50 protein-coding genes, 1 tRNA gene and 1 riboswitch (2 of these 52 cut by a window edge) are annotated in these 57,671 nt (G+C 39.9%); of the genes, 27 read left to right on the top strand and 24 right to left on the bottom strand.

The window, feature by feature from the left end; genetic code table 11:
- On the top strand, window positions 1-19 hold the final stretch of the coding sequence (locus FTV17_RS08210) for a serine hydrolase (RefSeq protein ID WP_179998887.1). 1,043 nt of this gene lie to the left of the window's left edge; 19 of the gene's 1,062 nt are visible here — the last part of the coding sequence; its start codon lies off the left edge, out of view; the stop codon is at window positions 17-19.
- Window positions 20-67: 48 nt separating this feature from the next.
- Here the strand turns inward: FTV17_RS08210 and thrC are convergent, their stop codons facing one another.
- From thrC to xerD, 4 genes are all read right to left on the bottom strand, one after another.
- The gene (gene thrC, locus FTV17_RS08205; RefSeq protein ID WP_092767330.1) at window positions 68-1,207 is read right to left on the bottom strand and encodes a threonine synthase; all 1,140 of its coding nucleotides are present in this window, start codon (window positions 1,205-1,207) and stop codon (window positions 68-70) included.
- 60 nt (window positions 1,208-1,267) lie between these two features.
- Entirely contained in the window at window positions 1,268-2,572 is a 1,305-nt protein-coding gene (locus FTV17_RS08200) for a homoserine dehydrogenase (protein ID WP_035263907.1), read from the bottom strand.
- 124 nt (window positions 2,573-2,696) lie between these two features.
- Window positions 2,697-3,512, bottom strand: a complete 816-nt coding sequence (locus FTV17_RS08195; protein ID WP_179998886.1) for a DsbC family protein — start codon at window positions 3,510-3,512, stop codon at window positions 2,697-2,699.
- Between the two features lie 109 nt (window positions 3,513-3,621).
- Window positions 3,622-4,539 carry a site-specific tyrosine recombinase XerD gene (xerD, locus tag FTV17_RS08190; RefSeq protein WP_092767326.1) on the bottom strand — a complete coding sequence of 306 codons (918 nt, stop codon included), beginning with the start codon at window positions 4,537-4,539 and terminating at the stop codon, window positions 3,622-3,624.
- 170 nt (window positions 4,540-4,709) lie between these two features.
- Between xerD and FTV17_RS08185 the strand changes: the two genes are divergently transcribed.
- The 5 genes from FTV17_RS08185 (at window position 4,710) to ftsW (ending at window position 9,800) form a co-directional block, all read left to right on the top strand.
- Window positions 4,710-4,961, top strand: a complete 252-nt coding sequence (locus tag FTV17_RS08185; protein WP_092767423.1) for a FeoA family protein — start codon at window positions 4,710-4,712, stop codon at window positions 4,959-4,961.
- A complete protein-coding gene (gene feoB, locus FTV17_RS08180; RefSeq protein WP_092767324.1) occupies window positions 4,958-6,814 on the top strand; it encodes a ferrous iron transport protein B in 1,857 nt (618 codons plus the stop codon). The genes FTV17_RS08185 and feoB overlap by 4 nt, the downstream gene beginning before the upstream one ends.
- A 24-nt stretch (window positions 6,815-6,838) precedes the next feature.
- A complete protein-coding gene (locus tag FTV17_RS08175) occupies window positions 6,839-7,087 on the top strand; it encodes a DUF6587 family protein (RefSeq protein WP_035263913.1) in 249 nt (82 codons plus the stop codon).
- Window positions 7,088-7,237: 150 nt separating this feature from the next.
- Window positions 7,238-8,593 carry a UDP-N-acetylmuramoyl-L-alanine--D-glutamate ligase gene (gene murD / locus FTV17_RS08170; RefSeq protein ID WP_179998885.1) on the top strand — a complete coding sequence of 452 codons (1,356 nt, stop codon included), beginning with the start codon at window positions 7,238-7,240 and terminating at the stop codon, window positions 8,591-8,593.
- Between the two features lie 10 nt (window positions 8,594-8,603).
- Window positions 8,604-9,800 carry a putative lipid II flippase FtsW gene (ftsW, locus tag FTV17_RS08165; RefSeq protein ID WP_179998884.1) on the top strand — a complete coding sequence of 399 codons (1,197 nt, stop codon included), beginning with the start codon at window positions 8,604-8,606 and terminating at the stop codon, window positions 9,798-9,800.
- Window positions 9,801-9,816: 16 nt separating this feature from the next.
- On the opposite strand, the gene FTV17_RS08160 is transcribed toward ftsW, so the two are convergent.
- From FTV17_RS08160 to FTV17_RS08130, 7 genes are all read right to left on the bottom strand, one after another.
- Complete coding sequence (locus FTV17_RS08160) at window positions 9,817-10,071, bottom strand: zinc-ribbon domain-containing protein (protein WP_179998883.1); 255 nt, start codon at window positions 10,069-10,071, stop codon at window positions 9,817-9,819.
- Between the two features lie 79 nt (window positions 10,072-10,150).
- Window positions 10,151-11,014: a tRNA glutamyl-Q(34) synthetase GluQRS gene (gene gluQRS, locus FTV17_RS08155; RefSeq protein ID WP_257219909.1), complete on the bottom strand. Its 864-nt coding sequence runs from the start codon at window positions 11,012-11,014 to the stop codon at window positions 10,151-10,153.
- Window positions 11,015-11,073: 59 nt separating this feature from the next.
- Complete coding sequence (dksA, locus tag FTV17_RS08150) at window positions 11,074-11,595, bottom strand: RNA polymerase-binding protein DksA (RefSeq protein ID WP_179998881.1); 522 nt, start codon at window positions 11,593-11,595, stop codon at window positions 11,074-11,076.
- Between the two features lie 206 nt (window positions 11,596-11,801).
- The gene (cpdA, locus tag FTV17_RS08145; RefSeq protein WP_179998880.1) at window positions 11,802-12,608 is read right to left on the bottom strand and encodes a 3',5'-cyclic-AMP phosphodiesterase; all 807 of its coding nucleotides are present in this window, start codon (window positions 12,606-12,608) and stop codon (window positions 11,802-11,804) included.
- 3 nt (window positions 12,609-12,611) lie between these two features.
- Window positions 12,612-13,238 carry an NUDIX domain-containing protein gene (locus FTV17_RS08140; RefSeq protein WP_035263922.1) on the bottom strand — a complete coding sequence of 209 codons (627 nt, stop codon included), beginning with the start codon at window positions 13,236-13,238 and terminating at the stop codon, window positions 12,612-12,614.
- Between the two features lie 73 nt (window positions 13,239-13,311).
- Window positions 13,312-15,207 (bottom strand): phosphomethylpyrimidine synthase ThiC, encoded by a 1,896-nt coding sequence (gene thiC, locus FTV17_RS08135; RefSeq protein ID WP_035263924.1) that lies wholly within the window; start codon window positions 15,205-15,207, stop codon window positions 13,312-13,314.
- Window positions 15,208-15,294: 87 nt separating this feature from the next.
- Window positions 15,295-15,414, bottom strand: a riboswitch (TPP riboswitch).
- A 40-nt stretch (window positions 15,415-15,454) separates the two neighbouring features.
- Entirely contained in the window at window positions 15,455-16,495 is a 1,041-nt protein-coding gene (locus FTV17_RS08130; protein ID WP_257219908.1) for a hypothetical protein, read from the bottom strand.
- A 291-nt stretch (window positions 16,496-16,786) separates the two neighbouring features.
- On the opposite strand from FTV17_RS08130, the gene FTV17_RS08125 reads away from it, so the two are divergent.
- Window positions 16,787-18,127 (top strand): TolC family outer membrane protein, encoded by a 1,341-nt coding sequence (locus tag FTV17_RS08125; RefSeq protein ID WP_179998879.1) that lies wholly within the window; start codon window positions 16,787-16,789, stop codon window positions 18,125-18,127.
- 96 nt (window positions 18,128-18,223) lie between these two features.
- Entirely contained in the window at window positions 18,224-18,949 is a 726-nt protein-coding gene (gene phoU / locus FTV17_RS08120; RefSeq protein ID WP_035263928.1) for a phosphate signaling complex protein PhoU, read from the top strand.
- Between the two features lie 397 nt (window positions 18,950-19,346).
- Here phoU and FTV17_RS08115 read toward each other — a convergent pair whose 3' ends face one another.
- The 3 genes from FTV17_RS08115 to ompR all read right to left on the bottom strand — a co-directional run bounded on the left by FTV17_RS08115 (window position 19,347) and on the right by ompR (window position 23,405).
- Window positions 19,347-20,864, bottom strand: coding sequence for an acetyl-CoA hydrolase/transferase family protein (locus FTV17_RS08115; protein ID WP_092767310.1), 1,518 nt, complete (start codon window positions 20,862-20,864; stop codon window positions 19,347-19,349).
- Window positions 20,865-21,072: 208 nt separating this feature from the next.
- Window positions 21,073-22,533, bottom strand: coding sequence for an ATP-binding protein (locus FTV17_RS08110; RefSeq protein WP_179998878.1), 1,461 nt, complete (start codon window positions 22,531-22,533; stop codon window positions 21,073-21,075).
- Between the two features lie 107 nt (window positions 22,534-22,640).
- Window positions 22,641-23,405, bottom strand: coding sequence for a two-component system response regulator OmpR (gene ompR / locus FTV17_RS08105; protein ID WP_035263934.1), 765 nt, complete (start codon window positions 23,403-23,405; stop codon window positions 22,641-22,643).
- Window positions 23,406-23,887: 482 nt separating this feature from the next.
- Here ompR and FTV17_RS08100 point away from each other — a divergent pair, with 482 nt between their 5' ends.
- Both FTV17_RS08100 and FTV17_RS08095 read left to right on the top strand, forming a co-directional pair.
- Complete coding sequence (locus FTV17_RS08100; protein WP_179998877.1) at window positions 23,888-26,254, top strand: Tex family protein; 2,367 nt, start codon at window positions 23,888-23,890, stop codon at window positions 26,252-26,254.
- Window positions 26,255-26,452: 198 nt separating this feature from the next.
- Window positions 26,453-28,648, top strand: coding sequence for a bifunctional SulP family inorganic anion transporter/carbonic anhydrase (locus FTV17_RS08095; RefSeq protein WP_179998876.1), 2,196 nt, complete (start codon window positions 26,453-26,455; stop codon window positions 28,646-28,648).
- 58 nt (window positions 28,649-28,706) lie between these two features.
- On the opposite strand, the gene FTV17_RS08090 is transcribed toward FTV17_RS08095, so the two are convergent.
- The 4 genes from FTV17_RS08090 to FTV17_RS08075 all read right to left on the bottom strand — a co-directional run bounded on the left by FTV17_RS08090 (window position 28,707) and on the right by FTV17_RS08075 (window position 31,961).
- Window positions 28,707-29,024 carry a hypothetical protein gene (locus tag FTV17_RS08090; RefSeq protein WP_092767300.1) on the bottom strand — a complete coding sequence of 106 codons (318 nt, stop codon included), beginning with the start codon at window positions 29,022-29,024 and terminating at the stop codon, window positions 28,707-28,709.
- 113 nt (window positions 29,025-29,137) lie between these two features.
- The gene (locus tag FTV17_RS08085) at window positions 29,138-29,437 is read right to left on the bottom strand and encodes a hypothetical protein (RefSeq protein ID WP_179998875.1); all 300 of its coding nucleotides are present in this window, start codon (window positions 29,435-29,437) and stop codon (window positions 29,138-29,140) included.
- A gap of 116 nt (window positions 29,438-29,553) precedes the next feature.
- Window positions 29,554-30,441 (bottom strand): SDR family NAD(P)-dependent oxidoreductase, encoded by an 888-nt coding sequence (locus tag FTV17_RS08080; protein ID WP_179998874.1) that lies wholly within the window; start codon window positions 30,439-30,441, stop codon window positions 29,554-29,556.
- 242 nt (window positions 30,442-30,683) lie between these two features.
- Complete coding sequence (locus FTV17_RS08075) at window positions 30,684-31,961, bottom strand: O-acetylhomoserine aminocarboxypropyltransferase/cysteine synthase family protein (RefSeq protein ID WP_179998873.1); 1,278 nt, start codon at window positions 31,959-31,961, stop codon at window positions 30,684-30,686.
- Window positions 31,962-32,259: 298 nt separating this feature from the next.
- On the opposite strand from FTV17_RS08075, the gene ettA reads away from it, so the two are divergent.
- Window positions 32,260-33,921: an energy-dependent translational throttle protein EttA gene (ettA, locus tag FTV17_RS08070; RefSeq protein WP_035263944.1), complete on the top strand. Its 1,662-nt coding sequence runs from the start codon at window positions 32,260-32,262 to the stop codon at window positions 33,919-33,921.
- A gap of 45 nt (window positions 33,922-33,966) precedes the next feature.
- On the opposite strand, the gene FTV17_RS08065 is transcribed toward ettA, so the two are convergent.
- The 5 genes from FTV17_RS08065 to FTV17_RS08045 all read right to left on the bottom strand — a co-directional run bounded on the left by FTV17_RS08065 (window position 33,967) and on the right by FTV17_RS08045 (window position 37,471).
- The gene (locus tag FTV17_RS08065) at window positions 33,967-34,692 is read right to left on the bottom strand and encodes a hypothetical protein (protein ID WP_179998872.1); all 726 of its coding nucleotides are present in this window, start codon (window positions 34,690-34,692) and stop codon (window positions 33,967-33,969) included.
- A 191-nt stretch (window positions 34,693-34,883) separates the two neighbouring features.
- Window positions 34,884-35,225 (bottom strand): membrane protein, encoded by a 342-nt coding sequence (locus FTV17_RS08060; RefSeq protein ID WP_035263946.1) that lies wholly within the window; start codon window positions 35,223-35,225, stop codon window positions 34,884-34,886.
- Between the two features lie 105 nt (window positions 35,226-35,330).
- A tRNA-Glu gene (locus FTV17_RS08055) sits at window positions 35,331-35,406 on the bottom strand.
- A 114-nt stretch (window positions 35,407-35,520) separates the two neighbouring features.
- Window positions 35,521-37,029 carry a glutamate--tRNA ligase gene (gltX, locus tag FTV17_RS08050; RefSeq protein ID WP_179998871.1) on the bottom strand — a complete coding sequence of 503 codons (1,509 nt, stop codon included), beginning with the start codon at window positions 37,027-37,029 and terminating at the stop codon, window positions 35,521-35,523.
- Window positions 37,030-37,156: 127 nt separating this feature from the next.
- A complete protein-coding gene (locus FTV17_RS08045; protein WP_179998870.1) occupies window positions 37,157-37,471 on the bottom strand; it encodes a DUF4179 domain-containing protein in 315 nt (104 codons plus the stop codon).
- 405 nt (window positions 37,472-37,876) lie between these two features.
- Here FTV17_RS08045 and FTV17_RS08040 point away from each other — a divergent pair, with 405 nt between their 5' ends.
- From FTV17_RS08040 to FTV17_RS08000, 9 genes are all read left to right on the top strand, one after another.
- Window positions 37,877-38,851 carry a sulfate ABC transporter substrate-binding protein gene (locus FTV17_RS08040; protein ID WP_179998923.1) on the top strand — a complete coding sequence of 325 codons (975 nt, stop codon included), beginning with the start codon at window positions 37,877-37,879 and terminating at the stop codon, window positions 38,849-38,851.
- Between the two features lie 238 nt (window positions 38,852-39,089).
- Window positions 39,090-40,106 carry a sulfate ABC transporter substrate-binding protein gene (locus FTV17_RS08035; protein ID WP_179998869.1) on the top strand — a complete coding sequence of 339 codons (1,017 nt, stop codon included), beginning with the start codon at window positions 39,090-39,092 and terminating at the stop codon, window positions 40,104-40,106.
- Window positions 40,107-40,290: 184 nt separating this feature from the next.
- Window positions 40,291-41,214: a 16S rRNA (cytosine(1402)-N(4))-methyltransferase RsmH gene (rsmH, locus tag FTV17_RS08030; RefSeq protein ID WP_179998868.1), complete on the top strand. Its 924-nt coding sequence runs from the start codon at window positions 40,291-40,293 to the stop codon at window positions 41,212-41,214.
- Window positions 41,214-41,558, top strand: coding sequence for a cell division protein FtsL (ftsL, locus tag FTV17_RS08025; protein WP_179998867.1), 345 nt, complete (start codon window positions 41,214-41,216; stop codon window positions 41,556-41,558). Before rsmH ends, ftsL begins: the two co-directional genes overlap by 1 nt.
- Window positions 41,559-41,567: 9 nt before the next feature.
- Window positions 41,568-43,397 (top strand): penicillin-binding protein PBP3, encoded by a 1,830-nt coding sequence (ftsI, locus tag FTV17_RS08020; RefSeq protein WP_035263956.1) that lies wholly within the window; start codon window positions 41,568-41,570, stop codon window positions 43,395-43,397.
- 7 nt (window positions 43,398-43,404) lie between these two features.
- Entirely contained in the window at window positions 43,405-44,901 is a 1,497-nt protein-coding gene (locus FTV17_RS08015; protein WP_179998866.1) for a UDP-N-acetylmuramoyl-L-alanyl-D-glutamate--2,6-diaminopimelate ligase, read from the top strand.
- A 9-nt stretch (window positions 44,902-44,910) separates the two neighbouring features.
- Window positions 44,911-46,314, top strand: coding sequence for a UDP-N-acetylmuramoyl-tripeptide--D-alanyl-D-alanine ligase (gene murF, locus FTV17_RS08010; protein ID WP_179998865.1), 1,404 nt, complete (start codon window positions 44,911-44,913; stop codon window positions 46,312-46,314).
- Window positions 46,315-47,433 (top strand): phospho-N-acetylmuramoyl-pentapeptide-transferase, encoded by a 1,119-nt coding sequence (gene mraY / locus FTV17_RS08005; RefSeq protein ID WP_092767279.1) that lies wholly within the window; start codon window positions 46,315-46,317, stop codon window positions 47,431-47,433. It begins immediately after the preceding gene.
- Window positions 47,434-47,504: 71 nt separating this feature from the next.
- Entirely contained in the window at window positions 47,505-48,311 is an 807-nt protein-coding gene (locus FTV17_RS08000) for a putative RNA methyltransferase (RefSeq protein ID WP_179998864.1), read from the top strand.
- 32 nt (window positions 48,312-48,343) lie between these two features.
- Here the strand turns inward: FTV17_RS08000 and ponA are convergent, their stop codons facing one another.
- Window positions 48,344-50,869 carry a penicillin-binding protein PBP1a gene (gene ponA, locus FTV17_RS07995; protein WP_179998863.1) on the bottom strand — a complete coding sequence of 842 codons (2,526 nt, stop codon included), beginning with the start codon at window positions 50,867-50,869 and terminating at the stop codon, window positions 48,344-48,346.
- 168 nt (window positions 50,870-51,037) lie between these two features.
- Between ponA and FTV17_RS07990 the strand changes: the two genes are divergently transcribed.
- From FTV17_RS07990 to aroB, 7 genes are all read left to right on the top strand, one after another.
- Window positions 51,038-52,096, top strand: a complete 1,059-nt coding sequence (locus FTV17_RS07990; protein ID WP_035263966.1) for a pilus assembly protein PilM — start codon at window positions 51,038-51,040, stop codon at window positions 52,094-52,096.
- Complete coding sequence (locus FTV17_RS07985; protein ID WP_179998862.1) at window positions 52,096-52,722, top strand: PilN domain-containing protein; 627 nt, start codon at window positions 52,096-52,098, stop codon at window positions 52,720-52,722. The genes FTV17_RS07990 and FTV17_RS07985 overlap by 1 nt, the downstream gene beginning before the upstream one ends.
- Complete coding sequence (locus FTV17_RS07980) at window positions 52,719-53,447, top strand: type 4a pilus biogenesis protein PilO (RefSeq protein ID WP_179998861.1); 729 nt, start codon at window positions 52,719-52,721, stop codon at window positions 53,445-53,447. Before FTV17_RS07985 ends, FTV17_RS07980 begins: the two co-directional genes overlap by 4 nt.
- On the top strand, window positions 53,447-53,974 hold the full coding sequence (locus FTV17_RS07975; RefSeq protein ID WP_179998860.1) for a pilus assembly protein PilP: 528 nt from the start codon (window positions 53,447-53,449) through the stop codon (window positions 53,972-53,974). Before FTV17_RS07980 ends, FTV17_RS07975 begins: the two co-directional genes overlap by 1 nt.
- Window positions 53,975-54,038: 64 nt before the next feature.
- Window positions 54,039-56,483 carry a type IV pilus secretin PilQ gene (pilQ, locus tag FTV17_RS07965; RefSeq protein ID WP_373687197.1) on the top strand — a complete coding sequence of 815 codons (2,445 nt, stop codon included), beginning with the start codon at window positions 54,039-54,041 and terminating at the stop codon, window positions 56,481-56,483.
- Between the two features lie 36 nt (window positions 56,484-56,519).
- On the top strand, window positions 56,520-57,062 hold the full coding sequence (gene aroK / locus FTV17_RS07960) for a shikimate kinase AroK (RefSeq protein WP_035263975.1): 543 nt from the start codon (window positions 56,520-56,522) through the stop codon (window positions 57,060-57,062).
- Between the two features lie 25 nt (window positions 57,063-57,087).
- On the top strand, window positions 57,088-57,671 hold the 5' portion of the coding sequence (gene aroB, locus FTV17_RS07955; RefSeq protein WP_179998859.1) for a 3-dehydroquinate synthase. It continues 496 nt past the right edge of the window; 584 of the gene's 1,080 nt are visible here — the first part of the coding sequence; the start codon lies at window positions 57,088-57,090; the stop codon falls past the right edge of the window.

The following is a 57,671-nucleotide window of genomic DNA, read 5'->3' as shown; positions in this document are numbered from 1 at the left end:
GTTACCACGTGCGATCTAGACCATAAATAAAAAACCCTGCATCTGCAGGGTTTTTTATCATGCAATCTTACATATTAGACAAAATTGAATCGCGTACTTGATCCATCGTTGCATCAATTGAAAGCATGACTGCATCAGAACACTGTTTGATTGCAGTATCAGGATCTTTAAGACCGTTACCTGTTACAGTACAAACAATGACTGAACCTTCAGCAATTTTGCCCGCTTTAATATCGCGGATTGCACCACCAATCGAAGCTGCAGAAGCAGGCTCAACAAATACACCTTCATACATAGAAAGCAAACGTTGTGCTTCTAAGATTTCAGCATCTGTTAATTCATCAAACCAACCTTGAGAATCACGTACTACCGCTTTCGCATGGTTCCAGCTTTGTGGGTTACCAATACGGATTGCTGTTGCAACAGTTTCAGGGTTTTGAACAGGTGCACCACGTAAGAATGGAGCTGCACCAGAAGCTTGATAGCCAACCATCGTCGGTAAACCTTCAGGTTTAGGACCAGTGAATTGATCAGTTTCAGCATCATAAATTACTTGCTCAAATTGATCCGCAGGTTGGTTTGCAACAGCTTCTGTATAACCCATCCAGTGTGCAGTGATGTTACCTGCGTTCCCTACTGGTAAGCAGTGATAGTCAGGTGCACGACCTAATTCATCAACGATTTCGTATGCAATCGTTTTTTGGCCTTGCAAACGGTAAGGGTTGATTGAGTTTACGATTGTTACAGGGGCTTGGTCAGCAACTTCTTTAACAAGGCGCATACCGTCATCGAAGTTACCACGAATTTGCATTGTGATCGCACCATACATCATTGCTTGAGCCATTTTACCCATTGCAATTTTGCCTTCTGGAATTAAAACGAATGCTTTAATACCAGCGCGAGCAGCATAAGCGGCAGCGGCAGCAGAGGTATTACCTGTAGATGCACAGATAATCGCTTTAGAGCCTTCTTCAACCGCTTTAGTGACTGCCATGGTCATACCACGGTCTTTAAATGAACCAGTCGGGTTTAAGCCTTCGTACTTCACATAAATTTCAACATTTTTGCCAATTAAACGTGGAATATTCGCAAGCTTAATCAGTGGTGTATTACCTTCGCCTAGGGAGATTGCACGAGTAGTTGCAGACACTGGTAAACGGTCGCGATAACGGTCAACTAAACCAGTGTAACGATTGGCATTAGACATGATGATGTTCCAATTGTGTGTAGAGCTGGAGAGGGCAGCAGTACCCTCTACCCGAGATGATTAATTATCAAGCGATTCTAAACGAATTCGTACAATTTCGCCATGGATGACGGGTAATGCTTGAATTTGTGAAAGCGCTTCATCCATTTTTGATTCAACAATAGGATCTGTCAGAATCACGATAGGAATAAGGTCTTTTAAGCGAGGTTGCTGCATAATGGCATCAATACTGATTCCTGCACGACTCAAGATCGTAGTAACTTCAGCAAGTACACCTGTTTGATCTTCAGCATTAATGCGGATGTAGTAACCCGTTGTCATTTCTTCACGACTTAGAATTGGTAAGTCTGTGAGTGCTTCAAATGCTAATTGTGGAATAGTTCCAGCACCGTCTTCAGTATAAGAAATGTCACGAACGATATCGACAACGTCAGCGACTACGGCAGAAGCAGTTGGACCAGCACCAGCACCAGCGCCATAATATAGAGTTGGGCCGACTGCGTTAGCTTGTACGAGAACAGCATTTTTAACGCCGTTTACATTTGCGATCAACTGATCATCTGGAATGAGCGTTGGGTGAACACGTAGTTCAATGCCTTTTTCTGCACGACGTGCAATACCTAAATGCTTAATACGGAAGCCAAGATCTTCAGCATACTTCACATCTTGTGCAGTAACTTTACCAATTCCTTCAGTAAAAACTTTATCAAATTGAAGTGGAATACCAAATGCACAAGAAGCAAGAATGGTTAACTTGTGAGCAGCATCAATCCCTTCTACATCAAATGTTGGATCTGCTTCAGCATAGCCTAGTTCTTGCGCTTCTTTCAGAACGTCCGCAAAAGCACGCCCTTTTTCACGCATTTCACTTAGGATAAAGTTGCCTGTGCCATTAATGATGCCTGCAAGCCATTCGATTTTATTGGCAGCTAAGCCTTCACGAATTACTTTGATAATTGGAATACCGCCAGCAACAGCTGCTTCATAGGCGATCTGCACAGCATTGTCTTCAGCAAGTTTAAATAATTCGTTACCATGTTCAGCTAAAAGCGCCTTATTTGCAGTGACAACTTGTTTGCCATGAACAATTGCTTCTTTGATGACTTCATAAGCAGGGTGAATACCCCCCATGACTTCAACAACAACATCAACATCAGGTTGACGAACGATATCAAGAAGGTCGGCGCTTTGTTTAACTGAGTCTGGAAGATTTAAATCTGGGCGAGGGCGACGAGTACCCACATAAGTAATTTGAATTTCACGACCGGTGCGACGTCTAATTTCAGCAGCGTTTTCTTGTAATAGTTTAAGGGCACCACCACCTACGGTTCCTAGACCGAGTATTGCCAGACGAACTGGTTTCACGTCACACTCCAAAAAATATGTAAAATTTTATTGAACCTAGATCATAGCTAAAAAAAGAGGCAGACTCTAGGGTCAATCGAGTTAAATATTGATGTATAAAAAGCAGTAATTTATCTCATAAATATTAGTTATTTAAGCTACGTAGTATTTCATCTGCTGTCATGTATCCACCAAGATAAACACCTTCTGAGCTGTAAATTGCAGGCGTTCCATTTACACCCATTTTTAAACCCATTTGGTACTGATCTTTAACAGGATTTTCACAGTTGGTATTGTCCAATTGTTGACCTGCAATAGCTTGATCAAATGCAGTTTTACGATCTTTACTACACCAGACACTTTCCATTGCTGGGAAATACTGTTCTCCACGTGGCCACGCGATATAACGAACTTCAATTCCTTTAGAATTGATTTCATCCATATGTTCATGCAATTTATGGCAGTAAGGGCAGCTGATATCTGTAAAAACGTAAACGATATGTTTGGTTTTAGATTTAGCTGGATAAATAATGAGATCTTCAGCTTTTAACTGGCTTAGTAACCCTTTACTCAATGCCGACTGGAAGGATTGTCCAATATCTTCAACTTTTTTATTACCTAAACGTAGTAAATCACCTTGGAAAATATATTGACCATCTGCAGTAGTGTATACCGCAGTCATACCCTCTAAATTGACCCAGTAAAGATTTGGTACTTCGGTTGGTTTAATGTCGATAATTTTGGCATTGATATTTGCGGTTTTAAAATTTTTCTCTAACTTTTGAATCAAGCGTTGTTGCGCATTTCGCTCAGTTAAATTTGATGCTTGGCCGGTTGCTGGAGCAGTTGCCGTTAAAGTACCATCTGATTTTTGTGTGTCTTCAGATTTGGAGCATGCACTCATAAAAAGCGTCGTTGCAAGGGTAGAAGCGAATAAAATTTTCGAACGGGTAAATAACATAAACAACCCTTTTAAAGTTTTCAGCATTATTTTTACTGCGCTAAGCATAACAAAAAATATTCTCAAATCGTAAATTATAGCTCAGTGCTACAAAATTCAGATCGATGACTTAGCCACGGGGATGATGCTGAGCATGAAGTTGTTGCATGCGAATTTGTGCAACATGCGTATAAATTTGGGTTGTCGATAAATCACTATGCCCGAGGAGCATTTGTACCACGCGAAGATCTGCACCGTGATTGAGCAGGTGAGTTGCAAAAGCATGTCTTAATGTATGGGGGGATAGCTCTGTCGCTATACCTGCTTGGAGGGCATAACGTTTGATGGCATACCAAAAGTTTTGACGGCTCATAATCCCGCCATGTTGGGTCAGAAATAAGTAATCTGTAGCACTTTTATAGAGTTGTGGACGAGCTTCTGCTAAATATTTTTCAATCCATTCCACAGCAATTTGCCCCAAAGGAACTAAACGTTCTTTGTTTCCTTTGCCCAAGATTCGCAAAAAACCCTGATTGAGATTGATGTGATCTATTCTTAAATTAATCAGTTCACTCACGCGTAAACCACAAGCATACAGGACTTCAAACATCGTGCGATCACGCAAGCCTAACGCTGTGTTTGTATCTGGTGCTTGAATGAGTGATTCTACATCTTGCTCAGATAAATCTTTAGGTAACGCTCGTCCTAACTTGGGTGTTTTATGTGCGGCTATAGGATTATCTGTTCTTAAATTTTGCTCTCTTAAAAATTTATAGAAAGACCGAAGTGCCGATAAAGTGCGAGCAATTGATCGAGGACTTTTCCCTTGTTTGGTGAGCTCAATCAGTACATCTGAAATATCATCATGTGACCATAAGGTCATGGGGCTGGTTAACAGAGTACTGCATTGGACTAAATCTGTGAGATAGGCATTTCGGGTGTGTGGGCTAACAGACTGAGCGATTAAATAATCTCGAAATCCGTGTAAGAACGAAAGTTGTTCTGGAATTTGAATGGGTGCAGGAACTCGAGGTTTCTTATTAATCATAGGGATATTCGATTGGGAAATTCGATTGATTTAATTGAGATTATCTAATGTAGTGTAATTTTCTATGCATGTCGATGTGTTATAAGAAGATGCGAATCATTCTTGATGAGAGTGCGGTAATAATTCTCATTTGTATGTATACTGTTCAAAATTTTTTAGGGTTAGGTACGGTGCGTTTATCTGATTTGAAAGTCAAACAATCTGCCATCATTACGCAAGTGCATCGCACTGTAGATGGTACTTCTACAGATATGGTGGCAAGTCGTTTAGAAACGCTAGGATTTGTTTCCGGAACTAAAGTACAAGTCATTACGAAAGGACTGTTTGGCGGCGATCCAATTCTCATTCAAGTGGGTTTTACTCGCTTTGCCTTAAGAAAAAATGAAGCACAAAAAATTGAAATAGAAGGAGTGTCGGCATGAGCGATGCGTTGCGTGTTGCCCTTGTTGGTAATCCTAACTGTGGTAAAACTTCATTATTCAATCATTTGACTGGAACACGCCAAAAAGTAGGTAACTATGCAGGTGTAACCGTTGAGCGAAAAATTGGTCACTTCACGCTAAACTCAGGTAAAGCGGTTCGTGTTTTAGACTTGCCAGGAACGTATAGTTTAGACGCAACTAGTCCAGATGAAGAAATCACCCGTGATGTTGTTTATGGGAAAATTGCGGAAGAAGGTCATCAAGATGCATTTTTATGCGTTGTTGATGCAACCAATCTGAAGTTGCACCTTGGTTTAGTTTTGGAGTTGATCCAATTGGGTCGTCCAATGCTACTCGTACTTAACATGATGGATGAAGCTCGTCGTCGTGGAATGCAAATCAATACCCAAAAGCTTTCTGAGCGCTTAGGCATTCCAGTTGTAGAAACGGTTGCTGTGCGTCGCTCAGGTATTGAAAACCTGATGAATGCGCTAGATCATGGCAAATATGCTGTTCCTCAAACTGAGCTGACAGGTTTGAAAGGATCTGATCACGACAAAGTTGAAGCGATTGTCAAAGATGCCGTTCAATTTGTTGAATTTGATGATAAACGTTCAGTTTTTCTCGATAAAATCTTTCTGCACCCAGTACTTGGTCTATTCAGTTTAGCGGTGATGATGTTCATCATTTTCCAAGCAGTTTTTGCTTGGGCGGCACCCTTCATGGATGGTATTGAGACGTTCTTTGGCTGGTTGGGTGAAGTCGTTGGTGAGAATATTGCACATCCATTACTCAATAGTTTAGTGGTTGATGGAATTATCGCGGGTGCAGGTGGTGTAGTTGTCTTTTTGCCTCAGATTCTCATCTTATTCTTCTTTATCTTGGTGCTTGAAGAATCAGGTTATTTACCCCGAGCGGCATTCTTACTTGATAAGTTGATGTATAAAGCAGGTCTTTCGGGACGTGCATTTATTCCATTACTGTCGAGTTTTGCGTGTGCAATTCCTGGAATCATGGCATCACGGACTATTAGTGATCCAAGAGACCGTTTGACCACGATCTTTGTTGCGCCATTGATGACTTGTTCAGCTCGTTTACCCGTCTATGCGTTGTTGATTGCAGCTTTTGTGCCTTCTCAAACGGTTTGGGGACTATTTAACCTTCAAGGTTTAGTGCTGTTCGGTCTATATATGGCAGGGATTGTGAGTGCACTGATCGTATCGTTTGTGTTGAAGTTTTTCCAAAAAGATAAATCTCAACATATGTTATTGATGGAACTTCCAAGCTATCGTTTTCCAGATTTGAAAAACGTGTGGATTGGCTTGCTTGATCGAGCAAAAATCTTTTTGAAGCGAGTCGGTGGAATCATCTTTGCGCTTTCTATTTTATTATGGTTCTTGTGCACATTCCCACAACCACCAGAGGGTGCAACATTACCTGCTATTGATTATTCATTTGCGGGGATGTTAGGTCATTTGATGCAACCAATCTTTGCGCCATTAGGCTTTAATTGGCAGATTTGTATTGCCTTAATTCCAGCCATGGCTGCGCGTGAAGTTGTCGTTGCTGCTTTAGGCACCGTGTATGCTTTGTCTGCTGTTGATGAGGATGCGATGTCGGAAGGCTTGGCATCACTGATTAGTAGTGGTGGGGATTTGGGCTGGTCTTTAGCAACAGGATTATCACTTTTGGTATGGTTCATTTATGCACCACATTGTTTGGCGACATTAGCGACAGTGAAACGCGAAACAGGTTCTTGGAAGACAGTTGGCTTTATGACCGTCTATTTATTTGGTTTAGCGTATTTTATGTCGTTTTTAACCTATCAAGTCGCGACCAGCGTGTTAGCTTAAATCTGAAGAGTTGAGGAGACTGAGATGATTGAAATTCTAATTATTACGGCATTGGTCCTTTGGAGTGCATTGGTCGTATTCAAAAAGGTTTTTCCACAGACGTCAAATTCAGTCTTTATGAAACTGTCAGATGCCACGGAAAGAAAAGGGTGGAAGGCACTATCAAAGTGGCTTAAACCCAAAATGACTGCTGGTTGTGGCGGAAATTGCGCTTGTCCTGTTTCAGACAAGGAAACACCCAAGTTAAACCCTCAAGCTGTGAAATGGAAGTAGTTTACTTCAATAAAAGAACCGCCTAAATTGGCGGTTTTTTTACGCATGGACACAAAATAATGTCAAGATTATGAAATCAAAAAAAGCATTCAAAGCAGCAAAGTGCTAACATTTCGACAGTTTCTAATTAGACTAAAATATGGGGCAGAAATGTTAATACAGCGTGGTGGATTAAAAGTTGTCGCAGGACTCGGAATTTCGGGTGTTGCTGCGGTAAATTTTCTACATGAAAAAGGCTATCACGTTGCAGTAACAGATTCGAGGACCTCTCCACCTGGACATGATCAAATTCCACCTGAAGTCCAAACTAGCTTTGGGAAATTTGACGAAGAAATGTTGTTGTCTGCTGAGGAAATTATTATCAGTCCAGGGCTTGATCTTAAACTGCCAGTGATTCAAACAGCGCTTGAACAAGGCATTCCTGTTGTAAGTGAAATTCAAATTTTACGACGTGCGACTGAAAAGCCTATTGTTGCAATAACAGGTTCTAATGCAAAAAGTACAGTGACCACATTGATCGGCTTAATGGCAAAAGATGCAGGTAAAAAAGTTGCTGTAGGGGGGAATTTAGGACGTCCAGCCTTAGATTTAACCAAAGATGATCCCGAGCTATATATCTTAGAACTATCCAGTTTCCAATTAGAAACTACGTCGAACTTAAATGCTGAAGTTGCTGTCGTTTTAAATATGAGCGAAGACCATCTCGATCGTCATGGCGATATGATGGGATATCACACTGCCAAACATCGTATTTTTCAAGGTGTCAAGAAAGTGGTCTTTAATCGGGATGACTCATTGACACGTCCTTTAGTACCTGATGCTACGCCAATGCAGAGTTTTGGGCTCAATGCACCAGATATGAATCAGTATGGTGTACTCAGAGATACTGATGGCACGATGTGGCTAGCAAGGGGGCGTGAACGTTTATTGAAAAGTTCTGAGATGTATATTCAAGGGACACACAATGTCGCAAATGCACTTGCGTGTTTAGCTTTAGGTGAAGCGATAGGTCTACCATTAGAGGTCATGCTGGAAACTTTGAAAACCTTCAAGGGGTTGGAACATCGCTGCGAATTTGTCAAAGAAGTGCAAGGTGTTCGTTATTATAACGACTCAAAAGGTACAAATATTGGGGCAACCTTAGCAGCATTAGACGGCTTAGGTGCGGCGATCGCAGTACAGAAAGCTAAAGTTGCCATCATTTTAGGTGGTCAAGGTAAAGGGCAAGATTTTACTGCTTTAAGAAAATCATTAACGGAATTTGCAAAACTCGCGGTACTCATTGGTGAAGATGCGCCAGTGATTGAACAAGCAATTCAAGGCACAACCACAATTCTTCACGCTATGTCATTGGAAGAAGCAGTAAAATTATGCCAAGCAAATACACAGCAACATGATGTGGTATTGCTTTCGCCAGCATGTGCAAGTTTTGATATGTTTACGGGCTATCCACAACGCGGACATCAATTTGTTGCTTGTGTGAATGCGCTGCACGAAGAACAATAAGGACGAAGATATGGCTGAGTCAGCTCAGACAACGATTGATAAAGTGAATAAAGTTTACCAACGTTGGTTACCACGTATTCCAAGTGAAATTACATCAAGGAATGTTCTAATTTTTTGTGTGATTGCACTGCTCTGTATTGGAACGGTGATGGTTGGTTCAGCTTCTATGCCTTACGCAGAGAGATTGCATGAAAATCCATTCCACTATGTCATCCGCCATGCCATATCCATTGTGGTTGCGTTTGTCGCAGCAATTTTGGTTTATCGAGTTTCGTTAAATACCTGGTTCAATAACACATTTCCGTTATGGATGATGACTATGGCATTGCTTGTCGCGGTGTTATTAGTCGGTTCGGAAGTGAACGGTTCGACGCGTTGGATTCGAATCGCAGGATTTACCTTCCAGCCTACTGAAGCTGCGAAAGTGATGATGGCTATTTTTACTGCAGATTATGTTGTCCGTCGGGCAGAAGAAGTGCGGAATAATGTGAAAGGGCTAGCACGATTAGCAACAGTAATGCTATGTACCGTTGGTTTGATTATTGCTGAACCTGACTTAGGTGCAACGGTAGTGGTTGCCTTAACGATGTTAGGTGTGTTCTTTCTTGCAGGTGCGCCACTAATCCAGTTTGGTATTGCATTGGGTGCCATTATCATGGCATTTGTAGTGCTGGTTGTGTTCGAGCCTTATCGTTTCGAGCGTTTAATGTCTTTTACCAATCCATGGGCAGATCCTTTAGGTTCTGGTTATCAGCTTTCAAATGCGCTTATGGCCTTTGGTCGTGGTGAATGGTTAGGGGTAGGCTTAGGCCATAGTATTCAAAAAATGTCTTATCTACCTGAGGCGCATACGGACTTTATGTTGGCTATTTTGGCAGAAGAGTTCGGTTTCATGGGCATTACGGTTGTTCTCGCACTGTCATTTCTTATGGTGGGTGCGTGTATTCGAATTGGGCATCGTGCCATTCAACATCAATTCTTGAGAGCGGGTTATTTGGCTTACGGGATTAGCATTATTTTTGTTCTGCAAATTATGGTAAATGCTGGCATGAATATGGGGTTGCTCCCAACTAAAGGTTTAACTTTACCATTTATTAGTTATGGTGGTTCATCTCTGATTATGTGTGCTGTCATGGTCAGTTTAATGCTGAAAATTGAAGCAACAACCCAAGAAAAGAATCAGGCTAAGGAAGTATCTAGCTTTTAAGATACACGATTGTATCTTAAGCATTCAAATCTGATGATGGTGGGGTACTATTTTGCTGCAATACCATCGTTGGCATATGTGTGCCACAGTTTAAACAGGTGACTTGACCTGATTTAGGTTTGGATAGTGGAATCAATGGAATAAAAAATAAAGAAAAATAATTGCGTTGTTGTTTGATTTCATAATTGCTATATGTACGACAGACTGGGCATAGAAATTGCCCCTTTTCCGTTTTGATGGTTCTAGGTCCTACCCCAAAAATAAAAAACATAATGAACTCCTGATGAATCTATCTAAATGGAATTCAAAAACATTTTCAGGTGAATAACAAGCATGATTCTGTATGGACACTATTCAAAAACACCTTGTATGGTGGTGCCAACTGGAATTTTCATACGATCCCATTGTTGAATTGCCTGTAGAAGCATGCGATTTGGTTGATCTAGATCAACGGGATCTTGCCCTAATGCGCGAATAGCTTTGTTCAAGAGTTGGGGGGCTTGGGTGAGATCAAGTGCTAAAGCTAAATTTTGCTTAGAAAGCTTTGTACCATCTTTATTCATTGCTAGGGGCAAATGCATATACTGAAGTTCAGGGTAGCCCAATAATCGCCCTAACCAAATTTGTCGTTCAGTGTTATCCAGCAAATCAGCACCACGTACAACATGAGTCATTCCTTGTAGATAATCATCCACAACCACGGCGAGCTGATAATTAATAATACCGTCGCGACGTTTAAGAACAAAATCTCCTAATTCATTGGCTAAATTAGAGCAATGCTGACCTTGTAAAAGATCCTCAAAACAAATCAACTCGTCTGATGTTTTAACCCGAATGGCTTGTTGATCGTGTAATAGTTTTAAATCGCGGCAAGTACCGCTATAGATGTGATTAGAGCCTAAGATTTTGCGTGTACATTGGCAGGCATAGGTGAGGTCACGTTGCTGAAGATCATTTAAGACAGATTCATAGATGTTTAAACGGTCTTTTTGAAAGATAATTTCGTCATCAAACTCGAAACCAAAAGCTTCAATACATGACAAGATATGTTCTTCACTACCAGGATATATGCGAGGGATGTCTGTATCTTCAATTCGTACAACCCATTTGCCTGCATGAGATCTTGCTTCACAATAGCTTGCAACAGCTGTAATGAGTGATCCAAAATGAAGAGGGCCGGTTGGCGATGGCGCAAACCGACCCACATAAGCCATCCTGTTGTTCCCCTCCTTTATCAAAGGCGGGGTTAGGGAAGGATTATTAAATAACATGATTAACCGTTATTTTGTTTCTCTTTAATTTCAGCTAAAGTTTTGCAATCAATGCAAAGCGTCGCAGTTGGACGAGCCTCTAAACGACGCAAGCCAATTTCGATCCCACAGGTTTCACAGAAACCATAGTCATCATTTTTGATTGCTTCGATAGATTGTTCAATTTTGCGAATTAACTTGCGTTCACGGTCACGAGTACGAAGCTCAATCGCAAACTCTTCTTCTTGCGTTGCACGGTCATTTACATCAGGCAGTGCAGTATTTTCATCTTGCATTGTATTTAATGTTCGATCCACTTCTGACATTAACTCGTCTTTCCATGCCAATAAAATTTGACGGAAATGCTCAAGTTGACCTTCAGACATGTATTCTTCATTTTTTTTCGGCTGATAAGGCTCGATGCCAAATAGACTCGCTGTAGTACCGCCTTCGGAAGTCTTTGGCTTGGTCTTACGCACGCGTTTTGCTTTTTCAGCAACTACGTTGTTTTCTTCCAAGACTTGATTTTGGTTGTCATTCGCCATAAAGGGCATTCCTCATCATATGCGTGTTTGCGTACGCAAAAAATATGGTGATATGCAAGTGTTTTTATCGCTTCCGATAGATTGTTGCTATCGGGGGCGTCATCATATAGATTTTTTATCAAAGATGAAAGCCATGAATATCTGTTTTGGACTGTTCAGATTCCATTCGGACAGATAACTTAATCCAAAACACTTTAAAAGAAAAGCTAATAACCTGAAATTTCTTTATTAATATTTTGCGCAAAATTTTGTAGGCGATGAACACGTGTTTCAAAGCTACCATCAGCTTTCAATAGCAGGCTGCGATAGCCTGGTGCAAGGTCATCAAAGGCAAAATCTTCAGTCTTTGGTTTAAACTGAACAGAGGTAGAAGGCGTTGATAAAAATTGAATATTTTTCCAGACATTCAACGAATCTTGGTGCACATGTCCAAAGATCACTGCTTGAATGTGTTGATATTCTGCCATGATCTGTGTCAATTGATCTGAATTTTTTAAGATGTGTCGATCAATCCACTTGGAATTCATTTCAAGTGGGTGATGATGACACGCCAAAATGACTGGGTGCTGCTGTGTTTCCTGAAGAATCATTGATAAATGATTCAATTGTTCTGCTTTAATCCAACCATCTACTTTGTGGGGCACAGCACTATTTAATAGGACGATTTTCCACGTTCCGAAAGTTAACACGGCCGGTATAGGATCAGGCGCTGCAAAAGGAAAATATTCGGCATCATCATGATTCCCTGGAATTTGATAAAATGGAATATTCAAATTTTTCATGAAACTCAAATATCGCTGATAAGTTGCCTCATGTGGGACCTGTGCCAAGTCACCTGTATGAATAATCGCATCAATGTCTTGATAGCGATTTAAAATATCATTGATCACTGCATGAAAACTTTGTTCAGGATTTATCTGAACAAACGGCGTGTCAGGATGATCCATGAGATGGGTATCGGTAATTTGGATAATGAGCTGATCAATTTTATTCTGTTTGATTAAAGGCGTCATAAATTACCTCAGCGCTATAGAGGTAGTGGCAATGTGCTGTTTGAGCCATTGCAGAGCCATGATGACAGGTGCATTACACAATCGTTTGGATGCCAATAATGGTTCAAGATCTGAATAAGCTAAGATATGCAGTTGGATATTCTCACCTTCATCTGGCATACCATGAATACCGCCTTGCTCAGGAAGATCTGCTTCTGCAACATACAAATGAAAAACTTCATCGCACGCACCAGCAGAAGGGTAGAAGGTAAATAAATGTTCCAGATTACGAATTTCACAACCAGATTCTTCTAAACTCTCACGCTGAATGCATGTTTCAGGTGATTCATCGCCATCTAATACGCCTGCAATGATTTCTAGTTGCCATGGGGAGATAGGATCATCGATTGCACCAATTCGGAATTGTTCAATCAGTGCAAAGCGCTTGAGCGCATCATTGTAGATGAGTACACCAGCAGCTTCTTTACGATGCACTAATTCACGATGAATTGTTGGGGTATAAGTATTCTCACCAAATAAACGATGTGTGATGCTCACTTTCTCTATACGAATGAATCCTTGATAAAGGGATTCGCGAGAATGGACCTTAAAATCTTTATTATTGTAGGTGGCTTTTTCAAGAATTTTCATTCGTATACGTTAGGACAAAAATTTATTTCATCCTAACTGAGATTGCATTAAAGAAAAACAGGTTTTTTAATTTTTACAGCTTCTGATACAACTTTTGTCCTTGCTTATGATACTCATTTTTCATCGCGTTGAGACCTGATTCAATCTCTTGATTTAACTTGAGATCTAGATTATCAGACTGCTGATTTTGAGCGTATTCACGCACATTTTGGGTAATCTTCATTGAGCAAAATTTAGGTCCACACATCGAACAGAAATGCGCTGATTTATGTGCCTCTTTAGGCATGGTTTCATCATGCATACTACGTGCTGTATCAGGATCTAAACTTAAGTTAAATTGATCTTCCCAACGAAACTCAAAACGTGCTTTTGAAAGTGCATTATCACGGACTTGAGCACCTGGATGTCCTTTGGCGAGGTCTGCAGCATGTGCTGCAATTTTATAGGTGATAATGCCATCTTTGACGTCCTTTTTATTGGGTAGACCCAAATGCTCTTTAGGTGTTACGTAACAAAGCATCGCTGTTCCATACCAACCGATCATGGCTGCACCAATTGCTGAAGTAATATGATCATAACCAGGTGCAATATCTGTTGTTAATGGTCCTAATGTATAAAAAGGTGCTTCTTTACAAACCTCAAGTTGTAAATCCATATTTTCTTTAATCATATGCATAGGAACATGACCAGGACCTTCAATCATGACTTGCACATCATGCTCCCAAGCTCGATGGGTTAATTCTCCTAATGTACGCAGTTCGGAAAATTGGGCTTCGTCATTGGCGTCTTGAATGCACCCAGGGCGTAAACCATCACCTAAGCTGAATGACACATCATAGGCTTTCATGATCTCGCAGATTTCATCAAAATGGGTGTATAAGAAATTTTCTTTATGATGTGCAAGACACCACTGTGCCATGATTGAACCACCGCGTGAAACGATGCCCGTTAAGCGATTGGCTGTGAGAGGAACATAGCGCAATAAAACACCAGCATGAATCGTGAAGTAATCAACCCCTTGCTCAGCTTGTTCGATTAAAGTGTCTTTAAAAATTTCCCATGTAAGATCTTCTGCGATTCCATCCACCTTTTCTAATGCTTGATAAATCGGAACAGTTCCAATAGGTACAGGAGAATTTCGAATAATCCACTCGCGTGTTTCATGAATATTTTTACCTGTAGACAAATCCATGATGGTGTCAGCACCCCAACGTGTTGCCCATGTCATTTTTGCCACTTCTTCATCAATGGATGAACCCAGTGCTGAGTTGCCAATATTGGCATTGATTTTCACTAAGAAATTGCGTCCGATAATCATCGGTTCGAGTTCAGGGTGATTGATATTGGCAGGAATAATGGCACGACCTGCAGCGACTTCTTGGCGTACAAATTCAGGTGTAATTTCTAATAAGTTTTTTGCACCAAAGTTTTGACCAACATGTTGGCGAGTATCCACACCTTCGCGTTGTTTTTGGTTTTCTCGAATCGCAATGTATTCCATTTCAGGCGTGATAATACCCTGCTTAGCATAATGCATTTGCGTAACGTTATGTCCTGGTTTAGCTCGACGAGGTTTCTGAATATGTGCGAAACGAATGCCAGCTGTACGAATATCTTGAAGACGTTCTCGCCCAAATTTTGAGCTTAATGTCGCGAGTTGTTCTGTATCTGCGCGCTCTTCAATCCATGTATCTCTGAGGTTTGGTAGGCCTCGATTTAAATCAATTTGAATCTCAGGGTCGGTATAAACACCTGAAGTGTCATACACCATGATAGCAGGATTATACTCACCGCCTAAGCCCGTTGGTGTATCGGAGAGTGCAATTTCACGCATGGGTACGCGAATATCTGGACGAGAACCTTGAACATAGACTTTTTTTGACGCTGGTAAAATGCGGGTAAGATCTTGAGCATCTTGCTCATGTTGAGCAGAGAGATCTGTATTTGAAAGATTCGTTAATTGGTTCATTGCAATGATCCTTATGAATGACATCAACGAATCAAGCACGACCAAAAACGGTGGCGGAATTATCCTGAATGAATAATCTAGAACAAAGTTTTTAGATGGCTTGATTCCTACGCAGGTATTAACCTGATCAGGTTCAACGGTACTCACCATCAAAACAATGTTTTAGGTGATCTCAGCGAGTTATTACTCGCGCTCCGTCAAGCGATGCCAAAATATTAACATATAAAGTCAGATTAAAGTCATCAGACTATGATGCATAACAAATTGCATCTTTAAAGCAATTACGACGATTTTCAAGATCAACAGTTTTTAAGTTTAAATAGCGACTTAGCTGTATAAGAACTTGCGGATTTTGATCAGTCTGATTGGAAGTTAATTTACTTTTTTGTTGTGAATCCAGTTCGATAAATTTTAAGAAAAGTCTCGCTTGATCTGCTAAACGACTATTTTTCATATTTGCGAGTTGTTCGATTTCAGCTAAAGCATCGGGTGCAATTTCAACACGTCCTTCAAAATCATGAGAAACAGGATCATGTTTGAGACCTTTAAATAATAAATTTGAATAAAAATGGTAAAGGTACTCTGCATCTAAACGAAAACTGCTTTGAGGATATTTTTTTAGATAATTTTCCCAATACTGGGCACGTCTAGAAATCTCTTGTGCTTCAAGATGAAAATGAGGATCTTCAAATTGTGCTTGCTGATTTTGTTCAGCAAGTTCCTGCATAAATGCTTGTTCTGCCTCAGGGAAATAGGGGGCAAATACTCGTGCTAAATAGTATGGGTTTCTTTTGTAAGTTGCTTGGTGGTTAATATCGACGAGATCAATATATGCTTGACCCTTGTGCCGAAGTAAATATTGATCTCGTGGATGTAATTTTTCAATTTGTGATTGTTGAATCGTCGGAAATTGCGACTGGTCATGAGCATATAAATCAAAAGCTTTTTGCTGATCAGGTGATCGATCTATACTTAAGAAATTTCTATACATGATGTCTGCCAAACCGATCAATTCTTTCTGTTCCTGAAATGGCATTAAGGGAAGACAAAGTCGAATATCTTGATTGATTTGCTCAATGGCGAATGTAGTCCGTTGAGCAGTTATCCCGAGCATTTCTTTTTTGAGTTTTTGACAAATGAGGTCGAGATCAGGTGTGGTGTTCTGGTTTTGGGTTGGGTTTGGAGATTCAGTAGGAATTTCTTCGGAAATTGGCTTTTGACACGCAGTTAAGCCAAGACTTACGACCATAAGAGTCAATAATTGACGAATAGGCTTAAACGTGTGCAAAAATGACTTCATTGAGATATAAAAATACAGTTAAAGTGTGAAATGAGGCGCAAATAGATTTTCACTTATTTTAAAACCGTACAGTGAAATTTATTGTAGTTGCTTCGCAATCAAGCGTTAAAATAATGTATGAAAAACATACATCAATGCGCATAATTCAAAATAATTCTCCGGATTAAATGAAAAAATAATAAAATTGATACGTAAAAAGCTCGATTAAAGATTATATTTGCAACAACCTATTCTAATTACTTGTTATTCAAATGCTTAAGGTACTGTGAAGTCATTATCATGAAAAAAACTCTACTTGCAGTCAGTTTAATTGCGCTTAGCCCGATGAGCTTTGCATTGAACCTCGTTGAAGCCTATGAGCGAGCAAAGCAAACTGATCCAAATTGGCAAGCCAACGTTTTGCAGTATGAGGCTGATCAGTTAAATATAGGTTTAGCAAAAGGTAATTTGCTGCCGACAGTAACTGTTTCAGGAAATGTGACGCGTAAAAACCAAGACGTAAATCGTTCAAGTACAGAATCGAATCCTTTTTTTAATAGTTCTGACCTGTTGGCATCGACATCGACCACTCGTCAAATTGCGATTACTGCACGGCAACCCATTTTCAGAATGGATGCTTGGCAAGGATATAAACAGGTAAAAACCTCAGTTCAACTGAGTGAGGTCACTTTAAAACAGCAACAGCAACAACATATATTAAATGTCTCTGAAGCTTATTTTAATGTACTACGTCAACAGGCTTTAACGCTCACTAACGCTCAAGAAGAAAAAGCCTTATTTGAGCAGCTCAATATGATGAATGCCAAACTTAAAGAAGGCTTGGTTGCTGAAAGTGATGTCAGCGAAGCGAATGCACAATATCAAAATGCGCGAGCAAATCGAATTGCGACAGGTGTTCAACTGATCTTGGCACAAGAGCAACTTGCTCAGTTGATTGGGCCTTATCAAGAAAAGCTCGCTGTTTTAAGTGATGATTTCGAGTATCAAAAGCCTGTACCGAATATCATGAGTGAATGGACCAAATTGGCTCAAGAACAGAATCTTGAAATTATACAAGCGCGTTTGCAACGTCAATATGCCAATGATCAACGGCGTGTAGAGCAAGCGGCGCTTTACCCTCAAGTCGAAGCAGTAGCCACTTATGGTTATAGTGAACAGTCACCACAAACAGCTATATCAAGTGATGGGAAATTTGATCAGGTGGGTGTAGAAATGAACTGGAATGCCTACACCGGTGGACGAACTAAAATTAATATTGATAAAGCGACAAAAAATGTTGAAAAGTCGGAACGCCAATTAGAAGCTGCGATACGTAAAGCAACCACAGATGCTAAAAAATCTTACCTACAAATTGATATGGATAGTGCTACATTGCAAGCGCGTAAAGCTGCCATGGATTCTTCCGCATTAGTCGCGAAAGCATCCCAAGCTCAGTATGATGAAGGGCTTAAAAATATGGTTGATGTGTTGCTTGCGCAAAGAAATGCTTTTGCAACACGATTAGATTTTGTGAATGCTCAATATGATTATGTGTTGAATGTGTTGAGGTTGAAGGCTTCTGTAGGTCAACTGAATGAAAATGAGCTTCGTCAAATGAATGCATGGTTAGTTGAAAAATAGAATGAATTGATTGTTTTGTCATCAAACATTCACAATTGATATGCTTTAATATGGCAAAAATTTCAATCCATTCACGCTGTGTGGAGTAATAAGACTTTGAGCTCTAATAATCCTGTACTTAGCCACCATATTTCTTCTCAATTTAACGAAGATTTGCAAGATGTCCATACCAAATTTATGGCAATGGGTGGTTTGGTTGAGCAACAAGTTGCTAATGCCATTCATGCTCTTTTAGACACCAATGTGAATTTGGCTGTAGATGTCCAATTTCAAGATAATACGGTAAACCGCTATGAGCGTGAAATTGATGAAGGCTTGACTTTGATTTTAGTACGCCGTCATCCTGCTGCGAGTGACCTCCGTATGGTGATTGCAATGAGCAAGGCCAATACCGATTTAGAACGTATAGGTGATGAAGCAGCTAAAATTGCACGTATAGCCCAAAATCTATGTGAAGAAGGTGAGTCACCTCGTGGTTATATGGAAACACGTCATATCGGTAACCAAGTTCGAGTAATGATTCATGATGCATTGGATGCATTTGCACGTGTTGATGCAGAGCAAGCACTTAAAGTATTGTTGGCTGATGCAGATATCGATCGTGAATATCAATCTGCTACACGTACATTAATGACCTACATGATTGAGGATCCTCGTCATATTTCTCGCGTTCTGAATGTCATGTGGGTGCTGCGTTCTCTAGAGCGTATTGGTGACCATGCGCGTAATATTTCTGAGCAAGTGATTTATATGGCTAAAGGCTATGATGTACGACACACCAGTGTGGAAGAGATTGAAGAAAAAGTTCAAGGTAATCATTAAAATAGAATTCATCTCATACACAAGAACCTCGAATATCGAGGTTTTTTTATGTGGATATTAAACTTGATTTTGTAAAACATATAGACAAAAAAATTCCTAGATTTTGGGGGAAATCTAGGAAGGAAAACTGATGAAACAGTACACTGTTATTATTATTTGTTCACTCATAATCTTGCTATGAAATAATAATATTCAAATTATGTGTAAAGTTCAGCTGAAAAAGTGTGATTTTGTGTAATTTAATATTAATAAAATGTAAACTTGTTCACATTTAAGTGTCTTATCCAATCCTGCCTATTTTATTGGTTTATGTCAATTATCATGATGATTTAAAAGTATTTTAGAATCGTTGAAATAAAAAAAGCCCTGAATATCAGGGCTTTTTTCAAATTCATACTTATGCAGATTTTGCTTCAGCAGGTGCAGATAACATATGACCTGTTTCTTCAAAATTAGAATGCCAAGAGAGTGCTTCAGTGAGTAGGTGAGGAGTTTGTCCACCTTTAGCACATGCACGATCGAAATAGTCGTTTAATGCATCTTTATACAATGGGTGAACACAGTTATCGATGATTGCACGTGCACGTTCACGCGGTGCAAGACCACGTAAATCAGCAAGACCTTGTTCAGTCACAAGAACGTCTACGTCATGACCTGTGTGATCTACGTGAGATGCCATCGGCACTACAGATGAAATGTCACCACCTTTAGCGATTGATTTTGTCACGAAGATTGCGATATGCGCATTACGTGCGAAGTCACCTGAACCACCAATACCATTCATCATTTTTGAACCACATACGTGCGTAGAGTTCACATTGCCGTAGATGTCAAATTCAAGCGCAGTATTGATCCCGATAATCCCTAAACGGCGGACCAATTCTGGGTGGTTTGAAATTTCTTGAGGGCGTAATACAAGTTTGTCTTTGTATTGCTCAAGATTATTGAATACTTTTTCACCATAACGGGCAGAAAGTGTAATTGAGGAGCCAGAAGCGAATTTCATTTTACCAGCATCAATTAATTCAAAAGTACAGTCTTGAAGTACTTCTGAGTACATGATGAGATCTTCAAAATTCGATTCTTTAAGACCCGTTAATACCGCATTGGCAATTGAACCAATACCTGCTTGTAATGGACCTAAATTTTTAGGAAGACGTTCTTCAGCGACTTCTTTTTCAAAGAATTCGATTAAGTGGTTTGCAATTGCTTGAGTCTCATCATCTGGTGCAGTCACTGTTGATGGAGAATCATGGAATTCGCTGTTAAATACGATGCCAACAATTTTAGCAGGATCGATATTAATTGCATGTGTACCAATACGCTCATCAACTTGAGTGAGAGGAATCGGCTGACGTGTCGGACGATAAGATGGGATATAAATATCGTGCAAGCCTTCGAATGCTGGGCTTAAATTTGTGTTAATTTCAACAATTACTTTTTCTGCAAAGATTGCAAAGCTTGCTGAGTTACCTACTGAAGTAGTTGGAATGATGCCACCATCTTCAGTAATTGCTACAGCTTCGATGACTGCAATATCAGGCTTTTTCAATTGTTTATTACGCATTTGTTCAACAGTTTCTGACAAATGCTGATCAATAAACATTACTTCGCCTTTATTGATTGCCTTACGCAAAGTATTGTCGACTTGGAAAGGTAGACGACGAGCCAATACGCCAGCTTCAGTTAACTGTTTATCTAAGTCATTACCCAAAGACGCACCAGTGATTAAAGTGATCTTTAAAGGGTTTGTATGAGCGCGTTTTACCAATGCCAATGGAACTGCTTTAGCTTCACCAGCACGCGTGAAACCACTCATACCTACGGTCATGCCATCTTCAATAAACGTTGAAGCTTGTTCAGCTGAAATGACTTTTTCATGAAGTGACTCTAAACGAATGCGATCTAAAGACATGGTTTACTCTTCTCTTGATATTCTGGATCTGGCACCGATTGTACCGATCAAGCGAGCCATTTTGCATCCCTGTTAGGCTAAGGTCTAATTTTTTCAAAAAATGCGGATATAAAGATATATTATGGTTTGTAAGATTTTGTTTTTTATGTTTAATTTTCATTGTGGTGAATAATTAAACCAATTCAACCGTTCAACTATTCACCATTCATCAAAATCGTTCGGTGATGGTTTGCCTGATTTTATCTAAGGTGCTATTGGTTGAAATATCAGCAACTTTAGGTGTTGAAAGGGGCAGTAAAATGATCGCTTCAAGACCTCCTTCAGGACGATTATGAATTTTTAATTCACCTTCATGAATATCGACAATTCGTTTCACAATGGCTAAACCAAGACCACTCCCTTGGATTGTTCGTGCTTCATTGCCACGTACAAAAGGTTGCATAAGGTCTTCAATTTGATCTTCTGGGATTCCATCACCGTGATCAGCAACACAAATTTGTAGATGATCTTTCTCGACTTTCGCACTTAGCTCAATGGGTTCAGCACCATAACGCTTAGAATTATTAATTAAGTTACCAATTAAGCGCTTGAGGGAAAGCGAACGCGCAGTAATCAGTGGGAGTTCTTCTGGTTCAAAGCGAATATCCAGGGGTTTAAACTGAATAACTAATTCTTGCAAAAGGGTATTGATATTGGTTTCTTTTAGGTCTTCATCTGAACCATCACGCATGTAAGAAATAAATTGATTAAGAATGGCATCCATATCATCCACATCAAAGATTAACCCTTCTTTCAGGAAGTCATCATCTGACATCATTTCGGCACTCAGTCGAATTCGAGTGAGCGGGGTTCTTAAATCATGTGAAATACCAGCCAACATAATTTGACGGTCACGTTCAGTGAGCTCCAATGTATAAATCATATGATTAAAGGCTTGGTTGACTTGGCGGATTTCCAAAGGTCCGTGGTTCGTCTCAAGATAGGGGGCTTTTCCAGTTTTACTATAGCTATTTGCTGCATTTTGCAGTCGGCGTAGCGGGCGATTAAGTTGTCTAACTAAAGTTAAGATAATCATGGCTGAAATTAGCGGTACGCCAAGAAACCATGCCAAAATCAATTCGGGGCTATAATTCGCATAAGTTTTTAATGGCTCTTGAACCCAATTCCCGTTCATTTCTGGGGTTTGAATCCAAATGCGTGGGCTGGGTTTAAATTGGAAATAGACGGTGACTTCAGGCACGTCGAGTTCTTTGGCCAAACGTTTTTCAACTTGATTCGTAAAGAATTCAGCGATGACTTTATCGCGCTGGTTGGGGAATGCAGCTGGGTCAGTGACGTATTCAATTCCAACACGCTGTTTTAACCATGTGTCGACATCAAGTTCAGTGTCACCATGAAAAATTCTAAGGTCGGGGTTGTTGATAATTTCGAGTTCAACCGCAAGGTAGCGTGCATGCTGTTGAATCTCTGGTAAATAGAGGGTTTTCCAAAAAAACCAAAGTGACATAAACAGACTAAAGAACACCACAAAAACAACCAAAACTGTTGTTCGCATAGCAGCGGAGCGCGGCTTGATTTTGTCAAGAAAGCGTTCCCATTTGGTTCGTTTTCGCTCTGAATACGCAACAAACTCATTAAATTTTTGTGGGTCAATAGGATCAAGTTTCACGGTCTAACCTGAGAATTTGGGCTAAGAAGGAATAAGAGTGCGTAATTGTTCAATACATAAAATAAAGACCCCGACATCATTGATGGCGGAGTCCATTGTTTAAAAAATTATTCTGCGCCATCTGGTACGAATACGTATCCCACACCCCACACTGTTTGAATGTAGCGTGCGCGCGCTGGATTTTCCTCGATTAAACGACGTAAACGAGAGACTTGAACATCAATAGAGCGTTCCATTGCTCCCCATTCACGACCACGTGCCAAATTCATTAATTTATCACGCGTCAATGGTTCACGAGGATGTTGCACCAACGCTTTAAGTACTGCGAATTCGCCAGTAGTTAAGGTCACCACTTGACCTTCACGAGTCAATGTTCGAGTCGATAGATCGAGTGACCAAGGACCAAATGAAACTACTTCAACATTTTGGCTTGGTGCCCCAGGAACCTCACGAACTTGTCGACGTAGTACTGCTCGTATACGAGCTAACAATTCATTTGGGTTGAATGGTTTTGGTAGATAGTCATCAGCACCCGCTTCAAGCCCTGCAATACGATCAGAGTCGCTACCACGTGCAGTGAGCATAATAATAGGCGTGTCGATGTTAGACTGCCTTAAACGACGACAAATGCTCAAACCATCTTCCACAGGAAGCATAAAATCTAAAACAATGAGCGAGAAAAGTTCACGTTGTAATAAACGATCCATTTGCGTGGCATCATGTGCGGTTTTAACCACAAAACCTTTATCTTCTAAAAACCGTTGTAAAAGGGTACGAAGACGCACATCATCGTCGACGACCAGAATGCGCTCAACTCTGTCAGTGTCATTGTGTACTACATCAGTATTTTCAGCAGGTACAACTAAACTCATGATGCACTCCCTTAAAAGTTGTATTTATAAATATTCATTTGTCTCAGTATAATGCCTAAGTTCTTGTTAAGACTATGTATCAAATTGCTCAAAATTACAATTTTAAGCGTGTTTTGAAACCAAATCACAACATGTGTTGACCTGTGATTAGACAAATAATTTAAAATAAAATCGCTATTCAATATGAAGCTAATTTGAAGTGCTATTGAAAGCAAGAAATTTACATCAAAATCAGAAAAATAAAGTGATTTTAAAGAGTTAAATGTTTTAGTTCATTGTCAAAGTGATGACACAATGACGCATTACACTCACATAATTGATCAGAGACTTCACCTGAAGCTTTTTCTTTGGGAGATAAAACCAGAAAAATTGAGACTTTTATTTAAAATTTCATTGCAAATATTCAAAACAATTGTGGATTTTATAGTCTCGGTCTTTATAATCACTAACTTTTAGTCCTTATCCTTGTGGAATTTAACACGATGACTGACTTAGTTCAGCAGTTGGCAAGTGAACTTGCCGTACGTCCAAACCAAGTAGAAGCTGCCATTAAGCTGATTGATGAAGGTTCTAGTGTTCCATTTATTGCACGTTACCGTAAAGAAGTAACTCAAGGCTTAGACGATACGCAGTTACGTCAACTGGATACCCGATTAACTTACCTTCGTGATTTATTTGAACGCCGTGAAAAGGTCATTGAATCACTGAAAGAACAAAATAAACTCACGGATGATTTGTTAGCTCGCATCAATGCCGTTGAAACAAAAAATGCATTAGAAGAAATTTACGCACCGTATCGTCCAAAACGTACGAGTAAATCATTTAAAGCAAAAGAGGCTGGTTTAGGCCCAATCGCTGAAAAAATCTATAATGAAAATGTTGAACCTGCAGAAGCTTTAGCAGGATTTAATCATGAAGATTATCCTGATTTAGAGAGTCAATTAGACGCTGTTCAGCATATTCTCATTGATGACTGGGCACAAAATATTGCACTCACGACAGAGCTTAAAGCGATGTTTGCAAAAACAGCAGTGTTAAAAAGCTTAGTTGCTAGTGAAGAGAAAAAAGAAGTTGGTAAAAAATTCCGTGACTACTTCGATTTTTCTGAAAATTTAAACAAAGTTCCATCACATCGCTTATTGGCAATGTTACGTGGACGTCAAGAGAATGTACTCGGTCTAAAAGTTGATGGTGAAAATGATGCTCCTTTGGCGCGCATTGAAACTGAATACAATCTTGATCAAGTTCAACCTCAAGCCCGTCAAGATTTTCTGAAGCAAACTGCAAAATTATTTTGGCTCGGCAAAGTCCGCCCTACAATTGAGCATTCACTTCTGACTGAAAAGCGTTTGGCTGCTGAAGCAGAAGCAATGCAAGTGTTTGCAGAAAATTTACGTCATTTGCTTTTATCAGCACCAGCAGGTTCACGTACTACTTTAGGTGTGGATCCTGGTATCCGTACGGGTGTGAAATTGGCTGTCGTGAATGCATCTGGTGATGTATTGGCACACAGCACGATTTATCCATTCGCACCTAGAGAAGATAAAGAAGGTTCGATCAATGAATTGGCACGTTTATGTCGTGAATTCAATGTTGAGCTAATTGCTATTGGTAACGGTACCGCGAGTCGTGAAACAGAAGCTGTTGTTGCGGAAATGATGGCTGCTCATGCTGATCTTAAATTAACGCGCGTGTCTGTATCTGAAGCAGGTGCTTCAGTATATTCAGCATCTGAATTGGCTTCACAAGAATTACCAGATTTAGACGTATCGATTCGTGGTGCAGTATCTATTGCGCGTCGTTTACAAGATCCATTGGCTGAACTTGTGAAGATTGATCCTAAATCAATTGGTGTAGGTCAATATCAACACGATGTGAATCAAACAGGCTTGGCAAAAACGCTTGAAGCTGTAGTGGAAGACTGTGTGAACTCAGTTGGTGTAGATGTAAATACAGCATCTTCAGCGATTTTGGGTTACATCGCAGGATTAAACAAATCTATAGCACAGCAAATTGTAGACTACCGTAAAGAGAATGGTCGTTTTGATAATCGTCAAGATTTGAAAAAAGTACCACGCTTAGGTGAGCGTACTTTTGAGCAAGCTGCAGGTTTCTTACGTATTCAAGATGGTTCAGAGCCATTGGATGCTTCAGCAGTTCATCCTGAGTCTTATGGTTTAGTCAACAAGATTGTTGAAGCGAAAGCGACCACTGTAAAAGATATTATTGGCAATACTGAAATCATTCGTCAGGTTAAACCTGAAGAGTTTGTTGATGACAAATTTGGTTTACCAACGATCCAAGATGTTTTGGCGGAGCTTGAAAAACCAGGTCGTGATCCACGTCCAGAGTTCCGTACAGCGAAGTTCCGTGATGACATTACTGAGGTTTCACAACTGACTGAAGGCTTAGAGCTTGAAGGTGTAGTGACCAATGTAACGAACTTTGGTGCATTTGTTGACGTTGGCGTTCATCAAGATGGTTTAGTTCATATTTCAGAACTAGCGAATGAATTTATTTCTGATCCACATAAGTTTGTGAAACCAGGGCAAATTGTTCAAGTGCGTGTGTTACAAGTTGATGTGGAACGTAATCGTGTTAATTTATCGATGCGTCCTGCAGGATCTGAAGCACCTGCGAAGGCGCCGCGCCAGCCACGTCGTGAAACTCATGGCCAGCAAGAGCAACGTGGTGAGCGTAAACAACACGCGAAGCGTCCTCAGCAAGCACGTCCACACGGTGATCGCCCACAACATGCGAAAAAACCTCAGCAGCAGAAACCACAAGAACAGAAGATTGGTGGTTTAGGTGCATTATTATTACAAGCAGGGGTTAAAGGTTCGAAGTAATCTTTAATCAGGTAAAAAACCTCCCAAATGGGAGGTTTTTTTATGCTTATGTTTTTAAATAAATGAAGAACATCAAGGTGATTTATTTTAAATGTAAACTTTAAGATGGTATAAAACAACAAGAAAAACTTAATAATTAATTCATCACTTCAAAATTATTTTTAACTTTATAAGTCATATAATTAAGAGAAATTAAACATGAGTATATCTCAAAATAAAGAGCTGAAACCTCGATTTTATAGTCGTGATTTGCTCTCAGGTCTGGTTGTTTTCCTTGTTGCACTTCCGCTTTGTTTGGGCATAGCTCATGCATCAGGTGCACCACTCATTTCAGGCATTATTGCTGGCGTGATTGGTGGAATCGTTGTTGGTTTTTTTAGCGGCTCACATATCAGTGTATCTGGCCCCGCTGCAGGCTTAGTGGCGATTGTATTGACCCAAATTGAATTACTACAAGGTAATTATCAAGCCTTTTTGTTCACATTGTTTTTAGCTGGAATTTTACAAATATTATTTGGTATTTTTAGGTTAGGTGTTTTCTCAAATTTCGTACCCACCAATGTGATTTTGGGATTACTTGCCGCGATTGGTCTGTTACTGATTATCAGTCAATTACCTAAATTGATTGGTTTGGACGTCAAAGGATTTGCTTTGATTGATCAATGGTCAATTCAATCTGTGCTGAGTCATATTGATATCGGCTCAGGATTAATTGGTCTGAGTTGTATTGCGTTAATTCTACTGTGGGATAGTAGTAAATTAAAAAAACTGCCGCTGCCTTCAGCCTTGATTGCGGTGATATTTGCTGGACTTCTTAACTTTATCATGTTGAAAATCGGCTCTCCATATGCAGTAAACCCTCAACAATTGATTAATCTTCCGAATATCTTTTCTGGTTCAGAAACGATTTTCCAGTTTCCAGATTTTTCGTATTGGAATAATAGTTTAATTTATACGGGTGCGATTACATTAGCGGTGGTGGCTTCTCTTGAAACACTATTGAATTTAGAAGCTGCCGATAAGATGGATCCACAGAAGCGTTCATCACCACCGAATCGTGAATTATTTGCACAGGGTGTTGGAAACTCTATGTCAGGATTGATCGGTGGTATGCCGATTACATCAGTCATTGTTCGTAGTTCAGTGAATGCAACCAGTGGAGCTAAAACCAAATTTTCTGCAATCTTTCATGGTTTTTTACTGATTGTTGCAGTGGTGGCGCTCACCCCATTGATTAATGCGATACCGCTATCTTCATTGGCAGCAATCTTAATCTTGACTGGATTTAAATTGGCAACACCAAGCCTATTTAAACGGATTTATGCGCAAGGTTGGAAACAATTTTTACCTTTTATTGTCACGGTAGTTGCAATCATTGCAACTGATTTACTGAAAGGCATCATGATTGGTCTAGTGATCAGTTTATTGATTATCTTACAGAATCATTTACACCGTGGTGTACGTGTGATCCATGAAAAACATTTGCATGGCTCACTTACCCGTATTGAATTAGCACCGAATTTAAGTTTTTTAAATCGTGCCGCACTCGTCACCGCTTTAGAAAAAATTAAACCACATGAAACGGTGCTAATCGATGCATCCAATACCTATTATATTGATCCAGATATCTATCAAATTATTAAGGACTTTCAAAGTGAAGTGGCGGTAAAGCAGGGGGTAAAAGTTAATTTACAGGGTTTTAAAGCACATTATCCTGAAATAAAAGAGGACGAGCTCGATCTTGATGTGAGTACGCAAGAACTTCAAAAACAGCTCAGTCCTGATCAAGTTTTACAGATGTTAAAAGACGGGAACTTGCGTTTTATTAATCATCAGCGTTTACACCATAATATTGCTCGCCAGATTCAAGTTACGTCAAATGCAGGGCAACATCCTATTGCAGCAGTGTTGGGTTGTATGGATTCTAGAGCACCGACAGAGCGCATTTTTGATGTAGGAATCGGTGATTTATTCAGTTTGCGTATTGCTGGTAATATTGCTGGTCAAAAAGTCGTAGGGTCTTTAGAGTTCGCATGTAAAACCAAGGGTTCAAAACTGATCGTGGTATTGGGGCATACGGACTGTGGAGCGGTAGGATCTGCTTGTCATTTATTTGAGCAAAAGGTGGATTTGAGTCAACTGAAAGATACACCGAACGTTCAGCATTTCTTGAAGCCGATTATGCAGGCGGCAGAAACAGTCAAAAATGATATGAGTAATTATCAACTTACAACCAATTTTATTGATGCTGTAACCGTGTTAAATGTGCGAAATAATATTAATTATATTATTAAAAATAGTGACACGCTAAGAGACATGATTGAGCGTAAAGAGATTGGGATTGTTGGCGCAATCTATGATGTGAAATCTGGTCAAGTCAACTTTTTATCTTAAATGATCTCATTTCATCAGTAAGTGATATTAAAAACCTCCCAAATGGGAGGTTTTTAATTTATCCATTAATCATGGGGACAATCCAGCTGGTTAAGATCAATAAAATCCCGAGATGACCTAATTTTCGTGAAATTTTTACGAATTTTGGAACTGATTGTTCGATCTTTTGTGCATAGTCTTGTAGGTTGGCAGCTTTAGTTTGGCGGCTATGCCACAAGAATACGGCAAGATCGATACAGATGAGAATAGTGCCCACATCAGCGACTACGTCTAAAACTTTAAATTCTTGAGTATAAAAACCGAGAGTAACTTGATAAATGAGGAATATCGCAAATGCGATGGCTGCACATTGCAGCACTAAAGCTAAACCACGCATAAGTACAAAGCATAAAACCAATAAGATGCAAGGTTTATAACATAACTCTACCGCCTAACGAATGATCTCACAATTTTTTTTACGCCTAGATTTGAACTCAATCATGATTAGCACTAAATAAGATTTGGTAAGATCAAGCTGAATGCGATCGTGCCTAAACCTATTTTTGACAAATGATATGCATAAGACTTTGGTGCTTTGGCATCATTCATCTGCTGTTGAACCAATTCAGTTTTATTTTGAGCATCGGCTGGTTTGAGGTTGAATCCCAGCTCAAGCAAAATTAAAAATAAACCTAGCTGTAATAAGATATCGAATGAGTAATGTTGCTGAATAATCATGCTCATGATTTGAGTGAAAACCAAAACAGCAACTGCTAGAAAAAATAATCTAAAAAAATAAATTTGAGCCATGACAAACTCCTATTTTATGTTCTGATCATGGCGTTTAATTCTTAAAGAATAATTAAAATCACACAGTGAAAATGTAACAAGATCATTTCACAAAGTATTTAAATTAACTTGTTCGATCACCAATGTTCGCCAGGAAATAGTCGGGCATATGCACGCTGTACAATGTTTAATTTCTCTTGGCGACCGACAGAAGCAGTAGAGCTTGGAAATAAATTAAATCCAATCGACATCAATTTATTATTAATATCAGGTGCAATTGCATAAGTAATTGATGCAAGTTTTCCAAGACCAGTCGCTACCTTTTTTGGACGGTTCACAATAGCACCAGCGATTAAATCTGCAGCTTGATTCGGTGAAAGTGCTGGCACGTATTTATATATTTTAGTTGGAGCGATCATCGGCGTTCTGACCAAAGGCATGTAGACCGAGGTGATAGCGATATTATGCGCATGTACTTCAGCTGATAGGCAACGGCTAAATGCATCCAATGCAGCTTTTGAAGCGACATATGCAGAGAAGCGTGTAGCATTGGCTAATACACCAATTGAACTAATATTAATAATATGTCCACGTTCACGGTCTATCATATGTGGAAGGACATTTAAAATGAGGCGAACAGCACCAAAATAGTTGAGTTGCATCGTACGTTCAAAATCATGAAAACGGTCGATGGACTCATGGACTGCACGGCGAATCGAACGACCTGCGTTATTAATTAGAATATCAATATGTGTGACGCTATTGAAGATTTGTTGCGTTACAGCATCGATTGAACTCATATCATTCAAATCACAAGGAAAAATGTCAGCTTTTCCCCCTTTTTGCTCAATCTCATATTTTACTTGTTGTAAAGTTTCCTCAGTTCGTGCCACCAATAATACATGCGCACCTGCCGCAGCCAATTGATGTGCAACAGTTAAACCGATACCACTGGACGCGCCTGTAATCAGAATATTTTTTCCATGGACACGTTTTTTAAAACGCTGTTCTAATTTTTTATTCACTTCATTCTCCCTATAAATGCAATGAATTGTGCAACACGCATTTTTCAACGTGTCATACAAATCAGCATAGTGGAAAAATGAAAATAATCCATGGCATAAGTTTATGAATTCATTGTAAAATTTAGAGTAAATGCTCTAATTTTTTGTTGTGGTAATAGGAGTAAAAAAACTGAAAAAAGACGATATGGTAAATGAGGATAAAGCCCCAATCATGAGGCTTTATTTCTAATGTATTATCAAGATTAAACTTGAGCGAGCGCTTGTTCTAGGTCGGCAATTAAATCGTCCGCATGTTCGATTCCAATGGATAAGCGAACCATATCCGTAGAAACGCCAGCAGCTTTTAACTCTTCTTCATTCAGTTGGCGATGCGTTGTGGTTGCTGGGTGGCATGCTAAGCTTTTTGCATCCCCGATATTCACCAATCGTGTGAATAATTGTAGGGCATCAATAAAGCGAGTTCCGCCTGCTAAACCATCTTGTACACCAAATGAAAGAATTGCTGAGGGTTTGCCCTTAACGTATTTCTGAGCTAAAGCATGTTGTGGGTGATCAGATAATCCTGCGTAATTTACCCATTTTACTTTTGGATGAGCTTGTAAATATTGAGCAACTTTTAAAGCATTTTCAGTATGCCGTTCCATACGTAGACTTAATGTTTCTAAACCTTGTAGGATTAAGAAAACATTTTGTGGGCTAATCGCTGCACCTGTGTTGCGTAATGGCACGACACGAGCACGTGCAATATAAGCTGCTTCACCAAGCGCTTCGACATAGTTCACGCCGTGATAGCTTGGATCGGGAGTATTTAATGCTTTAAAACGATCTGGATATTTACCCCAAGGGAATTTACCGCTGTCAACAATGATACCGCCGATCGAATTACCATGTCCGCCGATGTACTTGGTTAGAGAGTGAACAACAATATCTGCACCAAATTCAAAAGATTTTTGAAGCACTGGTGTAGCAACCGTATTGTCCACAATCACAGGAATGCCAAGTTCATGTGCAAGCTTAGAAATCGCTTCTAAGTCAATAATATTGCCGAGTGGATTACCAATAGACTCAACAAAGACTAATTTAGTTTTTTCATCAACAAGTGCCCGCAAACTTTCTGGATTTTGATAATCGAAGAAGCGCACTTCGATCCCTTGTTTTGGTAGCGTATGTGCAAATAAATTATATGTACCACCATAAAGTGTAGATACAGAAGCGATATTGTCCCCAGCTTCAGCAATGGTTTGAATGGCATAGGTAATGGCTGCCATACCTGATGCAAGTGCTAATGCGCCGATCCCACCTTCGAGTGCAGCAATACGTTGTTCAAGCACAGCAGTCGTTGGGTTCATAATCCGTGTATAAATATTCCCAGAGACCTTTAAATCGAATAGGTCTGCGCCATGTTGCGTATTATCAAATGAGTAAGAAGTCGTTTGATAAATGGGTACCGCAACTGCTTTAGTCGTTGGTTCAGGTGAGTATCCAGCATGGATGGCGAGGGTTTCGTCCTTATATGTCATTTTGAGATCTTCTTGAGGTTTAAAAATTGTTCAATGAGAATATAGCACCCTAATCATATTATAAAATTTATAAAATATTGAAAAAGTTATCTAAAATTCTCATATGTTGCTCATTTAAAAGCCATATTCTTGTGCACTTTGAATGGTGAATTTGATGAAAAAATAAACTTGTAACATTCCATGCAAGTTCGGGCGTATGGCTTATGTTTTTATCGTATTCATCGTATAATGCTCCGTAATTATTTGTCCGCGATTTGTATTTACAGCGGATTTTGTTTTTTTTATAGAGGAGTCCTACGTGGCCCAATATATTTACACGATGAACCGTGTGTCTAAGATGGTTCCGCCTAAGCGCGAAATCCTTAAAGACATCTCTTTATCATTTTTCCCAGGCGCTAAAATTGGTGTTCTTGGTTTAAACGGTGCAGGTAAATCAACCTTGCTTCGTATTATGGCGGGCGTAGATAAAGATTTCTCTGGTGAAGCTCGTGCACAACCAGGTATCAAAATCGGCTACCTTGAGCAAGAGCCGCCATTAGATGAAACAAAAGACGTTCGTGGCAACGTTGAAGATGGCGTTCGTGAAGCACTTGATGCATTAGCTCGTCTTGATGAAGTTTTCGCTGAATATGCAGCTGAAGATGCCGACTTTGATGCACTTGCAAAAGAGCAGGAAAAGCTTGAAGCAATTATTCAAACTTGGGATGCGCATAACTTAAATAACCAGCTTGAACAAGCAGCGGCAGCATTAAACTTGCCAGCTTGGGATGCTGATGTCACTAAATTGTCAGGTGGTGAGCGCCGTCGTGTGGCACTTTGCCGTTTGCTCTTGTCTAAACCAGACATGTTGCTTCTTGACGAACCGACGAACCATTTGGATGCATCATCTGTTTCATGGTTGGAACGTTTCTTAAAAGACTTCCCAGGTACAATTGTTGCGATTACGCATGACCGTTATTTCTTAGATAACGTTGCTGAGTGGATTCTTGAGCTTGACCGTGGTATGGGTATCCCTTATCAAGGTAACTATTCTTCTTGGTTAGAGCAGAAAAATGCCCGTTTAGAGCAAGAACAGAAGCAAGAAGAATCTTTTGCTAAAGCATTGAAAAAAGAACTTGAATGGGTTCGTTCTAATGCAAAAGGTCAGCAAAAGAAAAATAAAGCACGTATGGAGCGCTTTGAAGAGCTTAACTCTCGTGAATTCCAACAACGTAACGAAACGTCTGAAATCTACATTCCACCTGGTCCACGTCTAGGGAACAAGGTTGTAGAAGTTGAAGGCATCAGCAAATCGTTTGGTGATCGTACACTTTACAAAGATTTATCTTTTGTTGTTCCACCTTGTGCGATCGTGGGTATCGTGGGTGAGAACGGTGCGGGTAAAACTACACTATTCCGTATGATGACAGGTGAATTACAACCTGATACAGGTACGGTAACGCTAGGTGAGTCAGTTAAAGTGGCTTACGTGGGTCAGATTCGTGACACCTTAGATAACAATAAAACGGTTTGGGAAGAAGTTTCTGGCGGTTTAGATATCTTACGTATTGGTGAATATGAAATCGCATCACGTGCGTATATTGGTCGTTTTAACTTTAAAGGCCAAGATCAGCAGAAGCGTGTAGGTCAATTGTCAGGTGGTGAGCGTAACCGTTTACAACTTGCGAAAATTCTACAAATGGGTGCAAACGTTATCCTTCTCGATGAACCATCGAACGACTTGGATATCGAAACTTTACGTGCCCTTGAGGATGCAATTTTAGTATTCCCAGGTACTGTAATGGTCATTTCGCATGACCGTTGGTTCCTTGACCGTATTGCAACGCACATCTTGTCATTCGAAGGTGAAACACCAGAATTCTTCACAGGAAACTATGCTGAGTTCGAAGAATACCGTCGTAAACGTGATGGCGATGATTTAGTGGCTAAGCGCCAGAAATATCGCAAAATTGGTGGTTAATTCCATCTAATAAAAAAACCAGCCTTCAGGCTGGTTTTTTTATAGTCAATTTATAACATCCTCTTGGGTCGCAAGTATTCCAACTGCTACTAGAGGTGTGCCGACAATGACGATCGGTAAAGTAATAATATCGAAAGTTAGCGCGAGGGGAGTAAGAATAACTGCTGCGAGTGTGCGTGCTGCAGAATCTTTTCGTTGAACAATATATGTTTTTTCTAATGAAATCGGATAGGGTTTAGAGAGTTTGTGCTGAATATTCTCTGAACTGGTCGGCTGATAAATTTTTCCTTTAAATTTAATCTTCATAGCAGGGTATGCCATTCTGTTACTTTTTCCGATTTTTGTAACTATAGTTTCATTAAACCCTTTAGCTTGGATTTTTTTAAGATTATTATATTCCATAGTGTATGTAGGGGATGGGTGGATAAAAGTAAGTTCACCACTGAAAGAGGGAGTATTCTGAGCTATATGGAAAACTATAGGGGGTTTATTATGGAGTAGCCTTTCATCAGCTGGAAAATTTTGAATCAGTTGTAAAAGCTGCTCTCCACCTTCTGTAATAAGATATGAATAATTTTCACCTAAAAATAACAGCCCCTGTTCACTATCTATGGTTTTAATTTGAGCAATAGCGATCATTTTATCTTCTTGTTTTATTGTTCTGGTTTTAGTTGTTTCAGTGTCAAGAAACATTACTTTTGGTGTGGCGATGCATCCACTGATGCACAATGTTAAAAGAAAGCATATAGTTTTACTTAAATATGTTGTCATTTGATTCTCAAGATTGTTCTATTATATTGATGAAAAATATTAACTGTTTAAAAGTGGGTGTTCTGTTTTAAATTTAGTTTTTAAGCGTGTTTTGAATTTATTATTTAAATATTAACGATTTGAATAAGCTGTCTTAAGCGCTATGAAAGGGTACGTACGGCTAAACTAACCGTACGTTTAATTCAGAAAAATTAATTTTCCCATTCGTGATTACATTCACGACATTTCCATTTCTTTTGAGATTGCATGAAGGCTTGCATCGAAATTTTGAAATCTGGTAAATCTTTCCAGAACATCACACCCGCAATCACTGCAATTAAAAATACGATCACAGTTGCAATTTGAAGTGTCTCACCAGCACCATTACTAAAAATCATCAGTACAACGCTAATAATGACCAATAATAGGAGTAAAAATAAGGTTGGTACGAGGATGATTAAGCTTTTAGGAACATTTGGTCGTACAGCAGGTGCATTGGCACTTGCTAAAGGAAGAATTTTACGACTTTGACATTTAGGGCATTGGTACTGCATGAGCGCTCCGTATTTCTTTTGCTTAATTCTATAACATCGAAACTAAAATCAAAAATGTATAGATGAAAAAAAACCACTGATCGAGGTCAGTGGTTTTTTAGAATTTGGCGTCCCTACGGGGATTCGAACCCCGGTTACCGCCGTGAAAGGGCGATGTCCTAGGCCTCTAGACGATAGGGACTTATGAGGCAACACAGTCAATGCTATAAAAGCAATCTAGGTATCAAGCTAAGTGCTCAATCTGTGTGAGCGCTATATTAGGGATATAACACTCATGCGTCAATAAAAAAATTAATTAAGCTTCATCAACTGCATCATTTTTCGGCAATTTTAAGCTTTCATTCAATTTTTCCCATACTTTAAGCTCTTTTTTACTTGGACCGCCAACGATTTCGAGTGCATGACGCAGGCGAGCAAAAGTCAAATCAGGACCAATGGTCACCATGGTTTGCATCACTGGCGTTGACGCAGTAGAACCCGCAATGGCAATAAAGAACGCAGGCATAAAGTCACGTAATTTAATTTCCATTTGTGCAGCTAAATCCATTAGCGTTTGGCTAACAGTGTCATTATTCCAAGTAAATAAGCTTTCTAAGCGCCAAATTGCAAATTGTAGGCTTTGACGAACTTGCTCTTCAGATAGCTTTTTACTTTCGAATTGTTCTTTAGACAGTGTAGGGAAGTGATTAAAATAATGTGCTGACCAATTCACTGCTTCAGACAATAGGTTAATACGTGGTTGAATTGCAGCCGCAATTTCTTCTAACTTGGCACGATCTGCCTTCCACGCCAATAAAGTATCTAAAAGCTCAGCAGGGCTAAGTGCTTTGATCCATTGACCGTTTAACCAATTGAGTTTTTCTACATCGAAAATTGGACCCCCAAGCGATACACGTTGGATGTCAAAATTCTCGATCATCTCAGCCAAATTGAACTTTTCGCGTTCATCTGGCATTGACCAACCCATGCGACCCAAATAGTTTAATAATGCTTCTGGTAATACACCGATATCTTTGTAGTAATTGATTGAAGTTGGGTTTTTACGTTTAGATAGTTTTGACTTATCAGGGTTACGTAAAAGTGGCATGTGACAAAGCACAGGCATTTCCCAACCAAAATATTGGTAAAGCAATTGGTGTTTAGGTGCCGATGGAATCCATTCTTCACCACGAATCACGTGAGTGATTTCCATTAAATGGTCATCAACAACGTTTGCTAAGTGGTAAGTTGGTAGGCCATCGGTTTTCAGCAGAATTTGCATGTCGACTTGTGCCCATGGGATTTCTACTTCGCCACGCAGTAAGTCATTAAATTTACAAATTCCTTCTTCAGGTACTTTCATGCGAATAACATGCGGTTCGCCAGCCGCTAAACGTCTTTCAACTTCTTCTGGTGTATGTTTTAGACCACGACCATCATAACGAGGAGATTCACCACGTGCTTGTTGTTCTGCACGCATTTGATCTAATTCTTCAGCAGTGGCAAAACAATAGAATGCATGACCTTTTTTTACCAGTTCTAACGCATATTTTTTATAAATATCCATACGTTCAGATTGACGATATGGCGCATGAGGACCACCCACATCTGGACCTTCTGACCAATTTAACCCTAACCAGCGCAATGAATCGAGAATCATTTTTTCTGATTCAGGTGTTGAGCGGAGTTGGTCGGTATCTTCAATACGTAAGATAAATTCACCGCCATGCTGTTGAGCAAAACATAGGTTAAATAATGCGATATAAGCAGTACCTACATGGGGGAAACCTGTAGGAGATGGTGCAATACGAGTACGAACTGTCATAGCCAGAAAAAGTTATCAAATAAAGATTGGTTTTATTATAGCAAAAAGCCCAGTGGCTTAATGATTAATTCATTAAATCGGACTGGGCTAAATTTGGCTCAATTGGGGAGACTGAGAAAAATGGTGCTTAAGATGTGTGCTGAGGAAATAAACTTTGTAAAAAACGCGAAAACTGTTGGTGTTGCGATGCTAGGAAGTTTTGCGTTGGAGCATTCTTAATAGAGGTGATCACTTTAATCTGATCCATCTCTGAAGAAGGTTTGTTCTCAGCACGTTCACGTTTTTGTTGAGTCAATGCACGTTCGATAGGTGTTAAAGACTTTTCAGCAACATTAGAATTTTGTAGTGATTTAGCAGAGTTTTGTAACACTGCTGCATGTGTCTGACTCATGCCGAAAACACATAAAGTTAAGCTTAACGCTTGTAAATAGCACAAATTCATTTCAATTTTCCCCTATTTTGAATTTATTGTAAGAGTAATTAGGTTTACATTTTAACCAGAAAATTCACAAAAGTACAAATGCATCACACTTTCTTACAATTTGTTATTCAACAATCCTTAAGTTACTCAACCTGTAGCTGAAATAAATTTTGCCTCTTTTTATCAATAAAATATGGAGATTTGGTGAAGATATGATGTTATGCGGTAAATTTTAAAGAGAATTTAAGTGATAAAAATGCAATTCATATGAAGTAAATGTATATAAAATTTAGATATTTACAATGATTTAATTCATCTATTGAATACATTGTGACTGAAGTAAATAAAAAATATAGTGCAATTCATAAATGTAATAAAAAAGAGATTTTAATGAATAAGCACTTTTTCAATAAATTATTGGGCACAATGAGTCTTGGGGCATTGTTGTTCAGTATGACTGCACAGGCGAATACATCGTTTTTAAATGTTTCTTATGATCCCACTCGCGAATTTTATCAAGAATATAACCAAAGTTTCGGTGAGTTTTGGAAAAAACGTACTGGTCAAGACGTACAATTCAAGCAATCTCATGGTGGATCTGGGAAACAAGCACGTGCTGTAGCAACAGGATTACAAGCAGATGTTGTGACCTTGGCACTTGCAAATGATATTGAAGAAATTGTAAAAGCTGGTTATGTCAATAAAAATTGGCAAAAAGAATTTCCTAATAATTCAGCACCCTACACATCTACCATTGTTTTTTTAGTAAAAAAAGGCAATCCGAAAAATATCAAAGATTGGAATGATTTAGTTAAGCCGGGTGTTGAGATCATTACCCCAAACCCAAAAACAGGTGGTGCGCCACGTTGGATTTATTTATCTGCATGGGGCTATGCGCTTAAACAGCCTGCCGGAAATGATGCCAAAGCTCGTGAGTTAGTCAAACGACTATACAAAAATGTCAAAGTGTTAGATTCAGGAGCCCGTGGATCACTCACGACTTTTGCTGAACGTGGAATTGGTGATGTTTTACTGTCTTGGGAAAATGAAGCGCTCTTAGCGACGCAAGGTTTGGGGCAAGATAAATTTGAAATTATTTATCCATCCATTTCAATCCTAGCTGAGCCTTCTGTTGCTATCGTGGATAAAACCGTTGATAGAAATGGGAATCGTAATCTCGCAAAAGGATATCTTAACTATCTGTATTCACCTTTGGGTCAGGAATTAGCAGCTAAACATAATTTTAGACCACGTAATGAAAAAATCGCAGCTAAATACAGTGCTAAATTTCCAAAGGTACAATTATTTACCATCGATAAAGTATTTGGTGGTTGGGCGAAAGCGCAGCAAACGCACTTTGTAAATGGCGCGATTTACGACCAAATTTCAGCAGAAAAATAATCTACTTTTAGCCTTATGTGAATGGATAGCGACATGCTATCCATTTTTTCTTATAAGTAATACATAAAATACTATATATTTGAATATAGATCGTGTTTAAGATGATTTATGAATTAATTCATAAACTTGAAAGGAAAAATGGTAGCAATATAACGTAAACCACATCTCCAAATTAAATTGATGAATATGATTTTATTTCATATATTTAGCTTAATTATGTATATCTAGATTTTTGACTATGAAAATTCAATTTAAAGCCTTGCTTACAGCGGGCTTACTCGCAACAGGTTTATCGTTCAGTGTGTCTTCTCAAGCAGCACAACGTGATTTCCTGAACGTATCTTATGATGCGACTCGTGAATTTTATGATGAGTTTAATCAATCATTTGGTCAATATTGGCAGTCAAGAACTGGAGTGAAAGTCAACTTTAAACAATCTCATGGTGGCTCAGGTAAACAAGCACGCTCTGTGGTTGATGGCTTGAAAGGTGACGTTGTCACTTTGGCTTTGGCAAATGATATTGAAGAGATCGTGAAATCGGGTCAAATCAATAAAGGATGGCAAAAAGAGTTCCCTTATAACTCTGCACCTTATACATCAACCATTGTTTTTATGGTGCGTAAAGGTAACCCTAAAAAAATTCAGGATTGGCAAGATCTTGTTAAACCGGGTGTAGAAATCATCACACCAAACCCTAAAACAGGTGGACTACCACGCTGGGTATATTTATCAGCTTGGGGTTATGCACTCAAACAACCAGGTGGTAATGAAGCGAAAGCAAAAGACTTTGTCGGCAAGATGTACCATAACGTCAAAGTGATGGACTCTGCGGCGCGCGCTTCTATGACGACATTTGCTGAGCGTAAAATTGGCGATGTGTTGCTCACTTGGGAAAATGAAGCACTGGTCACTCAAAAAGCCTTGGGCAAAGATCAGTTTGATATTGTTTATCCATCTATTTCGATTTTAACAGAGCCTTCTGTTGCCATCGTTGATCGTACTGTAGATAAAAATGGCAATAAATGGTTGGCAACTGGCTATATCAACTATTTATATTCACCATTAGGTCAGGAGATGGCTGCTAAGCATTTCTATCGTCCGCGTAATGCTGAAGTGTTAGCAAAATACTCAAAACAATTTCCTAAGTTAAAAACATTCACCATTGATGAGGTTTTCGGTGGTTGGGCAAAAGCACAACAAGCACACTTTGTGAATGGTGCGATTTTTGATCAGATTTATAACAGCCGTCGTTAATATACCGAAGTAATTGAAATTCAATAAAAAAGCCTCTAAGTGAGGCTTTTTTATTTGAACATTCCAGTGAATGAAACGGTTTTGCCTATAGAAAGTAAAATTTACCTACAAAAAGTCGTTTGGAGCTTTATTAAAACAAGGTAATAATGTGCAGTTAAATTTTTAGATGTTCTGAAACGTTATTATGTCGCATATTTCTGTATTACTTCATGAAACTGTAGATGCTCTATTGGGTGGGCGTAATACAGGGATTTATGTAGATGGCACCTTTGGTCGAGGAGGTCATACTCGGCTTCTCTTGTCTAAAATAGATGAACATTCTCGTGTCTATGCCTTTGATAAAGATCCGCAGGCTTTGGCTGTGGCTGCTCAGTTAGAACAAGAAGATCCAAGATTTACCATTATTCATGCAAGTTTTGCAGATATTAAAACAGCCCTAAATCAACGCGGTGTTGAAACTGTCGATGGTGTTATGGCAGATTTGGGTGTGTCATCACCACAGCTTGATCAGGCCGAACGTGGTTTTAGCTTTATGAAAGATGGTCCACTGGATATGCGAATGGACAACTCTCAAGGCTTAACTGCAGCGCAATGGTTGGTTGAAGTTGATGAAGAGCATTTAGCGAATATTATTTTTCAATATGGTGAAGAACGATATAGCCGCCGCATTGCGAAAGCGATTAAAGCAGCAGGTTATATTGAGACTACAGGTCAATTGGCTGAAATTGTAAAAGTTGCCCATCCGAAATGGGAAAAGAATAAGCATGCTGCGACACGTACATTCCAAGCAATTCGAATTGAAATCAATAAAGAATTAGAAGATGTGCATGCTTTTTTACCTGAAGCACTGGATATGCTTCATAATGGAGGGCGATTAGCGGTCATCAGTTTCCATTCCTTAGAAGATCGAATTATTAAACAATTTATTCAAAAAGAGTCGACTTTAACTGAGGATGATGGTTGGGGCTTACCTCAGAAACCTAAAGAAACTCGTCGTTTGAAAAAAATTGATCGCGTACGTGCGAGTGAAGAAGAAGTGAAACAAAATCCGCGCTCTAGAAGTGCTTGGTTGCGAGTTGCAGAGCGAATAAATTTTAAAGGCGAATAATGAAAAAGGAAAAAGACGTAGAACAACAGGAACCTGTAGCAACGCCCTTGGTGAGAAAAAAAATACTGATCTATAGCATTTTAACCGCAATGGTCATGGTGAGCGCATTTATGGTGGTCTATCAGGTCTATTCTTATCGTCAAGATTTTCGTGAATTCAATACGCATATGCGTGAGCTTGAAGACATCAATGCTGAATGGGGTCGTCTACTTATTGAGCAACAGACATTTGGAGCGACTGCACAGATTGGGACACGTGCAGTGACACAATTACGTATGTATTCACCACCAACATCACAGACTGTGGTGATTTCACTTCCTGCTGAAACCGCGAAAAATCGATAGGCACGCTGAATGGTTGATAAAAGCAAAACAAAACAAACACGTAAAAAACAGCAGCCCATTACACAGAAAAGAACCGTTGCTGTAGATATGTGGCGTTTCTATTTAATGTGGGGCTTAGTCCTGACATTTTTTGTGGTATTGGTTGCACGTGCCTTTTATGTTCAAATTGTGAACAAAGACTTTTTGCAAAATAAAGCCAATGCCAAAATTTTACGTACTGAAAAATTAAGCGCGATGCGAGGGGTTATTAGCGACCGTAATGGTGTGCCATTAGCAATTAGTACACCGATTATGAAGGTGGTGATTGATCCTCAACATTATTTTGAAACTAAAGCAACTTTTGATGAAATCACCGAAGAGTTAAAAAAGAATCCAACCAGTCGTAAATTAAAAAATCAGTTACCACAGGAAAACCTGAATTTAGATGAGCTAGCAGATGCAGTTGGGTTGGATCGAGCTGACCTCAAAAAGCGTGTTCAAGATCGAGCTCGTTCACGTTATTTAGTATTGAAAAAAGAAGTACCACCTGCTCAAGCGGCTCTGTTAGCACAACGTAATTTTGCTGGCGTATATTCTGAAAAATCATATAAACGTTATTACCCACAACCACAACCCAACTCTCAAATCATTGGTTTAACCAATACCGAGGGAACAGGGATTGAAGGTTTGGAGATGCAGCTGAATAAGCGGCTTGCAGGGGTCAATGGCGAACAGAAAATTGTACGTGATAAGCATGGTAACCGTGTTCAAGTTCCAGAAGTTATTAAAGAAGTTGAAGCTGGGGAAAATATTACACTCAGTATTGATTCTCGATTGCAATACATTATGTATCGAGAGCTTACCGCGGTAGGCGTGGCAAATAATGCACGTTCTGCTACAGCAATTGCGGTCGATGTCAAAACCGGTGAAATTCTAGCGATGACCAGTTGGCCGTCGTATAACCCGAATGATAAAAAAAGTTTATCCAATAAAGATGCAATGCGAAATCGCGGTGCAGTTGACTCGTTTGAACCAGGTTCGACGATGAAACCATTAACGGTGGCGATGGCGCTTGAAAGTGGTAAGTACACTGCAAACTCAGTCGTTAATACCACCCCAGGGTCGATGCGTGTCGGTAATCATACAATTCGTGATACGCATAATTATGGAGCGCTTACTTTAGGTGGCATTATTCAAAAATCCTCCAACGTAGGTGTAGCGAAAATTGCTTTATCTTTGCCTTATCCGACTTTACCAACGTTCTATAAACGTCTTGGTTTTGGACAGCGTTCGGCTGTTAAATTCCCTGGTGAAAGCCCAGGTCTAATCTTACCGCCAAGTAAATGGAATATTTCAGAAGTTGCAACCATGTCCTATGGATATGGTCTCAATGCCACGGTACTCCAATTGGCAGATGCTTATGCCATGCTGGCAAATAAAGGGAAGAAAGTTCCTTTAAGTTTGTACAAGCTGGATGAAGCTCCTCAAGGTGAACAAATGATTGATCCTAAAATTGCGGATCAAGTCTTGTTAATGATGGAGACAGCAACATTACCAGGCGGTACAGCGACTCGTGCTCAAATACCAGGTTATCGAGTTGCAGGTAAAACGGGTACAGCACACAAATTACGTGCTGACCGTAAAGGTTATTCGACCAATGAATATCGAGCTTTATTTGCAGGTGTTGCACCTGTAAGTGATCCACGTTTGGCGATGGTCGTCGTGGTCGAAAATCCGAAAGGCACATATTACGGTGGTACTGTATCAGCACCTGTTTTCGCAAAAGTAATGCAGGAATCGCTGAGACTATTAAACGTACCATTGGATAAACCCTTAGATACTCCAAAATCCATTCCATAGGTGATGAATGTCGATTACATTTCAACAAATCTACGCTGTAGATCATCCAGCAGAATGGATGCAACAAGCATTTAATGGCTTCCAATTAGATAGTCGTAAAGTTGAAGCGGGACAAGTATTTATTGCTTTGACTAGTCTTTCTCAACCTGAAAAAACTGCAGAGTATGCACAGAAGGCACTGGATCTTGGTGCTTTGGCTATTATTTCAGAACAAGATTTAGGTTTAACGCCAAGTTTGATCGTTCCGAATGTGCGTATGCTCATGGGACAATGGCAGAAAGATTATTTGCAACAGACACAACCAGTAAATCCACTTCGAGTATTGGCTGTCACGGGAACCAATGGTAAAACGACCATTTCAAGGCTTGTTGCAGAGCTATTGATGTTAAGCAAACACCCATGCGCGGTGATGGGGACGACTGGGAATGGGGTTTTACCTCACCTTGAAGCATCTACACATACCACGTTGGATGCATTGCATATGCAAAATCAATTGCATGCTTATGCTCAGCAGGGGGCTAAGTTTGCTGCTATTGAAGCAAGCTCCCATGGTCTTGAACAGGGGCGTCTCAATGGAACGCCAATTGAAGTTGCTGCTTACAGTAATTTAAGTCGCGATCATTTGGATTATCACAAGACTTTAGAGGCCTATGCTGAGGCAAAATCACGCTTATTTCAGTTTGAGAGTCTTAAAGTTGCAATTATCAATATCGATGATGCTTACGCAAATATCATGCTCAAAGCGGCGGAGCAAAATCGAGCAAAACCTAAAATTTTGACTTATTCCACCACTCAACCCGCGGATTACCGTGTTGAAGAGATTCAATATAGTTTAGACGGTGTTCATTTTAAATTGGTGACCAAGACCCAAAGCTATTTAGTGAATAGTCCATTATTGGGTCATTTTAATATTGAAAATGTAGTTGCGAGCTTAATCTCTGTTGAACAGGCGGGTTTAGATTTATCTCAGTTAGTCGCTTTAGTTCCTCAGCTAAAAGGCGCGCCAGGGCGTATGCAAGTGTTGCGTGATCAAGATCGTTTGTTTGTTGTGGATTATGCGCACACTCCTGATGCATTAATTCAGGTTCTTCAAACATTAAAACGTCATGTTTCACAGCAATTATGGGCTGTGTTTGGGTGCGGTGGTGATCGTGATCGCGGTAAACGACCATTAATGACACAGGCTGCTTTAGATCATGCAGATGTTGTATTACTCACCTCAGATAATCCACGTACTGAAAACCCAGAACAAATTTTTGCTGACATGAAGGCTGGAATTGAATTTTTGAACAGAGATGTTCATGAAATTCATGATCGTCGTGAAGCGATTAAGTTTGCAGTGAAAACAGCGAAAGCAGGTGACATTGTTGTGATTGCAGGCAAAGGCCACGAAAATTATCAAGAGATTGATGGTGTCCGTCATTGGTTTGATGATGTGGTAGAAGTCCAAGCAGCCATTAAGGGTCAGCATGCGACTGAGCCAGCATCTTATCCAGCAGACTAAGGAATCATTATGCACACATCTACTACAAGTACTGCGACACTTGTCCCATGGGCTTTGTCTGATCTAGTTGCTGCTACTCAAGGGTATTGGTTGAATGATAAAAAACCGACTGGAGAAGTAAAGCGTATTTTGACAGATTCACGTCATGCGGAGTCGGGGGATGCTTTTTTAGCCTTGAAAGGTGAGCGTTTTGATGCGCATGACTTTGTTCAACAAGTGGCTGAAAAAGGCTGTCAGATTGCGATTGTTGAGCGGCCTTTAGACATTGATATTTGTCAGTTGGTGGTAACAGATACGAGATTAGCATTAGGTATGCTTGGTGCATTTCGTCGCGCTCAGCATACGCAATTAAAAGTTATAGCACTGACTGGTAGTAGCGGCAAAACGACGACTAAAGAAATGCTTGGTAGTATTCTTGCTCGCAAAGCACCGACATTGATCACGCGAGGTAATCTCAATAATGATCTGGGTGTGCCTATGATGCTATTGGAGCTTCGACCAGATCATGAATATGCAGTGATGGAGCTCGGAGCTAGTCATCAAGGAGAAATTGACTATACCTCGAAGCTTGTTCAACCTCATGTTGCGGGTATTATTAATATCGGTACGGCTCATCTTGGTGAGTTCGGTGGGCGTGACGGAATTTGTAAAGCTAAATCTGAAATCTATGGTCATGTTTCAGAAACTTCGATCGTACCAGCAGCTGATGATTATATAGACCAGATCCGTCAAAGTGTGAGAACAACAAAAACCTTAAGTTTTGGAGAAGGTGGCGATGTCTATGCTTCAGATATTCAGCTGAATCCACAAAGTGCTCAATTTAAATTACATACGCCTGTAGGTGTCCAACCCGTGGATTTACCTTTTGCTGGTGAGCATAATGTTCAAAATGCTTTGGCAGCTGCTGCATTTGCATTGTCATTAAATATCAGCTTGGATGATATTGTCACGGGTTTAGAACAAGCTGTGGGTGCAAAGGGGCGTTTGAATTTTATTCAAAAAAATGATTTTTTATTTATCGATGATACATACAATGCCAATCCGACGTCGATGCGTGCAGCGGGTGAAGTGCTTGCACAGCAAGAAGGTATTCGTGTCATGGTGATTGGGGATATTGGTGAGTTAGGTCCGACTGCTGCTCAACAACATTATTTACTCGGGCGAGATTTGGTTTCGATTCGCGGACTCAACTTTGTTGTTGCTGTTGGTGAGTTTGCACCAGCAACACAGGAAGGCGCACGTAGTACTCAGTACGGGAAAAAGTTACAAGCTTTCCTCAATCAAGAGCAAGCTCTACCATTTTTAATTAGTCTAATCGAAACACATCAACCGCAAAAAATGAGTTTCTTATTCAAAGGTTCTCGTTATACCCATATGGAAACGTTGATGGCAGATTTGATGGAGAAACTCTAAATGCTGTTATGGTTATTTGAACAACTTTCCGGCTATCACAGCTCGTTCCAAGTGGTTCGTTATTTAACATTACGTGCGCTGCTCAGTGTCTTGACAGCACTCACGATAGGTCTAGTTCTTGGTCCTGTTATGATCCGTAAGTTACAAGCTTTAAAATATGGCCAAGCGGTAAGTTCTTTCGCTCCGGAAAACCATGCCAAAAAAATGGGAACACCAACCATGGGTGGTCTCCTTATTTTGCTTTCTATTGGGATTTCAACTTTACTTTGGGCAGACCTTTCAAACCCTTATGTTTGGATTGTGCTTGGCGTGATGGTGATATTTGGTGCCGTAGGTTGGGCTGATGACTGGATTAAAATCCGTTATAAAGACAATGCAGGTTTGCCAGCACGTAAGAAGTTTTTTTGGACATCTGTCGCTTCTCTAGGTGCAGGGATATCACTCTACGTAATTGCGACTCAGCAAACTAATCCTGTACACACTGCGAATATGTTGGATTTGCTGATCCCTTTCTTTAAAGATCTTACAATTCCTTTATCGGTAATCCCTTTAGGGATCGGCTTTATTATATTCACTTATTTAGTGATTAATGGTGCGTCTAATGCTGTTAACCTAACTGACGGTTTAGATGGCCTTGCAATTATGCCAATTGTATTGGTTGCGGCGGGCTTAGGGGTGTTTGCTTATTTGGCGGGTGATGTTCGTTTTGCAAATTATTTACATATTCCCTATGTGAAATACTCATCTGAACTCGTTGTTATTTGTGCTGCAATGATAGGTGCAGGTTTAGCATTCCTTTGGTATAACGCGCATCCTGCACAAGTATTTATGGGTGATGTTGGTGCCTTGTCGCTTGGAGCGATGCTGGGAACTATTGCGGTGATGGTACGTCAGGAAATTGTATTTGCAATTATGGCGGGTGTATTTGTAGTCGAAGCAGTCTCTGTATTCTTACAAATCGGTTCGCTTCGTATGCGAAATAAACGTGTTTTCCTTATGGCGCCGTTACATCATCACTATGAAAAGAAAGGATGGCGTGAAACACAGGTGGTCATCCGTTTCTGGATTATCACAATTATGCTGGTAGTTTTAGGTCTAATGACCTTAAAATTGCGCTAAGCAAGAATCAAATGAGATCAAGTCGGCTTATGCCGGCTTTTTTTCATCGCTAAAATTTTTTGGAGAAATTGATGAATCTGTTGATGTGTCCTGTTTGTCGCGAGGCATTGGCGCTTGAGGGGAAAACATGGCGCTGCAAGAGTAATCATAGTTACGATATTGCAAAGCAGGGTTATGTGAATTTGCATGTCGTACAGCATAAACACAGTAAGAATCCAGGGGATACCCCTGAGTCTGTTCAAGCTAGACGGTCGTTTTTGTCAGCGGGATTTTATGCGCCATTACAGCAAGCTGTCGTTGCTAAAATCCGAGAATTACGTATTGAAAATCTTTTAGATATTGGTTGCGGTGAAGGATATTACACCAATGCAATGGAAGCTGAAGCGATACAAGTTGTGGGGGTGGATATTGCTAAAACTGCAGTTCAGGTAGCAGCAAAATTAAATCAAAATGTCACTTGGGTTGTGGGTACGGGGGCTGTGTTGCCTGTTTTAAGCGAGACCATCGATTTATGTACCAGTTTATTTAGTCCTATTCCCGAGGCGGAAATATTACGTGTATTAAAATCATCGGGGTATTTAATGGTTGTTACCCCAGGTCCACAACATTTATATAAAATGCGAGAAGCACTATTTGAAGAAGTTAAGGCACATGAGCCACATAAATTTGTAGCGCAGTTGAGCGAGCACTTTGAATTAATTGATGAAAGCTTAATCCAAGCACCATTGGTGTTAAACCAAAATGATTTAAAGTCTCTTATCGCAATGACGCCATATGCTTATAAGGCGAAGCCTGAACGGCGTGAGCAATTAGAGCAAGTTGAAAAATTTGAATTGAGTGCAGAGTTTCAGATCTATATTTTAAAAAAGAAAAGTTAAAAGAAGCCCTCTTTTAGAGGGCTTTATTTTGGTTATTGAACTTGATTAATCAAATTTTCGATTGAATCTCGTTTAACTTGTGGTGTTGAATTCATATCCGGTGGTATCGACGACGTCGGAGTTAACGGTTGATCGGTATCTGGTAGATCATCAAAATCGCGATCATTCGTTGGTGCTACCACTGGGGCTGGGCGGTAAATCGGACGAGCTAAAGGTGGAGTTTTATCTTTTTGCTCATGGTTTAATGTCTGTACACGACCACGTTGTTCTCGAGTTAAAGGAGCTTTTGCATTTTTATCTAAACTTACCCAAGCATATGGTGTATTGGCAAGAGACTTCTCCATAAAGTCACTCCATATTGGAAGAGCAGCGATACCCCCATATTCACGACGACCTAGCGTAGTCGGTTGGTCGAAACCTACCCATGAAACTGCGACTAGATTGCCGTTAAAGCCAGCGAACCAAGCATCTTTTGCATCATTGGTTGTTCCTGTTTTACCTCCTAAATCACCACGACCAATTTTCAATGCTGCGCGACCAGTACCATGCTGAATTACGTCTCGTAAAATATTCGCCATATCAAATGCTGAGCTGGATTTTAAAATTCGATGTGCTTGACGATATTGGCTACGCTCTTCATCAGTTAAAGTGGGTTGCTTATCCTCTAAAGACTGATTGGTAACTTCAATAATTTCGTCGTCTGGTGTTGTTGCTTCAGCAGTGGTTGTACCTTGCTTCTGAGATTTAATACATGAAATACATGCGTATTCTGGATTGGCTTGATAAATCACTTTGCCGTAAGCATCCTCAATACGGCTAATGAAGTGAGGTTGCACGCGGAAACCGCCATTGGCAATTGCGGCATAGCCTGTTGCCATTTGAACAGGGAGTACTTGAGGTGTTCCTAATGCAATCGTGTAGTTACGTGGAATCTGATCATCCTGCAAACCAAAATCCATAAACAATTGGCGAGTACGTTCTAGACCAACTGTTTGTAAGAGGCGAACAGAGACAGTATTACGTGACAAATATAAAGCGCGACGTAATGGAATCATCCCCAAATAGCGCCCATCAGAATTGCGTGGTGACCATTTACCAATGGTAATGGGGTTATCACTAACCATGGTATGCGGCGTCATACCTCGTTCAAGTGCAAGCGAGTAGACAAATGGTTTGATAATAGAGCCAGGTTGACGCCAACCTTGCAGCGCACGGTTAAATTTCGATTGATAAAAATTATATCCACCAACGATCGCGACAATTGAGCCATCATTTGGGTTAAGTGCAATTAACTGACCTTGTACACGAGGCACCTGTACCAAGGACCACATACTACGATTTTGATTTGGACGTAGACGAACAATATCTTTGACTTTTACAATTTGTGAAGCATTGCTAGGTGCACCACCCACACTATTGGCATTGCGATAGCGTCTCGCCCAAGACATGCCAGACCAAGGAACAGTGACTGATGAACCATCTTGTAAAGTTGCTTCAAAAGAAATACTTAAAACTTTAGTGACTTCAGCAGGGTAGGTGTTTGCAAATGGTACAAAGTCTTTTAAGGGTTTGTCATGGGCTTCTGGGCCACGCCATCCATGACGACGGTCATAACTTTCTAAACCAACACGAACTGCTTCTTCGGCAAAGGCTTGACGATTGTAATCAATAGTGGTGTAAACCTTATATCCTGAATCGATCGCGAGATCGCCGAATTTTTTTACGAGTTCCGAACGAACCATTTCACCGACATAAGGGAATTTATTGTTAATACCGCGATCAGGCATGTCCAAAGCGATAGGCTCTGATACAGCATCTTCATATTCAATTTGGCTAATATAACCCAACTGTAGCATACGACCTAAAATCCAATTGCGACGTTCTAACGCACGTTCAGGATTGGCCACAGGATTATACTTAGAGGGTGCTTTAGGTAATCCTGCAATCATTGCCATTTGGGCAATTGAAAGATCGTCTAAATTCTTGTTGTAATAAATTTTTGCTGCTGCGGCGATGCCATAAGCATTTTTACCGAGGAAAATTTTATTGACGTAGAGAGTTAGAATTTCTTCTTTTGATAATTTTTGTTCGATTTTACGTGCTAAGAAAATTTCGGTGAGTTTGCGCTTGAGAGTTCGTTCTGGTGTTAAATAATAGTTTTTAGCCACCTGCATGGTAATTGTAGAACCACCAGTTTGAATGTCAGAACCCGTGATCGATTCACTTACTGCACGTCCTAAACTTTTAAAACTAATACCGCTATGCTCAAAAAAAGAAGAGTCTTCTGCAGCTAAAAAAGCATGAATAAAATCTTGTGGGATTTGCTCATAATCAACTGGAACAGAAAGTTTGCCACCATATTCTGCGATTAATTGGTTATCTGCTGTATAAACTTGCAGCGGTTTTAATAATGGAGCCTTCTTAAAAGCAGTCATCTCTGGCAAAGATGGTGCAATATAGAGATACATTCCATAAAATCCCATTGGAATTGTGACTAAGATAATGATAATCAGCAAAAAAAAAGGGTGAATCTGTCCACAACAAGATAGCTTTTTCATAACAAGTAAGTTTTAATAGGTGCTAAAGGCAAACTAATAGAAGGTCAGTATAGCTTCTCATTTAACAGAATGTTAGTTGAGTTATTATATCCGCAAAAAAATTAGACCAAGTGTAGTTAGTTTGTATTGTGCTGTTGTTGGGGACAAAAAAATAATAGGAATTGCATTGTGCTTAGACTATATCGTAAGCCAAATAAGGGGTTAGTGGGGGTAGATGTTAGTTCGACCTCTGTTAAGCTATTAGAGCTATCAGTTAAAAACGGTCGCTATTGGGTTGAAAGTTACGGGTTAAGTCCATTGGTTGATGGGAGTGTTGTTGAAAAAAACATCCTCAATCAGGATAACGTGGCTGATGCTTTAGAGCGCGCGATTAATATTGCAAATCCGCAATCAACGAATGCTGCTTTTGCAGTGCCTACGTCTATGGTGATTCACAAGGTCATCGAGATGGATGCCGACATGAGCGATGATGAGCGTGAAGTTCAGATTCGTATGGATGCTGAGCAATATATTCCATTCCCACTTGACGAAGTCAGTTTAGACTTTGAAGTGCTTCCTGAGCGATTAAACAATCCAAACAGAGTGAACGTTTTACTCGTTGCGACACGTACTGAAAACGTGGATTCTCGTATTGAAGTATTGGATTTGGTCGGCCTTACCCCAAAAGTTGCCGATGTTGAAAGCTATGCACTGGAACGTAGTTTTGAAGTCTTTGCAGATACATTGCCGATTGGTGCAAATCTTGTTGGTGTTCTTGATATTGGTCATACCATGACGACTTTATCAGTTATGCAAAATGGCAAAATTATTTACACGCGCGAACAAGTGTTTGGCGGTAAGCAATTGACTCAAGATGTGCAAAATCGTTATGGCTTATCTTATGATGAAGCTGGGCGTGCTAAAAAAGACAACACCTTACCAGATGACTTTGAAACAGAAGTTTTAATGCCATTCCTTGATGCAGTGATTCAACAAGCAGCGCGTTCATTACAGTTCTTTTTCTCTTCTTCTCAATTTAACGAGATTGATCATATTTTATTGGCGGGTGGTAATGCCAATATCCCAGGTCTTGCAAAAATGATGCAACAAAAATTGGGATATCGCGTCACTATTGCTAATCCATTTTTACAAATGGGCTTTTCTCCTCAAATCGACCTGAAAAAAATAGAAAATGATGCACCGTCATTATTGGTGGCGTGTGGCTTGGCATTGAGGAGTTTTGATTAATGGCTAAAATTAATTTACTCCCTTGGCGCGAAGAGCTAAGAGAACAGCGAAAAAAGCAATTTGTTTATATCTGTATCGCAGTGGTATTACTTGCGATTTTATCGGTTTTAGCAGCTTGGTTCTTCTTGAATCATAAATTGCAAGACCAAGAACAAGCAAACCAACTTATTGTAAGCACCAATCAAAGTTTAGACGTTCAATTAAAATCCTTGGAAGGATTGCAAGAACGTCGAAATGCAGTGATTGAGCGGATGAAACTGATTCAAGGTCTTGAAGGTCAACGACCTGTTACTGTGCGTTTAGTAGATGAATTGGTACGTGTTGTTCCTGAAACGGTGTATCTGACGAAATTTACCCGTACTGGTAATAAATTTACCATCGAAGGTAAAGCAGAAAGTCCGAATGCGGTAGCAGAGTTATTACGTGGTTTAGAAGCTTCCCAGTGGTACCGAAATGCATTTATGAATTCATTCTTGGCTGCGCCAGAAGTTAAGGAAAAAGCACCAAGTTCGGTAATCCCTCGAGTTGAAGAGTCATACGGTACATTTATCGTGACTGTTGACTTGGGTGCAATTGCTCAACCGACATCAGATATGGACGCGAATAATGTGGGAGGTGCACCATGAGTCGTAATGATTTAAATGATTTTGATTCAGATGTCACTGCACCTAAAAAGAAGTCCATGACTGTTGAAAAGTTCTTTCAGCAATTTAATACTTTGGACTCCAATAACTACGGTAGTTGGCCACTGTCTGTAAAAATTACCTGTTGGATTTTTATTTTCCTATTTGTTTGTGCTATTGGTTACTTTTTGGTGATTAAACCAAAACTTGAATCCATTGATCTTGCTAAAGCACAAGAGGTAAATTTACTGACAGAGTTTAAAGAAAAGGATTCTAAGCTCCGTAATTTGCAGCAATACCAAGCACAGTTGCAACAAATGGAAATGAATTTCAATGAGCAATTACAACAATTGCCAAAAGAAACAGAAATTCCAAGTTTAGTTGAGGACATCAACTTAACAGGTGTGAATTCAGGGCTCAAATTTAAAAATATCCGTCTCGAAAATGAAGTGGCTCAAGAATTCTTCATTGAGCAGCCAATTTCGATAGAAACGACAGGTGATTATCATTCATTTGGGCGTTTTGTGAGTGGAATTGCGTCTTTACCACGTATCGTAACCTTACATGATTTTGTGATTACAGCGACGCCGAGTACAGATAAAAAATCTGATATTCCACTGATCAATTATTCATTAAAAGCCAAAACATATCGTTATGTTGCATCGACTGAAGATACGGTAGGTTCAGCGGTTGTTCCACCAGCTGATATGCCAGCAGGAGGACAATAATGAAATCATTTAAGCTTTTGTGCGGATTAGTTATTGCAACGGCTATGGTGGGATGTGATTCGCGTATTGATGCGGTCAATCAAGAAATGGCGAATATTCGTAGCCAACCACCTTTACCGATAGAACCGGCACCTGTATTTAATCCAGTTCCAAATTTTCTTTACTCGGCGCATCAACTTCGAAGTCCATTCTTGCCAAACTCATTGGCAACAGAGCTAAGAATCATGTCGGGTAAACGTGTTTATCCTAATTTTAATCGTCAACCACAGCCTTTAGAAAGCTATGCATTGGAAACGTTAAACTTTAAAGGAAGTTTAAAACGTAACAATGGACAGATTCTCGCTTTGATTCAAACCCCTGATGGTGAGATTGAGCGTGTGCAACGTGGTAATTACATGGGGATGAACCAAGGGCGCATCGTGAAGATAACGCCGACTCAAATCGATCTGATTGAAATTGTTTCAGATGGTCGAGATGGTTATATCGAAAGACCAAGAAGCTTAGTGTTGCTTGGGCCTGTTGGTTAAGACGAGATAAGGAATAACAATGAAAAAGAGTATGCAAAATTTTTGGGGTGGGGATCGACAGTATATGAACCGTTTTCTTCGTCAATTCGCTATGACCACTGTTTCTATAGCTGTTATGCAGGCAGCGGCGGCTAAAACTACGATGACCAATATTGTGCCTTTGCAGGTGCCAGGTCAAGGAACAGAAATCCGTGTCATGTTTAACGGATTACCTCCACAGCCACAGTCGTATCAATTGGAAAATCCATCTCGACTGGTTTTGGATTTTATGCAGGCAGGTCAGACACTGGCGAATACTAAAATACCTGTGTCGACCACTGAAGCAAACTCAGTTGAAGTCATTTCTAATGATCAACGTTCACGGTTAACTGTCAATTTAACGCAGAAAGGTAGCTACACGACACGTGTTGAAGGCAATACCTTTATTTTAAAAATAAATAATCCGAACTCTGCGAAAGTGGCAACACCAGCGGCGCCAGTGGTTACACAAGCCAAAGCAGCAGAACCAGCGACTAAAACAAGTGTTTTAAAGCCAGTTATACGTCCTAATCTGACGAATAACGTTACACCTGTTGCGGCTACAGCTGTGGCAGCGACACCAGTAACGCCAACACCTGTGATTCCTGTTGCAGCACAGCAGGTATTGAAACCAACTGCACCAACGCCTACGGTTTTAAGACCTGCCGCTCCACCTGCACCAGTGGTTCGTCAGCAAGTTGCAGCACCTGTACCACCTCCAGTAGCTCCTGTTTATCAGCAGCCTGTTGCGTATACACCGCCAGCACCTGTCGCTTATCAAGCAGTACAACAAGGACTGCAAGATATTGGTTTTGAGCGCGGTAGTGCAGGTGAGGGACAAGTTGTACTGAATTTAAAAACAGCAGATACACCAGTAGATGTACAACAACAAGGTAGCAAAGTTGTGGTGCGTTTCCTCGGTAATAAAATTCCATCGCATTTGGTGCGCCGTTTAAACGTTAATGATTTTGCGACGCCAGTCTCTACAGTAGATGCTTATAATGATAAGTCGAATGGTGTAATTTCCATTCAATCGAGCGGTAGCTTCGAATATATGGCTTATCAAACAGATGGTAAGTTAACCATCAGTCTAAAACGCCCAGAAGAGAAAAAAGGCTTAAGCAGCCAAAATCGTACACCGAAATATACAGGTAATAAGATTTCTCTCGACTTCCAAGACATTGAAGTGCGCCGCGTATTACAATTGTTGGCTGATTTTACCGGCATTAATATGGTGACTTCGGATTCAGTTCAAGGGAATATTACATTACGCTTAAAAGATGTGCCTTGGGATCAAGCGCTTGATATTGTAATGAAAACCAAGAACTTGGATAAGCGTCGCAACGGAAACGTGATTTGGATTGCACCTGTTCCAGAATTGATTAAAGCCGAAGAAGAAGAGGCGAAAGCCATTGCACAAAGTGTGAAATTGGCACCATTGCAAACCGAATATATTCAATTGAGCTATGCCAAAGTTGAAGATATTGAAAAGTTGATTACTGAAGGTCGTAACAGTCGTTCTTCTAATGGTAATAATACAAACTCAACAACTGACCCATTGGGGGACAGTGTCGGGTCATTATTAAGTCCACGTGGTACAGTTTCAATTGATCCACGTACCAATACATTGATCATTAACGATACAGTTCAAAAAATTGATCAAATTCGCAAGATGATTGATTTATTGGATGTTTCTGTAAAACAAGTCATGATCGAAGCTCGTATTGTACGCGCGACAACAGATTTCACCAAAGAAATGGGTGTGAAATGGGGTGTAGTATCGAAAGGTGTTGCAACCAATAATGATCTTTTGGTTGGTGGTAGTGATCAAACGCTGTGGGATTTAAAATCACCAAGTGAGGATGGTCGTTATAATATTCAACGTCCTGATAACTTAAATGTGGATTTAGGTGTGGCTGGGGCTGCAGGTAAAATTGCATTTGGTTTAATCAATATGTCTGATTTTATGCTGGATCTTGAGTTGTCGGCACTACAAGCTGATGGCTACGGTGAGGTTATTTCTACACCAAAAGTTCTCACTGCTGACAAGCAGCAAGCGAAAGTTGCTTCGGGTCAGGAAATTCCTTACCAAACCACTGAAACTGCAGGTGGTGCTGCAACGGCGACGACTTCCTTTAAAGAAGCATTGTTAAGCTTAGAGGTAACACCAAGTATTACACCTGATGGTAAAATTCAAATGAAATTGAATATTACCAGTGATTCACCAGCAGGTTACGCACAGAATGGTGAAATCATTTTGAATAAAAATCAAATTGATACCAATGTGCTCGTGAACAACGGTGAAACTGTGGTGTTAGGTGGTATTTTCGAGCAAGAAACGATTTTTAACCAAACCAAGGTGCCTTTCTTTGGTGATATTCCTGCTGTTGGTCGTCTATTCCGTAAAGACAGTAAAACAGAGAATAAGCGTGAGTTATTAATCTTTGTGACACCAAGAATTGTTAATGACAGGCAAACTAGAAACAATTAATATAGTTTCAATGAAAGCAATTCAATAGGTGACTCCTTGCCAAGCAAAGAGTTTGAAACCCTACCGAATATTTATTTGGTAGGGCCCATGGGAGCTGGTAAAACAACCGTTGGTCGACATCTTGCAGATTTACTTCATCGAGAGTTTCTTGATAGTGATCATGAGATAGAAAGAAAAACTGGGGCGACCATCCCATGGATTTTTGAGAAAGAGGGTGAACAGGGATTCAGACATCGTGAATCACTGGTAATTGATGATTTAACATCAAAACAAAATTTAGTTGTTGCGACGGGTGGCGGTGCAGTTACTCAGTCGATTAATCGATCTTATCTAAAAGATCGAGGTATTGTGATTTACCTTTATACTCCCGTAGAAATACAACTTCAAAGAACCTACCGTGATAAAAATCGACCTTTATTACAAGTCGAAAATCCTGAACAGAAATTACGTGAATTATTGAATATTCGTGATCCGCTCTATCGTGAAGTTGCACATCATATTATTGAAACGAATCAAGGTGCTGCGCGTGATTTGGCGCAACGTATTCTTAATGTGATTGTCGCAAAAGAATTGAATTAAATTTGTTTTATTGGCTTATAACATCATGCAAACCTTATTCGTTGAACTCGGTGAACGCCGTTATCCTATTTTCATTGGTAGTGATTTAGATCCGCAACAATTACTTGAACCCTATATTCATGGGCAACAGGTCATGATTGTCACCAATGAAACGGTTAAACCGTTGTATTTAGATCACTATGTATCAGCTGTGGAAGGTTTGGGTAAAAAAGTTGGGACATGTGTTCTACCTGATGGTGAATGTTATAAAAATATTGAACATTTGAATTTAATTTTTGATGCCTTGCTTGAGGCAGGATTTAACCGCGATTGTACAGTGCTTGCCTTGGGTGGAGGGGTGATTGGTGACATGGCTGGATTTGCATCAGCTTGTTTCCAACGCGGAGTGTATTTTATTCAAGTCCCAACCACGCTGCTATCGCAAGTCGATTCGAGCGTTGGCGGTAAAACTGGAATCAACCACCCATTAGGCAAAAACATGATTGGCGCATTCCAGCAGCCACAGGTCGTACTTGCGGATATGGCGCAACTTAAAACATTGCCTGAGCGTGAGTTATCAGCAGGTTTGGCTGAAGTCATTAAGTATGCCCTATTAGGAGATGTTGATTT

The sequence above is a fragment of the Acinetobacter sp. YH12239 genome, assembly GCF_013417635.1.
Taxonomy (GTDB): Bacteria; Pseudomonadota; Gammaproteobacteria; order Pseudomonadales; family Moraxellaceae; genus Acinetobacter.
This window is presented reverse-complemented; position numbering and strand designations above follow the sequence as displayed.

Excerpts from the sequence above, each read along its gene's own strand:
- FTV17_RS08195 (WP_179998886.1), bottom strand. The coding sequence starts at position 3,512 with ATGTTATTTACCCGTTCGAAAATTTTATTCGCTTCTACCCTTGCAACG.
- FTV17_RS08140 (WP_035263922.1), bottom strand. The coding sequence starts at position 13,238 with ATGAAAATTCTTGAAAAAGCCACCTACAATAATAAAGATTTTAAGGTC.
- FTV17_RS08100 (WP_179998877.1), top strand. The coding sequence starts at position 23,888 with ATGACTGACTTAGTTCAGCAGTTGGCAAGTGAACTTGCCGTACGTCCA.
- xerD (WP_092767326.1), bottom strand. The coding sequence starts at position 4,539 with ATGATTAATAAGAAACCTCGAGTTCCTGCACCCATTCAAATTCCAGAA.
- ftsL (WP_179998867.1), top strand. The coding sequence starts at position 41,214 with ATGAAAAAGGAAAAAGACGTAGAACAACAGGAACCTGTAGCAACGCCC.
- gluQRS (WP_257219909.1), bottom strand. The coding sequence starts at position 11,014 with ATGGCTTATGTGGGTCGGTTTGCGCCATCGCCAACCGGCCCTCTTCAT.
- FTV17_RS08065 (WP_179998872.1), bottom strand. The coding sequence starts at position 34,692 with ATGACAACATATTTAAGTAAAACTATATGCTTTCTTTTAACATTGTGC.
- FTV17_RS08085 (WP_179998875.1), bottom strand. The coding sequence starts at position 29,437 with ATGGCTCAAATTTATTTTTTTAGATTATTTTTTCTAGCAGTTGCTGTT.
- FTV17_RS08000 (WP_179998864.1), top strand. The coding sequence starts at position 47,505 with ATGAATCTGTTGATGTGTCCTGTTTGTCGCGAGGCATTGGCGCTTGAG.
- FTV17_RS08175 (WP_035263913.1), top strand. The coding sequence starts at position 6,839 with ATGATTGAAATTCTAATTATTACGGCATTGGTCCTTTGGAGTGCATTG.
- FTV17_RS07985 (WP_179998862.1), top strand. The coding sequence starts at position 52,096 with ATGGCTAAAATTAATTTACTCCCTTGGCGCGAAGAGCTAAGAGAACAG.
- FTV17_RS07980 (WP_179998861.1), top strand. The coding sequence starts at position 52,719 with ATGAGTCGTAATGATTTAAATGATTTTGATTCAGATGTCACTGCACCT.
- rsmH (WP_179998868.1), top strand. The coding sequence starts at position 40,291 with ATGTCGCATATTTCTGTATTACTTCATGAAACTGTAGATGCTCTATTG.
- pilQ (WP_373687197.1), top strand. The coding sequence starts at position 54,039 with ATGAACCGTTTTCTTCGTCAATTCGCTATGACCACTGTTTCTATAGCT.
- cpdA (WP_179998880.1), bottom strand. The coding sequence starts at position 12,608 with ATGACGCCTTTAATCAAACAGAATAAAATTGATCAGCTCATTATCCAA.
- FTV17_RS08160 (WP_179998883.1), bottom strand. The coding sequence starts at position 10,071 with ATGTTTTTTATTTTTGGGGTAGGACCTAGAACCATCAAAACGGAAAAG.
- FTV17_RS08095 (WP_179998876.1), top strand. The coding sequence starts at position 26,453 with ATGAGTATATCTCAAAATAAAGAGCTGAAACCTCGATTTTATAGTCGT.
- FTV17_RS08045 (WP_179998870.1), bottom strand. The coding sequence starts at position 37,471 with ATGAATTTGTGCTATTTACAAGCGTTAAGCTTAACTTTATGTGTTTTC.
- FTV17_RS08090 (WP_092767300.1), bottom strand. The coding sequence starts at position 29,024 with ATGCGTGGTTTAGCTTTAGTGCTGCAATGTGCAGCCATCGCATTTGCG.
- FTV17_RS08015 (WP_179998866.1), top strand. The coding sequence starts at position 43,405 with ATGTCGATTACATTTCAACAAATCTACGCTGTAGATCATCCAGCAGAA.
- FTV17_RS07975 (WP_179998860.1), top strand. The coding sequence starts at position 53,447 with ATGAAATCATTTAAGCTTTTGTGCGGATTAGTTATTGCAACGGCTATG.
- gltX (WP_179998871.1), bottom strand. The coding sequence starts at position 37,029 with ATGACAGTTCGTACTCGTATTGCACCATCTCCTACAGGTTTCCCCCAT.
- ftsI (WP_035263956.1), top strand. The coding sequence starts at position 41,568 with ATGGTTGATAAAAGCAAAACAAAACAAACACGTAAAAAACAGCAGCCC.
- thiC (WP_035263924.1), bottom strand. The coding sequence starts at position 15,207 with ATGAACCAATTAACGAATCTTTCAAATACAGATCTCTCTGCTCAACAT.
- mraY (WP_092767279.1), top strand. The coding sequence starts at position 46,315 with ATGCTGTTATGGTTATTTGAACAACTTTCCGGCTATCACAGCTCGTTC.
- feoB (WP_092767324.1), top strand. The coding sequence starts at position 4,958 with ATGAGCGATGCGTTGCGTGTTGCCCTTGTTGGTAATCCTAACTGTGGT.
- ftsW (WP_179998884.1), top strand. The coding sequence starts at position 8,604 with ATGGCTGAGTCAGCTCAGACAACGATTGATAAAGTGAATAAAGTTTAC.
- ponA (WP_179998863.1), bottom strand. The coding sequence starts at position 50,869 with ATGAAAAAGCTATCTTGTTGTGGACAGATTCACCCTTTTTTTTTGCTG.
- ompR (WP_035263934.1), bottom strand. The coding sequence starts at position 23,405 with ATGAGTTTAGTTGTACCTGCTGAAAATACTGATGTAGTACACAATGAC.
- FTV17_RS08125 (WP_179998879.1), top strand. The coding sequence starts at position 16,787 with ATGAAAAAAACTCTACTTGCAGTCAGTTTAATTGCGCTTAGCCCGATG.
- murD (WP_179998885.1), top strand. The coding sequence starts at position 7,238 with ATGTTAATACAGCGTGGTGGATTAAAAGTTGTCGCAGGACTCGGAATT.
- FTV17_RS08060 (WP_035263946.1), bottom strand. The coding sequence starts at position 35,225 with ATGCAGTACCAATGCCCTAAATGTCAAAGTCGTAAAATTCTTCCTTTA.
- FTV17_RS08040 (WP_179998923.1), top strand. The coding sequence starts at position 37,877 with ATGAGTCTTGGGGCATTGTTGTTCAGTATGACTGCACAGGCGAATACA.
- FTV17_RS08035 (WP_179998869.1), top strand. The coding sequence starts at position 39,090 with ATGAAAATTCAATTTAAAGCCTTGCTTACAGCGGGCTTACTCGCAACA.
- thrC (WP_092767330.1), bottom strand. The coding sequence starts at position 1,207 with ATGTCTAATGCCAATCGTTACACTGGTTTAGTTGACCGTTATCGCGAC.
- murF (WP_179998865.1), top strand. The coding sequence starts at position 44,911 with ATGCACACATCTACTACAAGTACTGCGACACTTGTCCCATGGGCTTTG.
- dksA (WP_179998881.1), bottom strand. The coding sequence starts at position 11,595 with ATGGCGAATGACAACCAAAATCAAGTCTTGGAAGAAAACAACGTAGTT.
- FTV17_RS08115 (WP_092767310.1), bottom strand. The coding sequence starts at position 20,864 with ATGTCTTTAGATCGCATTCGTTTAGAGTCACTTCATGAAAAAGTCATT.
- FTV17_RS08075 (WP_179998873.1), bottom strand. The coding sequence starts at position 31,961 with ATGACATATAAGGACGAAACCCTCGCCATCCATGCTGGATACTCACCT.